Annotated in this window: 43 protein-coding genes (1 of these 43 running past the window's edge); 27 read left to right on the top strand and 16 right to left on the bottom strand. The window is 62.6% G+C overall.

Translation table 11 applies throughout. The features are described from left to right. The 10 genes from glmS to RT131_RS13395 form a co-directional block, all read left to right on the top strand. A protein-coding gene (glmS, locus tag RT131_RS13440; RefSeq protein WP_313173317.1) for a glutamine--fructose-6-phosphate transaminase (isomerizing) crosses the window boundary here: on the top strand, positions 1-1,698 show its 3' portion. The gene continues 135 nt to the left of window position 1, outside the view; 1,698 of the gene's 1,833 nt are visible here — the last part of the coding sequence; its start codon lies beyond the left edge, outside the window; it ends in the stop codon at positions 1,696-1,698. A 405-nt stretch (positions 1,699-2,103) separates the two neighbouring features. Continuing rightward, positions 2,104-2,961: a sulfotransferase gene (locus tag RT131_RS13435; RefSeq protein WP_313173316.1), complete on the top strand. Its 858-nt coding sequence runs from the start codon at positions 2,104-2,106 to the stop codon at positions 2,959-2,961. Continuing rightward, positions 2,958-9,551, top strand: a complete 6,594-nt coding sequence (locus RT131_RS13430) for a DUF4347 domain-containing protein (protein ID WP_313173315.1) — start codon at positions 2,958-2,960, stop codon at positions 9,549-9,551. Before RT131_RS13435 ends, RT131_RS13430 begins: the two co-directional genes overlap by 4 nt. Before the next feature lie 240 nt (positions 9,552-9,791). Beyond that, entirely contained in the window at positions 9,792-10,310 is a 519-nt protein-coding gene (locus RT131_RS13425; RefSeq protein WP_313173314.1) for an RNA polymerase sigma factor, read from the top strand. 40 nt (positions 10,311-10,350) lie between these two features. After that, entirely contained in the window at positions 10,351-11,487 is a 1,137-nt protein-coding gene (locus RT131_RS13420; RefSeq protein WP_313173313.1) for a FecR domain-containing protein, read from the top strand. A gap of 149 nt (positions 11,488-11,636) precedes the next feature. Continuing rightward, positions 11,637-14,801, top strand: coding sequence for a TonB-dependent receptor (locus RT131_RS13415; RefSeq protein WP_313173312.1), 3,165 nt, complete (start codon positions 11,637-11,639; stop codon positions 14,799-14,801). 78 nt (positions 14,802-14,879) lie between these two features. Next, positions 14,880-16,139, top strand: coding sequence for a TlpA disulfide reductase family protein (locus RT131_RS13410; RefSeq protein ID WP_313173311.1), 1,260 nt, complete (start codon positions 14,880-14,882; stop codon positions 16,137-16,139). Then, positions 16,123-18,243, top strand: a complete 2,121-nt coding sequence (locus RT131_RS13405; RefSeq protein WP_313173310.1) for a thioredoxin family protein — start codon at positions 16,123-16,125, stop codon at positions 18,241-18,243. Before RT131_RS13410 ends, RT131_RS13405 begins: the two co-directional genes overlap by 17 nt. Before the next feature lie 55 nt (positions 18,244-18,298). Then, complete coding sequence (locus RT131_RS13400; protein ID WP_313173309.1) at positions 18,299-19,657, top strand: pitrilysin family protein; 1,359 nt, start codon at positions 18,299-18,301, stop codon at positions 19,655-19,657. Beyond that, on the top strand, positions 19,654-20,997 hold the full coding sequence (locus RT131_RS13395) for a pitrilysin family protein (protein WP_313173308.1): 1,344 nt from the start codon (positions 19,654-19,656) through the stop codon (positions 20,995-20,997). The genes RT131_RS13400 and RT131_RS13395 overlap by 4 nt, the downstream gene beginning before the upstream one ends. Positions 20,998-21,147: 150 nt before the next feature. On the opposite strand, the gene gloA is transcribed toward RT131_RS13395, so the two are convergent. Then, the gene (gloA, locus tag RT131_RS13390) at positions 21,148-21,675 is read right to left on the bottom strand and encodes a lactoylglutathione lyase (RefSeq protein WP_313173307.1); all 528 of its coding nucleotides are present in this window, start codon (positions 21,673-21,675) and stop codon (positions 21,148-21,150) included. 392 nt (positions 21,676-22,067) lie between these two features. Between gloA and RT131_RS13385 the strand changes: the two genes are divergently transcribed. From RT131_RS13385 to RT131_RS13370, 4 genes are all read left to right on the top strand, one after another. Beyond that, a complete protein-coding gene (locus tag RT131_RS13385) occupies positions 22,068-22,490 on the top strand; it encodes a CopL family metal-binding regulatory protein (protein ID WP_313173306.1) in 423 nt (140 codons plus the stop codon). Between the two features lie 96 nt (positions 22,491-22,586). Next, entirely contained in the window at positions 22,587-25,301 is a 2,715-nt protein-coding gene (locus tag RT131_RS13380; protein WP_313173305.1) for a TonB-dependent receptor, read from the top strand. A 57-nt stretch (positions 25,302-25,358) separates the two neighbouring features. Next, a complete protein-coding gene (locus RT131_RS13375; protein ID WP_313173304.1) occupies positions 25,359-26,051 on the top strand; it encodes a PepSY domain-containing protein in 693 nt (230 codons plus the stop codon). Next, positions 26,048-27,862: a 2Fe-2S iron-sulfur cluster-binding protein gene (locus tag RT131_RS13370; RefSeq protein WP_313173303.1), complete on the top strand. Its 1,815-nt coding sequence runs from the start codon at positions 26,048-26,050 to the stop codon at positions 27,860-27,862. The genes RT131_RS13375 and RT131_RS13370 overlap by 4 nt, the downstream gene beginning before the upstream one ends. 347 nt (positions 27,863-28,209) lie before the next feature. Here RT131_RS13370 and RT131_RS13365 read toward each other — a convergent pair whose 3' ends face one another. From RT131_RS13365 to RT131_RS13345, 5 genes are all read right to left on the bottom strand, one after another. Continuing rightward, positions 28,210-28,749 (bottom strand): DUF411 domain-containing protein, encoded by a 540-nt coding sequence (locus RT131_RS13365; RefSeq protein ID WP_313173302.1) that lies wholly within the window; start codon positions 28,747-28,749, stop codon positions 28,210-28,212. Between the two features lie 59 nt (positions 28,750-28,808). Continuing rightward, positions 28,809-29,108, bottom strand: a complete 300-nt coding sequence (locus RT131_RS13360) for a hypothetical protein (protein ID WP_313173301.1) — start codon at positions 29,106-29,108, stop codon at positions 28,809-28,811. A gap of 61 nt (positions 29,109-29,169) precedes the next feature. Further along, a complete protein-coding gene (locus RT131_RS13355; RefSeq protein WP_313173300.1) occupies positions 29,170-30,246 on the bottom strand; it encodes a copper resistance protein B in 1,077 nt (358 codons plus the stop codon). Further along, the gene (locus tag RT131_RS13350) at positions 30,243-32,048 is read right to left on the bottom strand and encodes a copper resistance system multicopper oxidase (protein ID WP_313173299.1); all 1,806 of its coding nucleotides are present in this window, start codon (positions 32,046-32,048) and stop codon (positions 30,243-30,245) included. The genes RT131_RS13355 and RT131_RS13350 overlap by 4 nt, the downstream gene beginning before the upstream one ends. Before the next feature lie 121 nt (positions 32,049-32,169). Further along, positions 32,170-32,577, bottom strand: a complete 408-nt coding sequence (locus tag RT131_RS13345; RefSeq protein ID WP_313173298.1) for a CopL family metal-binding regulatory protein — start codon at positions 32,575-32,577, stop codon at positions 32,170-32,172. Positions 32,578-32,711: 134 nt separating this feature from the next. Here RT131_RS13345 and RT131_RS13340 point away from each other — a divergent pair, with 134 nt between their 5' ends. The 4 genes from RT131_RS13340 (at position 32,712) to RT131_RS13325 (ending at position 37,020) form a co-directional block, all read left to right on the top strand. Further along, positions 32,712-33,833, top strand: a complete 1,122-nt coding sequence (locus RT131_RS13340) for a PLP-dependent cysteine synthase family protein (RefSeq protein WP_313173297.1) — start codon at positions 32,712-32,714, stop codon at positions 33,831-33,833. 34 nt (positions 33,834-33,867) lie between these two features. After that, entirely contained in the window at positions 33,868-35,898 is a 2,031-nt protein-coding gene (locus RT131_RS13335; RefSeq protein ID WP_313173296.1) for a M3 family metallopeptidase, read from the top strand. Next, positions 35,898-36,554, top strand: a complete 657-nt coding sequence (locus RT131_RS13330) for a histidine phosphatase family protein (RefSeq protein WP_313173295.1) — start codon at positions 35,898-35,900, stop codon at positions 36,552-36,554. The genes RT131_RS13335 and RT131_RS13330 overlap by 1 nt, the downstream gene beginning before the upstream one ends. Before the next feature lie 88 nt (positions 36,555-36,642). Beyond that, positions 36,643-37,020, top strand: coding sequence for an SH3 domain-containing protein (locus RT131_RS13325; RefSeq protein WP_313173294.1), 378 nt, complete (start codon positions 36,643-36,645; stop codon positions 37,018-37,020). A 299-nt stretch (positions 37,021-37,319) separates the two neighbouring features. On the opposite strand, the gene RT131_RS13320 is transcribed toward RT131_RS13325, so the two are convergent. After that, the gene (locus RT131_RS13320) at positions 37,320-37,916 is read right to left on the bottom strand and encodes a lipocalin family protein (RefSeq protein ID WP_313173293.1); all 597 of its coding nucleotides are present in this window, start codon (positions 37,914-37,916) and stop codon (positions 37,320-37,322) included. A 136-nt stretch (positions 37,917-38,052) separates the two neighbouring features. On the opposite strand from RT131_RS13320, the gene RT131_RS13315 reads away from it, so the two are divergent. Continuing rightward, positions 38,053-38,370 carry a hypothetical protein gene (locus RT131_RS13315; RefSeq protein WP_313173292.1) on the top strand — a complete coding sequence of 106 codons (318 nt, stop codon included), beginning with the start codon at positions 38,053-38,055 and terminating at the stop codon, positions 38,368-38,370. A gap of 68 nt (positions 38,371-38,438) precedes the next feature. Continuing rightward, positions 38,439-40,538, top strand: a complete 2,100-nt coding sequence (locus RT131_RS13310) for a prolyl oligopeptidase family serine peptidase (RefSeq protein WP_313173291.1) — start codon at positions 38,439-38,441, stop codon at positions 40,536-40,538. A gap of 416 nt (positions 40,539-40,954) precedes the next feature. Here the strand turns inward: RT131_RS13310 and RT131_RS13305 are convergent, their stop codons facing one another. Further along, positions 40,955-42,157, bottom strand: coding sequence for a pyridoxal phosphate-dependent aminotransferase (locus RT131_RS13305; RefSeq protein WP_313173290.1), 1,203 nt, complete (start codon positions 42,155-42,157; stop codon positions 40,955-40,957). A gap of 103 nt (positions 42,158-42,260) precedes the next feature. Here RT131_RS13305 and RT131_RS13300 point away from each other — a divergent pair, with 103 nt between their 5' ends. The 6 genes from RT131_RS13300 to xerC are packed head-to-tail and all read left to right on the top strand — an operon-like array spanning position 42,261 to position 47,521. Beyond that, the gene (locus RT131_RS13300; RefSeq protein WP_313173289.1) at positions 42,261-44,369 is read left to right on the top strand and encodes a S9 family peptidase; all 2,109 of its coding nucleotides are present in this window, start codon (positions 42,261-42,263) and stop codon (positions 44,367-44,369) included. Between the two features lie 18 nt (positions 44,370-44,387). Then, positions 44,388-44,810, top strand: a complete 423-nt coding sequence (locus tag RT131_RS13295) for a YbaN family protein (RefSeq protein ID WP_313173288.1) — start codon at positions 44,388-44,390, stop codon at positions 44,808-44,810. A gap of 52 nt (positions 44,811-44,862) precedes the next feature. After that, positions 44,863-45,108 (top strand): lipoprotein, encoded by a 246-nt coding sequence (locus RT131_RS13290; protein WP_313173287.1) that lies wholly within the window; start codon positions 44,863-44,865, stop codon positions 45,106-45,108. Continuing rightward, positions 45,101-45,952: a diaminopimelate epimerase gene (dapF, locus tag RT131_RS13285; protein ID WP_313173286.1), complete on the top strand. Its 852-nt coding sequence runs from the start codon at positions 45,101-45,103 to the stop codon at positions 45,950-45,952. The genes RT131_RS13290 and dapF overlap by 8 nt, the downstream gene beginning before the upstream one ends. After that, a complete protein-coding gene (locus RT131_RS13280) occupies positions 45,949-46,626 on the top strand; it encodes a DUF484 family protein (RefSeq protein WP_313173285.1) in 678 nt (225 codons plus the stop codon). Before dapF ends, RT131_RS13280 begins: the two co-directional genes overlap by 4 nt. A 16-nt stretch (positions 46,627-46,642) precedes the next feature. Then, on the top strand, positions 46,643-47,521 hold the full coding sequence (xerC, locus tag RT131_RS13275) for a tyrosine recombinase XerC (protein WP_313173284.1): 879 nt from the start codon (positions 46,643-46,645) through the stop codon (positions 47,519-47,521). A gap of 176 nt (positions 47,522-47,697) precedes the next feature. Here xerC and RT131_RS13270 read toward each other — a convergent pair whose 3' ends face one another. The 8 genes from RT131_RS13270 to RT131_RS13235 form a co-directional block, all read right to left on the bottom strand. Further along, positions 47,698-48,921, bottom strand: a complete 1,224-nt coding sequence (locus RT131_RS13270; protein WP_313173283.1) for an ABC transporter permease — start codon at positions 48,919-48,921, stop codon at positions 47,698-47,700. After that, positions 48,911-49,846, bottom strand: a complete 936-nt coding sequence (locus tag RT131_RS13265; protein WP_313173282.1) for an ATP-binding cassette domain-containing protein — start codon at positions 49,844-49,846, stop codon at positions 48,911-48,913. Before RT131_RS13265 ends, RT131_RS13270 begins: the two co-directional genes overlap by 11 nt. A 21-nt stretch (positions 49,847-49,867) precedes the next feature. Then, positions 49,868-50,779, bottom strand: a complete 912-nt coding sequence (locus tag RT131_RS13260; protein WP_313173281.1) for a transposase — start codon at positions 50,777-50,779, stop codon at positions 49,868-49,870. Next, positions 50,763-51,761: a HEAT repeat domain-containing protein gene (locus RT131_RS13255; protein ID WP_313173280.1), complete on the bottom strand. Its 999-nt coding sequence runs from the start codon at positions 51,759-51,761 to the stop codon at positions 50,763-50,765. The genes RT131_RS13260 and RT131_RS13255 overlap by 17 nt, the downstream gene beginning before the upstream one ends. Before the next feature lie 55 nt (positions 51,762-51,816). Next, the gene (locus tag RT131_RS13250) at positions 51,817-51,957 is read right to left on the bottom strand and encodes a hypothetical protein (RefSeq protein ID WP_313173279.1); all 141 of its coding nucleotides are present in this window, start codon (positions 51,955-51,957) and stop codon (positions 51,817-51,819) included. A gap of 992 nt (positions 51,958-52,949) precedes the next feature. Continuing rightward, entirely contained in the window at positions 52,950-53,300 is a 351-nt protein-coding gene (locus RT131_RS13245; protein ID WP_313173278.1) for a hypothetical protein, read from the bottom strand. A gap of 615 nt (positions 53,301-53,915) precedes the next feature. After that, complete coding sequence (locus RT131_RS13240; protein ID WP_313173277.1) at positions 53,916-54,248, bottom strand: hypothetical protein; 333 nt, start codon at positions 54,246-54,248, stop codon at positions 53,916-53,918. A gap of 123 nt (positions 54,249-54,371) precedes the next feature. Further along, the gene (locus RT131_RS13235; protein WP_313173276.1) at positions 54,372-54,701 is read right to left on the bottom strand and encodes a hypothetical protein; all 330 of its coding nucleotides are present in this window, start codon (positions 54,699-54,701) and stop codon (positions 54,372-54,374) included. Positions 54,702-55,044: 343 nt separating this feature from the next. Between RT131_RS13235 and RT131_RS13230 the strand changes: the two genes are divergently transcribed. After that, complete coding sequence (locus tag RT131_RS13230; protein WP_313173275.1) at positions 55,045-57,567, top strand: type VI secretion system Vgr family protein; 2,523 nt, start codon at positions 55,045-55,047, stop codon at positions 57,565-57,567. Positions 57,568-57,671: the final 104 nt, after the last annotated feature.

Genomic DNA, 57,671 nt, shown 5'->3' with positions numbered 1-57,671 from the left:
CGCCGCACCGGCCGTGTCGCTGAAATGGAAGGTGCGGCCATCGCCGAACAGTTCCATTCGGTGCTGGGCATCGGCCATACCCGCTGGGCCACCCACGGTGGCGTCACCGAATCCAATGCCCATCCGCATATCAGCCACGGCGTGGCGCTGGTGCACAACGGCATCATCGAGAATCACGAGGAGCAGCGCGAGAAGCTGCTGGCGCTGGGCTATGTATTCGAGTCGCAGACCGATACCGAAGTCATCGCCCACCTGATCCACCATCACCTCAAGGCCGATCACGATGACCTGCTCAGCGCCCTGCAGCGCACGGTCAAGGAATTGACCGGTGCCTACGCATTGGCAGTGATCAGTGAGAACGAACCCGGACGCATGGTGGTGGCACGCATGGGCTGCCCGCTGCTGGTTGGCCTGGGCGATGGCGAGAACTTCGTCGCCTCGGACGTATCGGCCATCCTGCAGGCCACCCGCCGGGTGATGTTCCTGGAAGAGGGCGACACCGCCGAACTGACCCGTCAGGGCGTGCGCGTGTTCGACGCCAACAACGCCCCGGCGCAGCGCGAGCAGCGCATGTCGGACGTATCGCTGGCTTCGCTGGAGCTGGGCCCGTACCGCCACTTCATGCAGAAGGAAATCCACGAGCAGCCGCGCGCGCTGGCCGACACCATCGAGGCGGCGATTGATGCGGGTGGCTTCCCGGCAGCGCTGTTCGGCAAGAATGCCGAAGCGGTGTTCAAGGACATCGAAGGTGTGCAGATCCTGGCCTGCGGCACCAGCTACTACGCTGGCCTGACCGCGCGTTACTGGATCGAGGCCATCGCCGGCCTGCCGTGCAGCGTGGAAATCGCCAGCGAATACCGCTACCGCGCCGCCTATGCCAACCCCAGGCACCTGATCGTCACCATCTCCCAGTCCGGCGAAACCCTGGACACGATGGAAGCGCTCAAGTACGCCAAGTCACTCGGTCACACGCATACGCTGTCGATCTGCAACGTGCCGGAAAGCGCGATTCCGCGCGCCAGCGAGCTGGTCTGCTACACCCGCGCCGGTGCCGAGATCGGCGTGGCCTCGACCAAGGCCTTCACCACCCAGCTGGCAGCGCTGTTCCAGCTGACCGTGGTACTGGGCAAGCTGCACGGCAAGGTTGATGCCGAGCAGGAAGCGGGCTACCTGGAGCAGCTGCGGCACCTGCCGGGCAGCGTGCAGCACGCTTTGAACCTGGAGCCGCAGATCATCGCCTGGGCCGAGCGTTTCGCCGGCAAGTCGAACGCGCTGTTCCTTGGCCGCGGCCTGCATTACCCGATCGCCCTGGAAGGCGCGCTCAAGCTCAAGGAAATCTCCTATATACACGCCGAGGCTTATCCGGCCGGCGAGCTCAAGCATGGCCCGTTGGCACTGGTGGACGCGGAAATGCCGGTGGTGGTGATCGCCCCCAACGACAGCCTGCTGGAAAAGGTGAAGTCCAACATGCAGGAAGTGCGTGCGCGCGGCGGTGAGCTGTTCGTGTTCACCGACCAGGACAGCAACTTCACCGCCTCCGACGGCGTGCACGTGATCCGCACGCCGCGCCATGCCGGCGTGCTCAGCGCCATCGTCCACACCATCCCGGTGCAGATGCTGGCCTACCACACGGCACTGGCCCGCGGCACCGATGTGGACAAGCCGCGCAACCTGGCCAAGAGCGTTACCGTGGAGTGATATCTGTCACGTAGATGTAACCCGGGCTGCGGATAATCGTCCCCAGCAGCCCGGTTCTCTCTCCCCCGATGTTGCTCGAAGCCCGGCCCAGTGCCGGGCTTTTGCTTTTTGAGGTGTCCGGATGGCCCCTACAGACGGCGCTCCGGATTCGGTTCACAGTTCGTGCCGGGTGCGTGGTTGGGCCTGTAAGGTCAAAAGTGTGATTTGAATCACAAATGGCGTGATTGTGGCGCGCTGCTTTTGCCGGTTAACCCAATAGAACGAAAAAAAAGCCGGCGTTGCCGGTGGGGATGTCATGACAGGGGGCTGTATGTGTGTTGCGAAAGGCGTGCCGCCAGGCTGGGTGGTGCGCGTTCAGTGGTGGACGCTGGCCGTTGCTCGCGCAGCGGCGGTCGGGCTACGCGTATGAGCCCGCGTTACCACTTCATTGCCGGCCTGCCACGCTCCGGCTCGACCCTGCTGGCCGGCATCCTGCGCCAGAACCCGCGCTTTCATGCCGCCATGAGCAGCCCGGTCGCCGGGCTGATCAATGGCGCGCTGGAACAGATGGGGGCGGGCGGCGAATCGGCGGCCTTCTTCGACGAGGCCAAGCGCAAGGCCATCTGCAACGCCATCCTGGACGCCTATTACGCCGACACCCCGGCGCAGTTGGTGTTTGACACCAACCGCCAGTGGACCGCGCGCATGCACCAGCTTGCCGGGCTGGTACCGGACTTCAAGGTCATCTGCTGCGTGCGCAACCCGGCCTGGGTGATGGACAGCTTCGAGGCCATCCATCGACGCAATCCGTTCGACTACAGCCGCATGTACAACCCGGCGACGCGGCAGACCGTGTATAGCCGCTGCGAGCAGCTGATAAGCGCTGGCGGCGTGGTTGGCGGCGCCTGGACCGCGCTCAAGGAAGCCTATTACGGCGAGTTTTCCGAGCGGCTGCTGTTGCTGGACTACGAGCTGCTGACCCGCCACCCGGCACGCACCATGCAGTTGGTGTACCAGTTCCTGGGTGAAGCGGAATTCGCGCACGACTTCGACAATGTCGAGTACGCCGAAGAAAGCTTCGACCAGCAGTTGGGTGTCAAAGGGCTGCACGACGTGCGCCGCAAGGTCGAGTTCAAGGCCCGGCGCAGCATCCTGCCGCCGGATCTTTTCAACAAATACCAGGACATGGATTTCTGGCAGGACCAGACGGGCAGCTCGGCCGGCATCATCGCCGCCCGGCGTTCCGAAACCCAGGCTCCGCTCATCACCAAGGCCACCCCATGAAGCACGCACTGCTCGGCGCATTGTCCACACTGTTGCTCCCGTTCTCGGCGCATGCTGCTGGGTCAGCTGCAGGAGGCTACCTGATGCGCGGTGGCTATCAGCCAAGAAGTTATATGCGGATGGGGCAGGGTGATGCTGTAGCAAGCCTGCCGCTTGGCAAGGCCTCCAGCCACAAGCCGCGCGCCGGTGTCGAGCAGTCCAGCGACACGCTGGACATCCAGCAGCATGCAGGCATCACCGAGCTGGTGGTGATCGACAGCTCGGTGCAGGACCGGGCCACCCTTTATGCGGGACTCAATCCCGGTGTCGGCGTGGTTGAGATCGATGCGGGTCGTCCGGGACTGCCGCAATTGGTGCAGGCCCTGCGTGGGTATCGGGACCTTGCCGCGATCCATGTGGTGTCGCATGCCAGCCCGGGGGTGCTGCAGCTGGGCAGCAGCCGCATCACTGCCGAATCCCTGCATGCAGAGTTGGGTACGATGCAGGCGTTGCGTGCCTCGGTGCGCGAAGGCGCGGACCTGTTGTTCTATGGCTGTGATCTGGCTGCTACCGACGACGGTGAGGTAATGCTGGGCATCATCCGTGACCAGAGCGGGATGGACGTGGCGGCTTCCTCCAACTTGACGGGCGCCGTGGGGCAGGGCGGGGATTGGTTGCTGGAAGTTCAGCGCGGTGATATCGGGACATCGCTGGCCTTTTCGGACAAGGCATTGCGGGATTACTCCGGTGTGCTGGCGGCGTCCAACGGGTTAAAGACGTTTTCCACCGGATGGACCGACAACAACATCAATCTGACCTCCCAGGACTTCATCGTTACCGGATGGGATGTGGGTGGCTCGGCCATCGGCAATGTCAGCATTTACGCCTACGCACCGAACGTTGCGTATCTTCAATGGCAATTCAACAACACGACGACCGGCACCTACTTCAACGTCGCCGCCGACGGCACGAATACAGGTACTTTCGAGCTCGCTGGGCTGGAGGCGGGGGAAGCGCCGGGCCTCGGTGGACAATTCACGAATGTGAGAATTGTCGGCATCAAACCGGATGACTCCACAGTTACTTCCGCCACATTGAGTGGGACCGCGATAGAAAATGAGACATTTTCTTTTGGTCCCTCGCAGCTGGCTGCGTTCAATGGTGTCAAGTTGAAAGCCTTCAAGCTTGTCTTCGACACCAGCTCTGCGTGGGATACCAAGCCATACTTCGAATTCCGGAACTTCACGGTTACCGCTGCGCAGGGGCCATTGCCGATTGTGTCGGACTCGCGCATAAGCATCTCCGGTGCCAGCGGAACCGGCGGCACCTACAAGATCGGCGATACCGTTACTGCGACCTGGAACAACACCGCAGGCGGTGACAACAACGTGGGGATCACCGGCGTCACCATGGATTTCAGCCAGTTCGGTGGCAGTGCAACCGTGGCGGCGTCGAGCAGCGGCAACACCTGGACCGCGACGTATTCCATTACGTCGGGCTCCATCGATGCAACCCACCGCAACATCAGCGTCAGCGCGACCAACGTAGCCGGCACAACCACCACAGCAGATACCACCAATGCAACCGTAGATAACATCGCGCCAACGGTGACAGACGCGCGGATCAGCATCAGCGGCGCTACTGGAACCAGCGGTGCCTACAAGATCGGCGATACGGTGACCGCCACCTGGAACAATACCGCCGGCGGTGACAACAACGCCGACACCATGGCCAGCGTCACTGTGAACTTCACCGACTTCGGTGGTGGTGCAGCCGTCGCAGCCACCAATAGCTCGGGCACCTGGACGGCCATCTATACGATAGTTTCCGGCAACATCGATGCCGCCAATCGCAATGTCAGTGTCACTGCCACCGACAATGCGGGCAATGCAACGGCAACGTCTGACACCACAAATGCCAGGGTGGACAACAAGCCGCCCTCTGTCAGTAGCATCGTGGTGTCCGGCTCACCATCGTCGGCGGATTCGTCGATGGCCTTCACCGTGACTTTTGATGAGCCGGTGGCGAATGTCTCCACCGACGACTTCACCCTGGTGGGAGCGGGAGCCACTGGCACCATTGCCAGCGTCTCAGCATCCAACGGTTCGTCGGTCAACGTGAACATTGCCGGCATCTCCGGTAGCGGAACCATCAAGCTGAACCTCAATGGCTCTACCAATATCGTCGATGGTGCGGGTAACGCGATTCCGTCCTACAGCAGTGGCAGTGCCCATACCGTTGCCATACCAACTGCGCCAGGTATACCTGCCATCGGGATGGCGACCGCTGGTGACACGCAGGCGACGGTGACTTTCACCTCACCGAACAATGGTGGTTCGGCGATCACGACCTACACCGCAACCGCCAACCCGGGTGGTGCAACCGGTAGCTGTGCCGGTCCGGCTGCCTGTGTCATTACCGTTGGTAATCTGATCAACGGTACGGCCTATACGTTCAGCGTGACGGCGACGAATGCCATCGGCACCGGCAGCGCTTCGGGCGCATCAAACAGTGCCACCCCGATGGCCAACCAGGTCATCACCTTCGCCCAGCCGACCAACTACAACTTCGGTGCTACGCCTACGTTGACTGCCAGCTCTGCCTATGCAATAGGTGGGGCAGCAACGGGCTTGGCGATTGACTTCACCTCGTCCACGACAGGCGTTTGCACCATCACCAGCAGCGGTATGTTGACCTTCATTTCCGCAGGCACCTGCACCATCGATGCCGACCAGGCGGGTAACTCGTCGACGAATGCTGCTTCCACCGTTACCCGTAGTTTCACGGTCAATGCGATCGTGCCTGCTGCGCCGACCATCGGCACGGCAACTCCGGGCGACCAGCAGGCAACGGTGACCTTCACTGCACCGGCAAGCACCGGTGGCTCGGCCATCATCCCGAACGGGTATATCGTCACCGCAAACCCCGGTGGGATTACCGAAGTGGGCTCATCATCGCCGATCACCGTGACCGGGCTGACCAACGGTGTCTCCTATACGTTCACAGTGACGGCGACCAATTCGGCCGGTACCGGCAGCGCCTCCGGGAGCAGCAACGCCGTCGTCCCAGCTTCGCCGCAGACCATTACCTTCGCCAACCCGGGGGCGCAGAGCTTTGGCACGATGCCGGACCTCCGCGTCGTCAACGGTGGTGCGTCGGCGACCTCGGGATTGGACGTTACCTTCACCTCCTCGACCACCGGCGTGTGCACTGTCACCAGCGAGGGGCTGGTCACTTTTGTGACGGTGGGCAGTTGTACGATCCACGCTGATCAGGCCGGTAACAGCAGTTACCTGGCGGCGGCACAGGTCAGCCGCACTTTCACGGTCAATGCGGTTGTTCCTGGCGCGCCCACCTCGGTGGTTGTCACTTCCGGCGACAACCAGGCCAGCGTGGCCTTCGTGGGGCCCATCAACACGGGGGGCACGAGTATCACCGGTTATACCGTTACCGTCAGTCCGGCCGACGTCGCGCCGGTCAACGGCGCTGGTTCGCCAATCGTGGTGAGCGGCCTCACCAACGGTCAGCCCTATACCTTCACCGTCACCGCCGACAACAGCGCGGGTACCGGGCCGGCCTCCAGTGCGTCGAATTCGGCGACACCTGCGGCAACCCAGACCATCACGTTCAACAACCCGGGGGCCCAAACCTTCGGCACCACGCCAACGCTGACCGCCACCTCCGATTCCGGCCTGACGCCGACGTTCAGTTCCAGCACGACGAACGTATGCACCATCACCAGCGGTGGTGCGCTGACCTTCCTGACCGCCGGCACCTGCACCATCAATGCCGACCAGGCCGGCAACGGCAGCTACCTGGCCGCCACGCAGGTGGTCCGCAACTTCGCGGTGAACGCCGTGCTGCCGGGTGCGCCTGTTATCGGTACCGCCGTCGCGCAGGGCGTTGACACGGCCGAGATCAATTTCACCGCGCCAGCCAGCAATGGCGGTACCGCGATTTTCTCGTATACGGTAACGGCCAGCCCCGGTGGGCTGACCAAGTCTGGCTCGGGTAGTCCGATCACGTTCAATGGCCTCAGCCCGGCAACTACCTATACGTTCACGGTGGCTGCGACCAATGCGGTCGGCACTGGTTCGGCGTCTGCCAACTCCAACCAGGTCAGCACCATTCCGTTGCTGAAGGCCAATGATGTCAACCAGAACATCGGCTACGGTGCATTGCCCACCAGCATCAACCTGTCGATCACCGGCAGTGCGGATGAAGTGTTGATCATGTCGCAGCCGACACACGGCACCGCGACGGTCAGCGGTACCTCGATCAGCTACCAGCCGCAGCCAGGCTATGCGGGCCCGGACCAGTTCACTTATGCGGCCAAGGATGCATACAGCACCTCCACGCCGGCACAGGTGGACATCACCGTGGCGTCACCAACGCTGGGCATGACCACATCCGCGCTGCAGGCGGCGCGGGCCAGTACGCCGTATACGCAGACGCTGGCCGCAAGTGGCGGCACCGGGCCGTACACCTACGCTGTCAGTAGTGGCAGCCTGCCCACCGGCATCACACTGTCTGCAGCGGGCGTGTTGAGCGGTACTCCAACCCAGGTGGGCAGTTTCAACGTCACCATCACGGCGACCGACAGCAGCAGTGGAACCGGGCCGTTCGATGTTGCGCAGTCGTACAACCTGGAAGTGGATGCCGCGCAGGTGGAGCTGGACCTGAGCGCGCTACCACCTGCAAGCGGAGACCAGGACTACACCCAGGCATTGATGGCCCGTGGTGGTACCGCACCGTATCGCTTCATGGTAATGAGCGGCCAGTTGCCGCCGGGCCTGGCATTGGCGGCGGATGGTACGTTCTCCGGCGAGCCTCAGGCCGCCGGCAGCTACACCTTCACCTTGCAGGTTACCGATGCCAACGGGTTCACCGGCACCGCCCCGGTGACCTTGAAGGTCGACCTGAGCGTGCAGGAGATCACCAACATCCATACCGATCCTGAGCTGCCGGAGTTCGTCAAGGGAGGTAGCTTCACTGCTTCGGCTACTGGTGGTGGTTCCGGCAACCCGGTGCTGTTCAGCAGTGGCTCGCCGGCCGTCTGTTCGGTGACCGGTGCGCAGGTGATGATGCTTTCAGCAGGTACCTGTGTGTTGAACGTGGACCAAGCCGGCAACGCCATGTACCAGGCCGCGCCACAGGCACGCCTTGAGGTTGCCATTGCCGCCGCCACGCCGACGCTGCAGTGGATGCAGCCGCTGAGCAAGATCTATGGCGAAGCCGCGTTTGATCTGGTCGATCCGCGTAGTGACAGTCAGGGTGTCTTTACGTTCAGCAGCAGCAATACCTCGGTGGCAACGGTCAGTGGCCGCACCGTTACCCTGGTCGGGCCAGGTACCGCGACGTTGGTGGCCACACAGCAGGCGCATGGCAGCTACACCGCGGCGAAGGTTGACGTGGAGCTGACGGTGAACGCCCGCCCGGATCCGACCCTGGATGCCGAGGTGCGTGGTGGTTTGCAGGCACAGGTGGACGCCAGTGTGCGCTTTGCACGCGTGCAGCTGGGCAACATCCAGTCGCGCTTGCAGCAGGTCCGCTCGGGTGAGAATGCGTCGTCGGCGGCGTTGACCCTGGCCTATGCGGGCGATCTGCTGGGGCAGGGCATGTCGGTGCCGGTGAAGCTGCCGGTCAACCACTTCACGGGCATGCCAAGCGGGTGGGGCGGCTGGATGTCCGGTACCGCCACGTTCGGCAACAGTGGCCATCAGCGCGGTGGCAGCTTCGACTTCAACACCGACGGCATCAGCCTGGGTGTGGACCGCAGCTTCGGTGACAACGGCCTGCTCGGCATGGCCGCCAGCCTGGGCCGCAACCGCACGCGCTTCGACGCCTCGCCGTCGCGGATGGATGCCGACCAGTATTCGCTGGCGATGTATGGTCTGTGGCGTGCAGGTGAGCACCTGTTCGTTGACGGCGTGGTCGCGCAAGGCCAGCTGGACTTCGATGTCGCGCGCTGGAGCAGTGTGGCTGGCACGATGGCGCTGGGCCAGCGTGATGGCAGCCAGTCCTTCGGCGCGCTGACCTTCGGTTACCAGCAGCAGCGTGGTGCCTTCAGTCTGTCCGGCTATGGCCGCTTCGATGGCAGCCGTAGTCGCCTGGATGGGTATCGTGAGCACGGGCTGGGGGTGTATGACCTGGCCTATGCCGATCAGACCGTCAGCAACAGCGGTTTGGCCGTGGGCTTCGATGGCAGCTACAGCTGGCAGGGTGGGCGGGTGTCGTTGCGCCCGTTCTGGAAGCTCGAGTACCGCCAGTCGCTGTCCAATACCGGTGATGCCTGGATGAACTATGTGCAGCAGCCCAGTGCGGGCGGCTATGTGCTGGACATGCAGGCGTATGCTGACAACATGGTGACGGCGGCCGCGGGCTTTGATGTGAAGACCGATCGGGGCTGGCTGATCTCGCTGCTGTTCGGGCGCGACCAGGGCAGCAACAGCGCGTCCAGCAGCAGTGTAGGCCTGCGCATCAGCTATGGCAGCGCTGGGATGGGCGCTTCCATGATGCCTGGGCAGGTGGGGGAGTCAGCATTTGATGACTGCAAGGGACGTCGCTGCAGGCGTCCAGGCGGGAGCCAGCCCGGTGAGGCTTTCCCGTAATCCATCGCGATAGCGGAACGAAGACGCCCGGCGAAGTGCCGGGCGTCTTCGTTCCAGGCCCGCTAAGCTGCCCACTCTTGTGATCGCGAGCTGAACCTGTTGCTTTGTGAAAGTACCCAAATCGCCCCTTGCCACGCACTGCATGGTCGAGGGGGCATCGTGTCTGTCGCCCCTGCCATTGGGAGCAGGTGATGACGAGGTGGAAAGTCCGGGGCCGTAGACGTGGCCGTGGAGGTGGTGATGGTGGCAGCTGAGAGCGACCAGCCGGGGCGCGATTTCGCTGCGCGGGCGGTCCACGACTACAGTGCCGAGCTGCATCGCTACCTGCGTCGGCGGGTAGCCGAGGCGCAGGATCTGGGTGACCTGGTGCAGGAGGTCTACCTGCGCCTGCTGCGGGTGCAGAACATCGAGACAGTGCGCAACCCACTGGCCTACATCTATGGCATCGCCGCGCATGTGGCCAGCGAGTTCAACATGCGCCAGCGCCAGGGCCGTCTGCTGTATGACTCGACGGTGGTGGATGCGGTGTCCGAGAACCCGGGGCAGCCCGCTTTCAGCGAAGGCGGCGGCTTCTTCGAGCGCCAGGTAGGCGATGCGCTGGCACAGCTGCCGGCCAACCGGCTGGCGGTGCTGCTGCTGGAGCGGCGCGAAGGCCTGAGCCATGCGCAGATCGCGCAGAAGCTGGGGCTGAGCGTGCACACGGTGAAGAAATACAGTGTCGAAGCGCTGGCGCACGTACGCGCGAGCTTGGAACGATGAACAGGATGTGGACCCTGCGACAGGCAGGGCGGGTGAAAGCATGAATATCTATCGCACATCGCCGCAACAGAGCCGGGAACGCGCCGCACGCGAGGCCGCCGAGTGGTTGCTCGTCATGGGCGAAACGCCCAGCGATGCGGACCGAGCGGGTTTTGCTGCCTGGGTGGCGCGTTCGCCGCTGCATCTGGAAGAGCTGCTGATGGCGCAGCTGGTGGAGCGTGAATTGGCCTCCAGCGCGGCGCTGAAGTCGCTGGACATGGACGCCGTGCTGGCGCAGGCACGGGCCATGGACAACGTGGTGCCGCTGCACGATGCGCCGAGCGCCGTGCCGCAGGCGGCACCGCAGCCACGCAAGCCCACGGCGCGTGGGCGTCGCCGGCGGCTGGGCTGGGCATTGGTGGCCGGTGTTGCCGGTTGTGCGCTGTTGGCCGGCAGCTGGACCCTGCTGCAGCCAGAGGTACCGGTCTACCAGTACGCCAGCGCGGTTGGCGAGCAGCGCAGCATTGCCTTGGCTGATGGCTCGATGGTGACCCTGGCGCCGGCCTCGTACATCGCCGTGCGTTTCAGTGCCGGCGTGCGTGACATCGAGCTGCGTGACGGCGAAGCCACCTTTGACGTGGCCCATGACAGCAGCCGCCCGTTCCGGGTGCACGCCGGTGACAACATCGTGCAGGCGGTGGGCACGCGCTTCACCGTCAACCGCTTGCCGTCGGGCACGCTGGTGGCGGTCAGCGAGGGCAAGGTGAAGGTGACGGCCAACAGCAACTGGCTGGAAGCGCTGTGGCGCGATGACGCATCCACGCTGGAAGCGGGCAGGGCCAAGGTCGAATCGCTGGGCCGCCCGGCGGCCTTGTCGGCCGGCGAACAGGCGCGCATCCCGCAGGGACAGCAGGCCATGCTGCGCATGCCGCTGGAAGTGCCGAACGAGCCCGTCGATGGCAAGCGTCGCCTGAGCTTCCGCAATGACACCCTGGCCGACATCATCAGCGAGTTCAACCGCTACAATCCGCGGCCCATCGTGGTGACCGATCCGGTGATCCGCGAGCAGCGCTACAGCGGCGTGTTCTATGCCGATGATGCCGATTCCTTCCTGCAGTTCCTGGAATGCTGCTCGCAGCTGCAGGTCAGCCGGCAGGCCGATCGCAACCTGATCGGTGGTCGCAGCAGTCGCCAATAGCCATCGCCGCGCGTCGCCGGAAAAATATTTTTGACCCTGAGTACCCTTTTCCCACACTTGGACACACGGATGTAACAAGAGGCTGGTTCCGCGAAAGGCGGCTCCGGTTGCTCGGTAACCATTCGATGTCTTTCGGGGGCGAATTATCCATGGGGTCCAGCACTATTCTTCGTAAACAGGCGTTGGTGAAGGCGGTGGCGGTTGCGCTGCTGGTCGGCACCGGCAACGTGGCGGTGGCACAGTCGGCACCTGCAGCCGATACGGCTGCCGCTGCGGCGGCTGTCCAGTTTGATATTCCGGCGCAATCACTGGCGTCGGCGCTCGAGGCGTTTGCCGAGCAGAGCGGCCTGCAGGTGGTGTATGCCGGCGGCGCTGGCAGTGGCGTGCAGAGCGGTGTGGTAAACGGCCAGATGGGTGCAGCCACGGCGCTGCAGCAGCTGCTCGCACCTACTGCTTACGCGCACGAGTTCATCAACGCGAAAACGGTCGCCATCCGCCCGCGCAGCAGTGCCGGTGACGTGGTTGAACGCGATGGTGGCGCTGCCGAAACGCTGGAGACGATCAATGTCACCGGTACCTATCTGAAGAACATCGATCCGGCCTCGCCGTTGATCGTGATCGACTCGCAGCTGATCGAGAGCCGGGGCTACGCTTCGATCGAAGATGTGCTGCGCAACCTGCCGCAGAACTTCTCCAACCGCACCAGCGCCTCACGCGCGCTGGGTGAAAAGGAGTTCGGCAGCTCGTATGGCGATGGCGTATCCGGCCTGGGTTCCTCCGGTGCCAACCTGCGAGGCCTGGGCAGCCGTTCAACGCTGATCCTGGTCGACGGCCGCCGCCGCAGCGGCTCGGCACAGGCGCAGGGCGCATATACCGATATTTCCTCGATTCCTGTTTCACAGATCGAGCGCATCGAAGTGCTCAGCGACGGCGCCAGCGCCATCTATGGCTCCGATGCCGTGGCCGGTGTGATCAACATCGTGCTGAAGAAGTCCTATGACGGCACCACCGCGCAGCTGCGCCATGAGAACTCCAATACCGGTGCCGATGTATCGCGGCTGGACCTGGCCCACACCTTTGGTTATGGCAGCGGCCACGTCACCGCGGCGGCAGGGCGCGAGCGCAGCTCGCCGGCCGATGTCACCCGCCTGATCCACGTCGGCCCGGACGGCCGCGGCGATTTCACCGATCGTGGTGGCGTCAACGGTCGTACCCGCAACAAGGGGCAGCCCGGCGTGGTCTATGAATCCCTGGACTTCGGCATCGACTACCACTTCATGGGCGAAGCGCTCGGCGTGATTCCGGGTGGCCAGGACGGCACCGCGCTGGATCCGGACAGCCTGCTGGCCTACGACCCGGCCACTGCGCCATCGACCTATGAGCGCAGCCGCATCGGCCCCAAGATCGAGAACACCTATGCTCGCATCAGCGGCGTGCATGATCTGGGCGAAACCACCCAGCTGAACTACGGCATCAGCCACGTACGCCAGGTCAACAAGGAAAACTGGCGGCCGACCCTGTTCGACTTCAGCATCTTCGAGGACGGTTACAACACCTACGTTCCGGAGAGCAATCCATACAACAACTTCGGTAGCGACGTGCTGGTGGGGTATTCCTTCGAACGCGAGTTCGAAGGCATGAACCTGAGCGAAGACCAGAAGCAGACCAATACCGATGCCCACATCGGTATCAACGGCAAGCTGCCGTTCGCCAAGGGCTGGGATTACGAGGCGACGTACAGCATCGGCCGCGAGAAGGGCACTACCACTGCCTTGATGGACCTGACCGGGTCAATGGGCGCCGATGGCTACGCGCGTACGCTGGAAGTGCTCAATGGTCTGAACGTGTTTGGCGACGGCAGCAATGACGCCATCGTCGCGCGCAACCGTGAGCTGCTGCAGAGTCTGGTCGAACGCCATGTCTATCGGTTCCAGTCGCGTGCCAATACGGTGGACCTGCTGACCCGCGGCGAGCTGTTCCAGCTTCCCGCCGGCAAGATCGAGGCGGCGTTTGGCGCACAGCATCGCGAGCAGCGCTACAACTACGAGAGCAACCTGGGCGAACAGCTGCGCTCGGAGAGCAAGGGCAAGTCCGAAGCACTGTTCACCGAGATCGGCATTCCGCTGTTGAAGGACAAGCCGCTGGCCAAGCTGCTCAGCCTGACCGTGGCAGCGCGCTACGAGCGCTTCGACCAGCGCGGCGACAGTGCGCTGCGCGACTGGTCGGCGGGGTTGGGTGAGCTCGGTGGCTTCGATGTCGAACAGCTGACCGGCGTCAACAATGATGGTACCGGGGGTATCACCGGCAGCGACACGGTGGTGTCACGTGACTTCAGCCGTACCAGTCCGTTGGCACGCCTGGCGTGGAAGCCGGTCGACCAGTTGCGCCTGCGCGCTACCTGGGGCGAGTCCTTCCTGGTGCCGCAGGCCCAGCAGCAGTTCGGCCAGCTGATCATGGACGACTACACCGCACGTGTACTGTTCAACGGTGGCCAGCTGCCGGAAGGTGTCACCCAGATCGTCGCGCTCAGCGGCCCCAACGTGAACCTCAAGCCCCAGGTAGCCAGCGTGGTGACCTATGGCTTCGACTGGACGCCGACTTTCGCGACCGGCCTGCAACTGTCCGCCACCTACAACCGCACCACCTTCGACAACTACATCGGTGACCCGCTGTCGGGCCTGACCTACTCGGAGATCTTCAAGGACATCAGCAAGATGCCCGAGGGGACCTTCACCGTCGGCGAGAACGGGGTGATGTTGTGGGACAACCGTGCGATCAACTTCCTCGGCCGCCGCTCGCGCAGCATCGACACCACTGCCAGCTACTACTTTGGCAATGACTGGGGTGATTGGCGCATCGAGCTCAATGCCGTGCGCACCTTGGAGCTGACCTCGCGTTCGTTGGCGTCGATGCCGACGCTGAGCTATGCAGACAGCGAGCTCGGGCCGAGCAAGTGGGCCGGTGACCTGTTCGTCGGCTGGGAAGGAAACGCCTGGTTCGCGTCGCTGGGCAGCCATTACAGCGCCGCACACCGCGTGCTGTATCCGTTGTCGGCGACGGCCACCGACTACAACGATTTCATCCCCAACGAGAGCCCGCGTACACGTTCGGCGTCCTACACCACCTTCGATGCACAGATCGGTTACCGCAAGCATCAGCGTGATGGCTGGTTGGGTGGCGTTACCGCACGCATGGGTGTGCAGAACATGTTCGATCGCGACTATCCGTTCGTCGACAACCTGGCCGGTTTCGTCTCCAACCGCGTGAACATCCGCGGCCGCGTTCTCTATCTGGACATCAAGAAAGAGTTCTGAGGCCAGCGTGTCTTCCGGTAACAACGCGGTGCGCCGATCCCTCGTCGGCGGCGCACCGCATCCACTGCAAGGAAATCCATGAAGTCCATCGCCACCCCTCTGCGTGCTTGCCTGTTGGCCAGCGCAGTCGCTGCTGCACTCGGCCTCGCTGCCTGCAGTCCATCGCAACCCCCGCCGGCCAGCCCGGCCCAGGGCGCTGCTGCCGCGCCGGCAAGCAGCGGTGCCTACAGCATCCGTGGCGCGCTGCCGGGCCTGGCCGATGGGACCGAGCTCAAGTTGCTGGTGCCGTCCGCGGCGACTGATCCAATGCATGTCGAACCCGTGGCCACGGCAACCGCACAGGGCGGCGCGTTCGTGCTCAGCGGGCAGGTGCAGCAGGCCGTACCGGCGGTACTGATGGTCGGCAACCTGGGTTCGGTGAAGCTGGTACTGGAGCCGGGCGAGCTGCGCATCGAAGCCGGCGCGCTGGGGCCGGTGGCCAAGGGTGGCAGCCTGACCGAACGTGTCTATGGGTATCTGGAAGATCCCGCTTATGTAGCGGCCTACAAGGCCAACCGCGAAGCCAACCGCAAGGCATTCGGCGGCGTGGATGAAAACGACGAAGCGGCGATGAAGGCCGCCCGTGATTCGGTGGCTGCGCCGTTTGCCGCCTTGACCAAGGTCAGGAACGACTACGACGCCGCCATCCTTGACGGTGCCGAACCGGCGCTGCTGAAGCTGCTGGTGCTGAGCGAGAACTACGACTGGAAGCGTTACGACGTGGCCCGTCGCGCGCAGTTGCTGGCCAGCTACAAGCAGGAGCTCGGCGCACATCCCTTGATCACGCAGATGGAGCAGGCGGCCGCCGATTACGCCAAGACCCAGCAGCTGGCCGAGAAGTTCGGGCCGGGCAAGCCCTATGCCGACATCGAGGCCGTCGGCGTGGACGGCAAGGTGGTCAAGCTGTCCGAGGTGCTGGCGCGCAACAAGCTGGTGTTGCTGGATTTCTGGGCCTCCTGGTGCGGCCCGTGCCGCGGCGAGTTCCCGCATCTGCTGAAGGTCTACCGCGAGTTCCATGCGCATGGCTTCGAGATCTACGCCGTGTCGCTGGACGAGGACAAGGACGACTGGACCAAGGCCATGCAGGAAGAAGGCGGCAGCAACGATCTGCCCTGGATCAACCTGCAGGCGCCGGGCTTCGAGGACAAGGCCGCGCAGACCTATGGCGTGGTGCAGCTGCCGCAGAACTACCTGATCGCCGGTGACGGCACCATCGTCGGCGTTGGCATGCGCGAGTGGGACGTCGAGCGCGCGGTGCGTGCGCAGATCAAGAAGGTTGAAGATGCACCTGCACGTTGATGCCCTCCGCCGCGCGGCACTGACCATACTGTTGCTGCTGGGCGTGCTGCTGCCCGGCAGCGTGCTGGCACAGGTGCAGGCCGAGCTGGTTGCCGCACAGCGCTCGGTGCAGCCGGGCCAGCCGTTGCAGTTGGCGCTGCGCATGCAGCACGACCCGCATTGGCACAGCTTCTGGAAGAACGCCGGCACCGGCTTGCCGACCAAGCTGATGTGGGACTTGCCCCCGGGTTGGACGGCCGAGGCCATCCAGTGGCCAACCCCGATCCTGGTACGTGACCGCGAAGGCAATATCACCGGCCACGGCTACGAAGGCCTGTCCTACCTGCCGGTGCGGCTGATCGCGCCGGCCGACCTGAAGCCCGGCAGCGAGATCGAGCTGAAGGCGCAGGCACGCTGGTTGATGTGCGAGACCGTGTGCATCCCGGGCAAGGCCGCGGTGAGTCTGGGCGTGCCGGTCAGTGCCGATCCGCCACAGCCCGATGCGGATGTACAGGCGGCACTGGCAGCCTTGCCGATGCCAAGCTCCAGCGAAGGCTGGCAGCTGGCCGCGACCCGCGAGCAGGGTGGTTTGACCTTGCGCGTGGCCGCACCGGCCGATATTGCCGAACTGCATTTCTTCCCGGCCGATGAGTTCGTCTCCTACAAGGTGCCGCAGACCATCGGCAACCGCGGTGCACGCGCCTTGCTGAAGCTGCCCCTGGACCCGGCCGAGACCATGCCGGCCGATGCAGCGCTGCGCGGCGTATTGGCCTACACCGATGCCAAGGGTGTGTACCGTGGCGTCAGTATCGACCTGCCGTTCGTGGCCGAAGCCGAGGCCACGGCGCTGGTCAGCACGGCCGACCTGGGCGCGGCACCGGCTTCGGCCAATGGCAACGATGGCACCCGGTTGTCGCTGCTGGTATTGCTGTTCGCGGTGCTGGGCGGGCTGATCCTCAACCTGATGCCCTGCGTATTCCCGGTGTTGGGGCTGAAGGTGGTCGGCTTCATCGAACAGGCCGGCAGTGACAGGCGCAAGGTCAGCCTGCATGCGCTGTCGTTCACCGCTGGCGTGCTGCTGTCGTTCTGGGCGCTGGCTGGTCTGCTGGCGGTGCTGCGCGAAGGCGGGCAGCAACTGGGTTGGGGCTTCCAGCTGCAGTCGGCACCGTTCGTGTTCGTGCTGGCGCTGGTGATGCTGGCGTTCGCGATGAACCTCAGCGGCGTGTTCGAGGTGGGCATGCGTGCCACCGGCATCGGTTCCGGCCTGCAGACGCGCAGCGGCGTGGCGGGCAGCTTCTTCAGCGGCATGCTCGCCACCGTGGTGGCAACGCCGTGCAGTGCACCGTTCCTGGCGCCCGCGCTGGGGGCAGCGCTGGCCTTGCCAACGGCACAGTCGTTCGTGGTGTTCACAGCGATCGGTTTGGGGCTGGCGTTGCCGTATCTGCTGCTCTCGGTATTCCCGTCGCTGGTGAAACTGTTGCCGCGTCCGGGCGCGTGGATGGAGACCTTCAAGCAGCTGATGGCCTTCCCGCTGTATGCCACGGTCGGCTATCTGCTGTGGGTGCTGGCCGGGCAGTTGCATGAAGCGGCCTTGCTCAATGCCTTGCTCGCATTGTCACTGCTGGGTTTCGGCCTGTGGTTGTATGGCCGCGGTACCCGTCCTGGTGCCCGCGGTGGCAAGGCCAGGTTCAGTGCAGTTGCCGGTGTACTGGTGCTGGCCGCGGCGGTGTTGTTCGGCTGGCCGCGGGCAGCGGCTCCGGAGGCATTGCAATGGGAGCCCTGGAGCAGCGAGCGCGTGCAGCAGCTGCAGGCCGAAGGCCGTCCGATCTACGTCGACTTCACCGCGCGCTGGTGCGCCACCTGCCAGGTCAACAAGAAGGTGGTGTTCGCCGCGGCACGGGTGAACGACTACTTCCGCGACAACGAGGTGGCCGCGCTGAAAGCCGACTGGACCAATGCCGACCCGCTGATCACCGCCGAGCTCGAGCGCTGGAACCGTAGCGCGGTGCCGTTCAACCTGGCCTATCCGGCAGGTGGCGGTGCGCCGCGTGAGCTGCCCGAGGTACTCACGCCGGAGATCGTGCTCTCCGCGCTGGAAAACGCTACCCCACAAGGACGGGATTGAACCCCTGTCGCTGACTTCCCCGCGCCCCCGGGCGCATATCAAGAGAACGCAACGCATGATTTCGCAACGCCTGTTGTGCGCCGGCCTTGCGCTGGGCCTGATGGCAGCCTCCGCTGCCTCGGCCGAGCCGGTCAAGGTCAATGGCTTCACCCACGTCAAATCCCTCGATGGCATCGATGAGTACCGGCTCGACGCCAATGGCCTGAGCGTATTGCTGCTGCCCAACCACGCCGCACCGGTGGTGACTTTCCAGATGACCTACCGGGTCGGCTCGCGCAACGAGGTGACCGGCACTACCGGCGGCACCCACCTGCTCGAGCACCTGATGTTCATGGGCAGCACCAATTTTGATGGCGAGAACAACGTCGATACCTACCTGGACCGCGTCGGCGCCGGTTTCAACGCCACCACCTCGCTGGACCGCACCAACTACTACGCCACGCTGCCGCCGGCTGCGCTGGACGGTTACATCGCCATCGAAGCCGACCGCATGCGTGGCCTGCTGCTGCGCGAAAAGGATCGCCAGAGCGAAATGACCGTGGTGCGCAACGAGTACGAGCGCAACGAGAACAATCCCAATGGCGCGCTGATGAAGCTGATGTGGGCCACCGCCTACAACGCGCATCCTTACCACCATCCGGTGATCGGCTGGCGCAGCGATATCGAGAAGGTGTCCATCGAGAAGCTGCGTGCGTTCTACGACACCTTCTACTGGCCGAACAACGCCACCGTCACCGTGGTCGGCGATATCGACAGCGCCCAGGTGCTGGCCAGCATCGGCGAGAAGTTCGGCAAGGTGCCGCGCTCGCCGCATGCCATCCCCGAGGTCTACACCACCGAACCGGAGCAGCAGGGCGAGCGTCGGGTCACGCTGCGCCGCGCAGGCGAGACCGGCACGGTGATGATGGCGTACAAGGCCCCGGCCGGCCTGGACAAGGACATCCCGGCACTGAATGTGCTGGAGCTGGTGTTGCAGGGTGGCCGTAGTGCGCGCCTGCAGCGTGCGCTGGTGGATACCAGCAAGGCAGTGGCGGTATCGGGCGGCATGTACCAGCAGCGCGATCCCAGCCTGTTCATGCTCAGCGTGGCGTTGGCCCCGGATAGCAAACATGCGGACATCGAGCAGATCGTCCGCGACGAGATCGCCAAGGTTGCCCGTGACGGTGTCAGCGTCGAGGAGATCAAGCGCGTGCTCGGTCCGTACCGCGCCGAGGAAGCCTACCGCCGAGATGGCACCGACCAGGCTGCCGATGCGCTCAACGAGTTCATCGCGATGGGCGACTGGACCCTGTATTCCACCGCCCTGAAGGACCTGGAGAAGGTCACCCCGGCTGACGTGCAGCACGTTGCCGGCAAGTATTTCACCGCAGAGCAGAGCACGGTTGGCTGGTTCGTGCCGGAGAGCAGCAAGTGAACAACGCAAAACGCATTCGACTGATTCCGCTGGCACTGGCCGCACTGTCCAGCCTTGCCGCATTTGCCGCCCAGGCTGGCGTGGCCGACACCGCCGTGCACGCCAAGGCCGCCGGCATCGACCTGATCGTCTACCCGATGGGGGTCAAGGACGTGGTCACCTTCACCGGCTCGATGCCGCTGGGTGATGCCTTCCTCGCGGCCAAGGCCGACAACCCGGCCGTGCCGACGCTGACCGCGATGCTGCTGGAAGCTGGCACCACCCGTCGCGACAAGTTCGCTATCTCCGATACGCTCGACGGCATCGGCGCGCAGCTGTCCTTCAGCCCCAGCGCTGCGCGCATCGGCATCTACGGCAAGAGCCTGAAGCAGGACCTGCCGACCGTGCTCGACCTGCTCGCAGAGCAGCTGCGTGAGCCGGCCTTCACCGCCGATGAACTGGTCAAGGCCAAGGTGCAGCTGGAAGCGGCATTGCGCCAGGCCAGCGACAATCCGGGCACGATGGCGCGTGAGACGATGATGCTCAGCATCTTCCCGGCCGGCAGCATCAACGCACCAGTGCCGCGCGAAGCCATGCTCAAGGCGGTGCCGCAGGTGACGCTGGAGCAGATCAAGGCCTTCCATGCCAAGTACTACGGCCCGGCGCACATGACCCTGGTGTTTGCCGGTGACGTCGATGCCAAGGCGATCGAGGCCGCGGTTGCGCACGGCTTCAACGGCTGGAGCGGCGGCGTCGATTACCTGCGTGATGCGCCGGCACGGCTGCCGGCCAAGGCCGCCGAGCACAGCATCGCGATGAAGGACAAGGCCAGCGTCAGCGTGTTCCTGGGCCAGTCCACCGGCCTGCGCTACACCGATGCCGACTACCTGCCGATGACGGTGGGCGTGGATGTGCTCGGTTCGGGCTTCACCGGTCGCCTGATGGCGGCGGTGCGCGCGAAGGAAGGCTTGACCTACGGCATCGGCGGCAACCTGCTGGGCAGCGACTACATGGACGGCGGCTTGGGCATCAGCACCACATTTGCACCGGAGCTGATGGACAAGGGCATCGCCAGCACCCGCCGCGAACTGCAGCGCTGGTGGAAGGACGGCATCACCGCCGAAGAGCTGGATGCACGCAAGCAGGCAATGGTCGGCAGCTACCAGGTTGGCCTGGGCAATACCGACGGCATGTCGGCGGCGATCATCGGCACGGTTGAGCGCGGTGTAGGCCTGGCCTGGCTGGACAACTACCCGCAGGCGATCCAGTCGGTGACGCTGCAGCAGGTCAATGGTGTGATCCGCAAGTACGTGGATCCGCAGAAGATGGTGCTGGTCAAGGCCGGCACCTTCAAGAAGTAAGTCGCAGCCTCTGCCAAGTGGTTCGACACCAACAAACGCCGGCGCAAGCCGGCGTTTGTTGTTCAACGCGATGCAACCCGGAGCCCCGTAGCCCGGGTAAGCGAAGCGCACCCGGGAAGATGACAGCCCCGTCAACGCGCCACGTTCGTATCAGGCACGCACGCTATTGGAAATGATCTCCACCCAATAACCGTCCGGGTCCTTGATGAAGGCCAGGCTCTTCATGCGGCCATCGCTCAGGCGCTTCTGGAACGGCACGCCCAGTTCCTCGAAACGCGCACAGGCCGCTTCCAGTTCCGGCACCGATACGCAGATATGGCCGAAACCGCGCGGGTCGCTGTTGCCGTCGTGGTAGACCGGGCCTTCCTGGTTCTCGGTGCCATGGTTGTGGGTGAGCTCCAGCACGCCGGGAATGCCGGCCATCCACAGGCGGCGCGCGGCATCGTCCTGCGGCACCTGCACCCCGGACGGCACATAGGCCAGGAAGTACAGGCTGAACTGGGCTTCGGCGAAATCACGCTGGTCGATCAGCTGGAAGCCGAGCACGCGTGTATAGAAATCCAGCGAGGCGCGGATGTCCTTGACCCGCAGCATGGTGTGGTTGAACACGAAGCCGTTGGTTTCGGTCGGTACCTGGGCGGCGACGCCGGGCTGTTGAGCAAGGGTTTGAAGGCTCATGGAATCTATCCTGTTGCGATGAATGGGGGAGGGCAGGCGTGCAGCCGCGACAGCGCAATGCTCATGCAGAAAGTTGCATTTGAAATCGCCACTCCAGCTTGCATGCGTCGATACAAAAAATCATCAACGGCATACCTTCCACGGCTAGGCGGCTGCGCGCGCGCTGGCTATGCTGCGTCGCAGGATAGTCGTTGTTCCCCAGCTTTTGATGAAGCGCGCATGCATTGCCGGATGTGGGCTGGGAGTGACGCTGGCGCAAGGCTTGCGCGGATTGTTGGCAGGGGATGCCACCACGGACGGAGCCATGACGTGAGCAACGGCGGTTGACAAGGTTTCGCTGCTCGCGTTATTCATTGTATGTATATACAAATAAAGAGGCTGTCCGGAACTTCATGTCCTACCGTGTGTGGCTGCCGTTGCTGCTGATGCTGGTGCTCGCCGTCGAAGGCGTGCTCGGTGCATGGGCGAGCACGCGCATGGTGCTGCATGCGGATGGCGCGCCGGCGGTTGCCGGCTTCACCCGCGCGGCCAGGGCCAGCTGCGATCCGGCCCCAGGCGTGCCAGCGGTAGCGGATCTGGCAATCGCGGACGGCCACGACAGCCATGCCGGCAAGCCGGCTGCCAATCATGGCGATGACTGCAGCTGCGCCGATAGCGTCGGCTGCGAATGCCTGTGCGTGTTCACGATCTATCCCCCCGCGTCGGCGCTGTTGTTCGCCGGTGCACATCCGCCGGTGGCAGCCGAAACCTCGCTGCCGGTGCTGGTACTGCCGGCAGGCAGGGTATCTGGCGTCTTCCGACCTCCCATCGTCTGAGCGGTTGTTCTCGCGTCACCACGACGTAGTAGTGAACCGTGCGCGCGTCTGCGACCACGGCTATCGCCCCGAGACAGTATCCCAGCGAGAGAGAACATGTATTTGAAGCCCCAAGCCTTGGCTGCGGCCATCGGCACGCTGCTGTGTGCCAGCGCCGTCCACACCGCCAACGCGCAGGACGCGCAACCCCCGAATGAAGCCGCCCGCACGCTGGATGCCGTGCAGGTCACCGGCAGCCACATCAAGCGCGCGCAGTTGTCGGGCGTAGGCCCGGTCAGCGTGATCGACGCGCAGGCCATCGAACGCTCCGGCGCTACGTCGGTGGACACGCTGTTGCAGCGCCTGCCAGCCTCGGCCGGTTTTGCCGGCAGCCAGAGCAATGCCTACTGGGCCGAAAATGGCTATGGCACCACCCAGGTCAACCTGCGCGGCCTCGGCATCAACCGCACCCTGGTGCTGCTCAATGGCCGTCGCATCGTCAATGGCGGTACCGGCGCCAACAGCTCGGTCGATCTGAACATGATCCCGGTGTCGTTGATCGAGCGCGTGGAAGTGCTCAAGGACGGCGCTTCGGCCATCTACGGCGCCGATGCGGTCGCGGGCGTGGTCAACATCATCACCAAACAGGGATTCGACGGCGCCGAAGCGGCTGTGCGCTACGGCCAGACCACGCGTGGCGATGGCGATGAAACCGCTGTTGACCTGGCCTGGGGCGTCACCAGTGATCGCGGCTCGTTGATGGCTGGCATCAACTATGCCGAAGGTGGCACGGTCAACATGGCCTCGCGCGCGCCCTGTGGCCTGGCCGAAGTGGATGGCAAGCTGGTGTGCTCGGGCAGTTCCACCACGGTAGGTGGCCGCGCGCTGCTGGCCGACGGCAGCCGCGTCAACTTCAACCAGGTGCTGGGCGGCAACGGCGATTTCTACGAGCCGTACTCGGCCGCCAAGCACAATTACAACGGCAACCCCACGCTCAATGCGGTCAATCCGATCAAGCGGATCAGCATGAGCGTGTTCGGCGACAGCCAGCTCAGCGAGAACACCACTGTGTTCACCGAGCTGATGTACACCAACCGCCAATCCGACCAGTTGGCCGCGCCGGGCGGGCTCGGCGTATACCGGCCGATCAACATCGCCGCCAATCATCCGACCAACCCGACCGGACAGGACCTGCTGCTGCAGCGCCGACGCCTGGAAGAGGCCGGCCCGCGCCATTTTTCGCAGGAGGTGAACACCTTCCGCGGGCTGGTGGGGCTGAAGGGACATTTCGGTACCGGCTGGGATTGGTCGGCGGCCTTGAACTGGGGCCGCAACACCGGCGTTGATGGCTCGGACAATGTCGCCAACCTCGACCGCGTCGAGCAGACCTTGAACCGCAGCATCTGCAGCCCGGTACCGGGTGCGGCAATTCCCTGCGGCGACTACCTGGGTTACGGCGACCTCAGTCGCGAGGTACTCGACTACATTCTCTATACCTCGCGCGATACTGGCGGCAACGAACAGAAAAGTTTCACCGCCAACCTGAGCGGACAGATCTTCGAGCTGCCTGCCGGCTGGGTGGGCTTCGCCACCGGCGTGGAAGTGCGCAAGGAGCGCGGCTGGCGCAATCCCGACCCGCTGACCGTGCTGGGCATTGGCAACACCAACCAGCAGGACCCGATTGCCGGTGAATACACCGCCAAGGAAGTCTTCGCCGAGCTGGCCATCCCGCTGCTGCAGGACAACGTCATCGCCGATTCGCTGTACTTGAATCTGGCCGGACGTGCCTCGGATTACGATCTGTTCGGCCGCGATTACAACTACAAGGTCGGGCTGGACTGGCAGATCAACTCCTCGTTGAAAGCGCGCAGCACTTACGCCACCGCCTTCCGCATCCCGAACATCCCCGAATTGTTTGGCGGCGTGGCCGAAGGCAACCTGACCACCACCGATCCATGCAGCAACTGGTCGGCCTTGCCGGCGGGCTCGACGGTGCGTGACAACTGCCAGGCCTACGGTGTGCCGGCCGGCTATGTGCAGCCGGGCAATACCATCCTCACCACCTCCGGTGGCAATTCGGCATTGGAGCCGGAAGACGCCACCTCGTTCACCGCGGGTGTGGTGTGGACACCGGAGTTCCTGTCCGGGCTGACCTTGACGCTGGACTACTACAACATCCGCATCAAGCACGCGATCCAGCGTATCGACGGCTCCACCAAGCTGGCCATCTGCTACAACACGCCGGGGCTGGCGCATCCGTTCTGTGATGCCAGCAACTTCACCCGCAACCCGCGTACCGGCGAAGTGGACTTCCTGTCCTCGCAGCCGGTCAATGCCGCCAACGAGCATGTCACCGGCTACGACTTCGGCGCGCTGTATGAGTTCAAGGCAGCGGGCTTCGATGCCAGCGTCAGCGCCGATGTTTCCTATCTGCAGCGCTACGACGTGCGGCCGTACGACGGGGCCGAGCTGATCGAATACGCCGGCAAGATCACCGGCGGCCGCGGCAGCTATGCCAAGTGGCGCGGCCTGGTCTCGGTCAATGCCTCGCGCGACCAATGGTCGGGCACCTGGAGCACGCAGTACATCGGTCGTGCCGATGACATCAACGCAGCTCGCGGTGACATCGGTGACCACGCACCGTCGGTGTTCTATCACAACCTGCAGCTCAAGTACGCGGTGAGCAAGGCGCTGGATGTATCGCTGGGCCTGGACAACGTCTTCGACAAGAAGCCGCCGTTCATCCAGAGCTATACCGATGCCAACACCGATACGATGACCTACGACCTGCTGGGTCGCCGCTGGTACGCACGCATCGGCTACCGCTGGTGATTGGATGCGCCCCGTCGCAGCTGCGGCGGGGCGCGTCATTGAACGAGGACGATGTTGATGAAACCCGCATTCTGGGCACGCCGTGCCCACAAATGGATCGGCCTGGTGATCGGCGTGCAGGCGCTGCTATGGATGCTCAGCGGCGTCTACATGACCGTGGTGCCGCTGGACGTGATCCATGGCGACCACCTTGCCCACGTACATGGCACGCCGCTGCCGGCGCAGACCGCGCGCGTTGGCGCCGATGTGCTGGCCAAGCGCTACCCGAAGATGGAGTCGTTCCGGCTCAAGCATGTGCTGGAACGCGAGGTCTATGAGATCCGCCAAGGCAAACAGAAGTACCTGGTGGATGCTGCCAGCGGTGAACGCCTGGCGCCGATGGACCGCGAGCAGGCAATAGCACTGGCGCAGTCACTGTACCAGGGAGAAGGTGAAGTAGAGCGGGTGGAGTGGATCACCCGTGCCCCGTCGGAAGTGAAGACCCGACCGGTGCCAATGTGGGCCGTGCATTTCAGTGGCCGCGGCGACAGTACGCTGTACCTGTCACCGGACAGCGGTGAGCTGTTGGCACGCCGGCACGACCTGTGGCGAGTATTCGATTTCGTGTGGATGTTGCACATCATGGATTACGAGAACCGTACCGACGTCAACAACACCTTGTTGCGGGTCGCTTCGGTCATTGGCCTGGGCTTCGCCCTCAGCGGCATCTGGCTGCTGTTCTACAGCTTCGGCAAGCGGAGGAGCGCATGACGCCCTGGATGCGGACCTTGCACAAGTGGGTGGGCCTGATCGTCGGCCTGCAGTTCGTGGTGTGGCTGGGCAGTGGCCTGATGATGAGCCTGCTCGACCCGGAGAAGATCGAGGGCAGCGCGCAGCGCGCCGTCCCAGTTGCCAATCCTGCCTGGCCGTCGGCAACGGTGTCGCCCAGCGTGGCGCTGGCGGCGGCCAAGGGTGAGGCGGCAACGCTGGACAGTGGCTGGTTGCTGCAACAGCCGGTGTATCGACTGCAATCGCCGGAAGGTACCGAGGTCATCGATGCCCGTGACGGCAAGCGCATCGCCATCGATGCGGCGGTCGCGGCGAAAGTCGCACAAGCGGCCTATGCCGGTGATGGGGTTGCCGCCGCGCCGCAGTATCTTGAGAAGACCCTGGAAACCCGGGCCAACCCGGACCCGGTATGGCGCGTTGACTTCAGTGACGCGCAGGACACGAGCATCTATGTGTCCGCGCATAGTGGCCAGGTGATGGAGCATCGCAATGCGACGTGGCGGCTGTTCGACATCTTCTGGATGCTGCACATCATGGATTACAGCAGTCGGGTCAACTTCAACAATCCGCTGGTAGTGGGCATGGGCATAGGCGGCCTGTGGTTGGCGTTGACCGGTGTGTGGTTGCTGATTGCCAGTTTCCATCTGCAGGAATTCATCCCGCGGCGCTGGCGTTCGCGTCGGCAGCTGATGGTCTATGCACCGGGCGGCGCGCATCTGCGCACGGTCGAGGTGGCCAGCGGCGACAGCGTCTACGTGGCACTGGCCCGCGAGGGCATCCATCTTCCCTCCAACTGCGGCGGTGGCCAGAGCTGCGGCCTATGCGAAGTGCGGGTGCGTTCCGGTGCTGGCAAGGCAACGGCGGCCGATCGCGCGCATGTGCCCGACGCCAAGCGCAAGGTCGGCTGCCGGTTGGCCTGCAATCTGCAGGTGGATGAGGACGTCGAGATTGAAGTGGCTGGCGGCGCCAGCCTGTGGACCGAACACTGGGCCATCGTTGAGAAGGTGGTCGCCGTGACCCCTTTCCTGCGTGAGATCCATCTGCGTCCGGAGCAGGCCGCAGATGCGCAGTTCCAGCCGGGTTGCTATCTGCAGCTGCACGTGCCCGAGTACGAGCTGCCGCGTACTGCGGTGTGGTATCCGGGTGAGCATGAAGAGGATTGGAAGGCGCTGTCCCTGCCTGCGACCCTGCAGAACAGGGCGACGGTTCGGCGCTCGTATTCACTGGCGACCCCGGTCTCCAATGCGGACGGCGGCCTGGTGCTGCTGGTGCGCTTCAGCCCTGGCTGGCAGGAGAACCGCAAGCATCCGCCGGGCAAGGGCTCGACCTATGCCTATACGCTGCGTGAGGGTGACCGTGTTCGCTACAGCGGCCCGTTTGGCGATTTCGCACTCAGCGGCAGCGAGCGCGAGAAGATCTTCATTGGCGCTGGTGCGGGTATGGCGCCGCTACGTGCACTTATCCAGCAGCGTTTGGATGAAGGCGGTGGCGAACGTATGCATTACTGGTACGGCGCCCGTGGCGAACGTGATTGCCCCTATGTCGAACAGATGCAGGAGCTGGCGCATGAGCATGCCAACTTCAGTTGGCATCCGGTGTGGTCGGGGCAGGGAGCCGATGCACGTCGTGTGCATGAAGCTATCCATGAGGACCTATTGAAGCAGCATCCGGATCTGGCGGGTTGCGAGTTCTATCTGTGTGGACCGCCGGCGATGTTGGCGGCGACCAGGCAGCTCTTGCGCAAGCTGGGTGTTGCGGATGAGCGGGTTGCGTTTGACGACTTCAAGATCTGAGTGAACTTGAGCTTGGCTGTTGTGGCTGCAGATGTTGGAGGTCTGCAGGTGTTGCCGTTGTAGTTGTAGTTGTAGTTGTTGTTGCTGTTGCTGTTGCTGTTGCTGTTGCTTCGGCTTCGGCTTCGGCTTCGGCTCTGGCCCTAGCTTTGGCTCTGGCTTTGGCTTTGGCTTTGGCTTTGGCTCTGGCTTCGGCTTTGGACACTCCCTTCTCCCGCGTGCGGGAGAAGGTGCCCGGAGGGCGGATGAGGGGGGGCTTTTGACGTTGCCTGGCTAGAAGCGTCCCCTCACCCCAACCCCTCTCCCGTTCACGGGAGAGGGGCTCTACTCCGATCATTATTGCGGTGGCATCACTCGTGCTTTGAGAACTCGCTCAACGAACCATCATTGCCGAGCAATGCAACCGTGAACGCCTGGCGGTAGCCATCCGGCGATTCCATGCCCGGCGTACCCACCGGCATGCCCGGCAGCACCAGTCCGCGCGCCTGCGGACGCTCGGCCAGCAGCTTCTGGATGTCTGCTACCGGTACATGGCCTTCCACCACATAACCGTCAATCTCGGAGGTGTGGCAGGACATCATGCCGTCACCGATTCCCAGGCGTTGTTTGACCGCCATCATGTCGCTGGTGTCATTGAGCTGCACCGGGAAGCCGGCGGCCTGCATATGCTCGGCCCAGCCACCACAGCAGCCGCAATTCGGGTCCTTGTGCACAACCACCAACGGCAACGCCTTGGTAGCCGGCGCAGCTTCAACCGCCTTCGCAGGTGCCGCAGCAACCGCAGCGGCTGCCGTGGTAGCAGTAGACGGGCTCGCATTGCAGGCACTGATCAACAGGGTGCCTGCCGCCAGCACCAGCAATGAGAACATCGGCTTTGAACGCATTTTCATGATCTAGATTCCTTGGACAGTTTGCCGCGCCGGCCGGAGGCCGGTGCGGCAGTAGGGCATCACAGCATCGACAGGCCGCGCTCGAATTCCTTGGCATCGAGCTTGCCGTCACGGTTGCCATCGCTCATGCCGAAGTGCGGCAGCAGCGGATGACCGCTGGGCAGCTCCTCGCGGCGGATGAAGCCATCGTTGTTGGCATCGAAGCGCTTGAACGTTGCCGCTGCATCGGCCTGTGGCGCCTTCGTAGCAGGCTTGGCCGCCGGTGCGTGATGCTCATGGCCAGCATGCTGGGCCTGCGCGATGGAAATGGAGGCAAGGGTGACCGCGCCGATCAGTGCGGCTTGAATAAAGAACTTCATCGAAAGAATTCCTTGTAAGGAGAGTGGGGATGGCGCCGGCATACGACGCCATCACTACGAATCAGAACCAGAAGCGCACGCCGGCAACCCAGCGCGATTCACTCACGCCTTCGCCGGCATCACGGTGCAGGTCGGCGGTATCGCCGAATGCGCGTTCGTGCACAAAGCCCACATACGGTGCGAACTTGCGGGTGAACTCGTAGCGCAGGCGCAGGCCTGCTTCCACGCTGCTCAAGCCCTTGCCGACACCGCGGCGCGGATCGTCATCGGCAACGATGCTGGCTTCCACCACCGGCTGCAGGATCAGCCGATTGGTCAGCAGCACGTCGTATTCGACCTCGAAGGCCAGCTCGGCCTTGCGCGGTCCACCGATGTAAGCCATCGCCGAGACTTCGAACTTGTACGGCGACATGCCCTGCAGGCCGAAGGCTGCGCGGGTCAGATCCGGGGATTCGCGGCTGTTGTCATGCCGCGCACCGGCCACCACGTCCCACCACGGCGAGATCGAATGCCCATACAGCGCATCCACCGACCAGTCGCCGAGTGCGTTCTCGCTGCGCTCGCCTTCGCTGCGGATCCACAGGCGGTTGATGTCATTGCCGAACCAGGAGTCGATGCCCCAAGCCTGGCCGCTGCCGTGGGCGTTATCCCAGGCTTCCAGGTGATCGAACACCACCAGACTGTTGAACGACGGCGCATGCTCCATCGCGTGCGGCTTCAATACCGGGAAGGCATCGTCGAAATCCTGCTTGGTCGGCGTCGGGATCGGTTCGCGCGGCGTGTTGCTGGCACTGCCGCCCCGCATGTTGTGACCGGCATGCGGATCAGCGGGCATTGCATGTCCTGCGTGCGGGTCAGCTGCCGCGCCGTGGCCGGAGTGGTCTTCCGCCTTGGACATGGCATGGCCGGCATGCGGATCAGCCGCGCCGTGGCTGGAATGATCTTCCGCCTTGGGCATGGCATGACCGGCATGCGGATCAGCAGCCTTGGCCTTGGGCATGTTGTGCCCGGCATGTGGATCCACTGCCGGCTTTGCTTCAGTGGCGTGCCCGGCGTGGCCCGCATGCGGGTCCTGCGCGAAGGCGTTGCCGCTGGCAGCCAGGGCGATGAACAACAGCGAGTGAGAGAAGGTCTTCATGCGTCGATCCTCACTTCGCGCATCATGCCCGCTTCCATGTGGTAGAGCAGATGGCAGTGGAAGGCCCAGCGGCCCAGCGCATCCGCACGCACGCGGTAGCTGCGGCGTGTACCTGGCGGCATGTCGATGGTGTGCTTGCGCAACTGGAACTCGCCGTCGGCGTTCTCCAGGTCACTCCACACGCCGTGCAGATGGATGGGGTGCTGCATCATCGTGTCGTTGACGAGCACGATGCGCATGCGCTCGCCGTAGTTCAACCTGATCGGCTCGGCACCGGCAAACGGAATGCCGTCGAAGTTCCAGGCGAACTTCTCCATGTGGCCGGTGAGGTGCAGCTCGATCTCGCGGCCCGGCTCGCGTCCATCCGGGTCCTCGAACAAGGAACGCATCGCGCCGTAGGTCAGTACCTTGCGGCCGTTGTCGCGCAGGCCGATGCCGGGGTCGTCGAGCTTGGGCTCGGTGGCCGCAGTCTGCATGTCGATCAGCGGATTGCCGGCTTCGCTGGGCTTGTGCTTGGGCGACTTGTCGGAGCCGCCATGGGCGCCGTGGCCCATCGCCGCACCGCAGCCACCTTCCATGCCCTTGGCACCCATGTTGGCGCCGCAACCCCCTTCCATGCCGGCACCGTGGTCGCCATGGCTGCCCATGTCGTGGCCCATGTCGCTCATGGTCAGCAGCGGACGCGGATCGATCTGCGGAATCGGCGCCTGCAGGCCCAGGCGCGTGGCCAACGTGCCGCAGGCATAGCCGGTGCGGCCCATGTCCTGTGCGAACACGGTGAAGGCATCCTGGCCGGTCGGTTCGACGATCACGTCGAAGGTCTCGGCCGGGGCGATACGGAACTCGTCGATGCTGACCGGATGGATGTACTGGCCATCGGCGGCGACCACGGTCATTTTCAAACCGGGGATGCGTACATCGAAGTAGGTCATCGAGGCGCCGTTGATGAAGCGCAGCAACACCTTTTCACCACTGCGGAACAGGCCGGTCCAGTTGCCGGCTGGCGCGGTGCCGTTCATCAGGTAGGTGTAGGTGTGGGCATTGATGTCGGACAGGTCGGAAGGTGTCATCCGCATCCGGCCCCACATGCCACGGTCGGCCAGCGTCTCGCGCAGGCCATCCTTGCGTGCGTCACGCATGAAATCACCGACCGTGCGCTGGTAGGTGTTGTCGTGCATCGGCATCTTCTTCATGCGCCGGAACAGCGCATCGGGGTCGATGTCGGTCCAGTCCGAGAGCATGACCACGTGTTCGCGGTCGAAGTGATATGGCGGCGGTGCCAACGGGTCAACGATCAGTGCGCCATACAGGCCGGCCTGCTCCTGGAACAGCGAATGGCTGTGGTACCAGTAGGTACCGGACTGCTTGAGCTGGAACCGGTACTGGTAGGCCTCGCCTGGTGCGATGCCGTTGAAGCTAAGCCCCGGCACGCCGTCCATGTTGGCCGGCAGCAGGATGCCGTGCCAGTGGATGGAGGTGATCTCGTCGGTGAGCGTGTTGGCCACGCGCAGGTTGACCGTGTCGCCCTCGCGCAGGCGCAGGATCGGTGCCGGCAGGGAGCCATTGACGGTGATGGCGGGGCGGGTGCGGCCGGTGAAGTTGACCGCCGAGCGGCCAATCGCAAGGCTCAGCTCGGTGCCGCGCAGCTCAACCGGCGGCACCGCCATGGCGCGCCCGGAGGCAAACGCCTGCGGGATGCGCGCCATGCCGGCGCCGGCGACCACGCCGCCCAGGGCCAGGCCCTGCACGAAGCGACGTCGCGACAGCACCGAGCGCGAATCGGAAAGGAAATCAGAAGACATGTGGAACTCCCGGACAGGCCGGCGCATCACGATGCGCTGCTGCATGCCCTGAACAGATCAAGGGTGCGCCAGGGCGGATTGCCACGGCACAGGTATCTGCGGACGCCAGAAGGCGCAGGAATCAGGCGATGGGAGGGCGGTTGAGCTGGCCCGGGGCCACGTCTTCGCGAGAGGGGAGTGCTGGCATTGGCGCCAGGGCATGGCGCATAGGAGCAAGCCGCGTCATTGAGACGCTGGGCAGCATGTTGCAATGCTGTTTGCAGTCGCAGCTGTCACCGCTGGCACAGGGCGAGGGTGCCTTGTCGGCGTCGCCGGCATCACACTGCAGGTTTGCTTCCTGCTCGTGGCAGCAGTCGTGCGCGCTGTCACCGGCTTCCATTGCCATCGTCATCGCCTGCATCGGCATGGCCATCGCCGTCGCAGACCACACCGAACCGACCGCACCAGCGATCAGGGTCAGGCACAGCAGCAGGGGCAGCAGGATGCGCGGCACGGGATTCAGGTTGGAAGCAGGGCTGAACCATAGCATTCCTGAGTGGGGGCTGGGCTGAATGGTTGAGAAAAACCGGGGTCAGAGTCGGGTTTCATCGAAACCCGACTCTGACCCCGGTTTTGCCCAACCAAGTAGAATCCACGCCAGCATTCACCAAGAAGTGGCGATCCATGTCCCAGCGTGATTGGGTGGCGGCGGCCATCCACAAGATTGAAGCCGACTACAACCGTTCGGCCGATACCCATCTGATTCCCATCGACCTGCCGGGCTTCCCGGGTATCGATGTCTATCTGAAGGATGAATCCAGCCACCCGACCGGCAGCCTCAAGCACCGTTTGGCGCGCTCGCTGTTCCTGTACGCGCTGGCCAATGGCTGGTTGCGCGAGGGTTGCCCGGTGATCGAGGCCTCCAGCGGCTCCACCGCGGTATCCGAGGCTTACTTCGCACGCCTGCTGGGCCTGCCGTTCATCGCGGTGATCCCGGCCAGCACCTCGCCGGAGAAGATCGCCGCCATCGAATTCCACGGCGGCCGCTGCCATCTGGTACAGCGCGCCTGTGACCTGAACTGCGAATCCGAACGGCTGGCGCGGGAAACCGGCGGCCACTTCATGGACCAGTTCACCTACGCCGAACGCGCCACCGATTGGCGCGCCAACAACAACATCGCCGAGTCCATCTTCAAGCAGATGGCGGAAGAACCGCATCCGGTGCCGGAATGGATCGTCTGCAGCCCCGGCACCGGCGGCACCGCAGCTACCCTGGGCCGTTACGTCAGCTACCGCCGCCACGACACCCGCATCCTGTGCGCGGACCCTGAGGTGTCGATCTTCTACGACGGCTACTGCGCCGCGCTCGAAGGTCGCGACTGGCGTGACATGACCTGCGAAGGCGGCTCGCGCGTGGAAGGCATTGGCCGTCCGCGCGTGGAGCGCAGTTTCATACCTACCTGCGTCGATGCGATGGTGAAGGTGAGTGATGCGCTGAGCCTGGCTGCGATGCGCCATGTCAGTGCCACCCTGGGGCGGCGTGTTGGCGGCTCCACCGGCACCAATTTCATCGGCGTGCTGTATGCCGCACAGCAGATGCGCGCGGCTGGCCGAGACGGTTCCATTGTCAGCATCCTCTGCGATGCCGGCGAACGCTACGCGCACAGCTATTACAACCCGGACTGGTACCGCCAGCAGGGCATCGACGTGGACGGCGCCGATGCGGTGGTGGCCTCGGCCGTGGCTGGACAGGGCATGCCGGTCCTGCCTTGTGCCTGGCTGGAAGCGTCGCCATATCAGGTTTGATGCCGGCATAGCCGGAACTGTTTGAAGGAATGTTGTGAACACCACCAATCCCCTGCTCGATTTCTCCGGCCTGCCGCGTTTCGACGCGATCCGCGCTGAACACGTCACCCCGGCCGTCGATACGCTGCTGGCCGAAGCCGAGGCCGCGGTGAAAACCGCAGAAGCCGTGGCGCCGGTGAGCTGGGAGAACTTCGTGGTGCCGCTGGACGATGCTACCGAGCGGCTGTATCGCGCCTGGGGCCAGGTCTCGCACCTGCAGGCGGTGGTCAATACGCCAGAGCTACGCGAGGTCTACAACGCCAACCTGCCGAAGATCAGCCGCTTCGGCAGCTCGGTTGCGCAGAACCCGGCGCTGTACGCGCAATACAAGCTGCTGGCTGCGGCGCCAGCAGCGGCCAGTTACGACGAAGCACAGCGCAAGGCGCTGGAAAATGCATTGCGCGACTTCCGCCTTGGCGGTGCCGAGCTTGATGACGCAGGCAAGGCGCGTTTCGCCGAGTTGCAGGAAGAACTGTCCGGCCTGCAGGCCAGGTTCTCGCAGAACGTACTCGATGCCGGCGATGCGTTCGCGCTCTACGTGGATGTAGCCGACGACCTGCTGGGCCTGCCCGATGACGTGGTTGCCAGCGCCCGCGCCGCCGCGCAGAAGGATGGTCGCGAAGGGTACAAGCTGACCCTGCAGATGCCGTGCTACCTGCCGGTGCAGACCTATGCCGACAACCGCGCGCTGCGCGAGCAGCTGTATCGCGCGCATGCGATGCGCGCATCGGAGTTCGGTGATGCGGCGCTGGACAACAGCGGCAATATCGATCGCATTCTCGCCGTGCGCAACGAACTGGCCGCATTGCTGGGTTTCGACAACTACGCCGAGTATTCCATTGCCACCAAGATGGCCAGTGATGCGCCGCAGGTGCTGGGCTTCCTGCGTGATCTGGCCGCACGCGCCAAGCCCTATGCGCAGCGCGACCGCGCCGAGCTGGAGGCTTTTGCCCGCGAGCAGTTGGGCATGGATGAACTGCAGGCCTGGGATCTGGCCTATGTGGCCGAGAAGCTCAAGCAGGCGCGTTACAGCTACTCCGAGCAGGAAGTGAAGCAGTACTTCACCGAGCCCAAGGTGCTGGCTGGCCTGTTCGGCGTGATCGAGCGTCTGTATGGCCTCAAGGTGGAACAGGACAGCGCGCCGGTCTGGCACGAGGATGTGCGTTTCTATCGACTGGTGGACGCCGACGGCGCGCTGGTCGGCCAGTTCTACATGGACCTGTACGCGCGCGAAGGCAAGCGCGGTGGCGCCTGGATGGACGATTGCCGCAACCGTCGCGTTACTGCCGCTGGCGTGCAGACGCCGCTGGTCTATCTGGTCTGCAATTTCGGCCGCGGCAATGATGGCAAACCGGCGACCTTCAGCCACGACGAAGTCACCACCGTCTTCCATGAAATGGGCCACGGCCTGCACCAGTTGCTGACCCGCATCGGTGAGCTGGCGGTGGCCGGCATCAATGGCGTGGAGTGGGATGCAGTGGAGCTGCCCAGCCAGTTCATGGAGAACTTCTGCTGGGAGTGGGAGCAGGTAGAAGCGATGACCGCGCATGTCGACACCGGCGCGCCGCTGCCGCGCGAGCTGTTTGACAAGATGCTGGCGGCGAAGAATTTCCAGAGCGGCATGTTCACCGTGCGCCAGCTGGAGTTCGGCCTGTTCGACATGTTGCTGCACAGCCAGTACCAGCCTGAGCAGGAAAGCGTGCTGCAGCTGCTGGAGCGCGTGCGAGATGAGGTTGCAGTGAACATCCCGCCGGCCTGGAACCGTTTCGCCAACCAGTTCAGCCACATCTTTGCTGGCGGCTACGCGGCCGGTTACTACAGCTACAAGTGGGCCGAAGTACTCAGCGCCGACGCCTATGCGGCGTTCGAGGAAGCACCAGACGCCTTGGCCGAGACCGGCGCACGCTTCCGCGAGGAAGTGCTGTCACGCGGCGGCAGTCGCAGCGCGGCTGAGAATTTCCGCGCTTTCCGTGGCCGTGAGCCGCAGATTGATGCCCTTCTGCGGCATAGCGGCATGACGGCCTGATGCAGACGGCGTCCGACCCGGCTCGAGTGCGGACGCTCTACTTCGTTCGGCATGGGCAGAGCATGGCCAACGCGGGTGCGTTCGCCATGGCTGATCGGGAGATCCCCCTCAGCGCCTTGGGCCGGCAGCAAGTGCAGGATCTTTTGGCGCGCTGGCCATTGCGGCCGGCGCGGCTGTACTGCTCGCAGATGCTGCGCGCCCGGCAGACGGCGGCGTACTTCGTCGATGCCCACGGGCTTGAGGCACAGGAGATCGCCGAGCTGGATGAGTTCAGCTATCTGGCGCTTGCCACTGTCGAAGGCAAGGTGTCCGCCGAGGTCGCGGTGTTGGCGCATGACTACTGGCAGCGCGGCGATCCTGCCCATCGTGATGGCGATGTTGCCGACAGCTTCGATGGTTTCGCAGCTCGGGTTGATGCCTTCCTGGCGCGCCTGCATGACTTCGAAGATGGAAGCGTTTTCGTTGGCCATGGTATCTGGATCGGCCTGCTGGCCTGGCGCCTGCAAGGGCGGACGGTGAACAGGCCTGGGGACATGCAGGCATTCCGTGCCTTCCAGACCGAGATGCAGGTGCCCAATGCCGGGGTGTACAGGTTGGAAATTGCCAGGGGCGAAGGCGCTGCACCGCTTACAGCGATGGAAGTCAGCGTTGCCTGAACGCGATGCGTCCGCAACGGCGCGGGTTCAACGTTGGCGTGTCACCATAGATCCTTCATCAGGCCGCACCGGTCCCGCCGCACTCGCCATGCACAGGTTGTTCAAGTCCACCGACGGCAAGCCCCGCCTGTATCTGCGTATCGCTGCGGCTGCGGCGATCATCGGCGTGGTGCTGTGGTTCCAGCCGCAGATCAACGAGCCTGCCGCCCAGGTCAGCAATGGCCTGAACCTGCGCAGCGCGCCGGACCAGCGTGCCGAGCGCCTGGCGGTATTGCCGGTGGGCACCACGGTGGAAGTGCAGCGCTGCCTGGCCGACCTGCAATGGTGCAACGTGCGTGCCGAGGGCAAAAGTGGCTGGGTGGCGGCGGATTATCTGATCGCCCGCAGTGACGGAAAGAAGGTGAGGCTGGCCGAAGCCGGCAAGCAGATGGGCGTAGTCATAGAGACTGCCAAGCCAGGCGGTTGAAGCCGCATCTGTAGGGCCGAGCCATGCTCGGCTTGGGACGTTACCGATAAAGCCTCTGCCGAGCATGGCTCGGCACTACGCTCTTGCCCCCTCCCTTGCGCCGAAGGCGGAGGGGAGGGTTGGGGAGGGGTAAGCTCTTCGCCGTTCGCGGCAATACGCGCTTCGCGGCTTACACCGCTCCTGCAACAGCATGATCAGGCCGGGCCTTGTAACTGCACCTGTAGAGCCGAGCCATGCTCGGCTGGGGGCGTTACCGGCAAAGCCCTGCCGAGCATGGCTCGGCACTACCGTCCTGCCTGTTACTTCTTGTTCGGCACTTCAAAGCCAAGCTTATCCACCTGTTGCGGGTGCTGCGGTACGCGCTTGAGCTTGTCGGTGTTGACGTCGTACTTGTCGCGCAGGCGGAGGGCCAGCTGGCGGTAGGTAGCGTTGTCCATGTCCGGTTCGCGGGCGAAGATCCAGGCCATTTCGCGGCCCGGGTAGCCAATCAGCGCCCAGGAGTAATCCGGCGCCACTTCCAGGATGCGGGTATGGGTGGGCACCACCCGGTAGAACCAGGTGCGCCAGCGGCGGTTGCCACTGTCTTCGTCAACCTTGGCGCGGATCTCGATCTCTTCTGCAGGCTCGGCAAACCCGTCACGGAACTGGTACTGGATCGAAACCTTGTTGTCGTCGCGCAAGGTATAGGTGTTGACGCTGGCCACATGGCCGCGCTCGATGAAATTGGGCACCCGGCCAATCACATACCAGCGGCCCATGAAGCGCTGCAGGTCAATCGGCCCCTCGGCAATTCCCTCCACCGTCGCCGTCGGGGCAGTCTCCTGGGCGTATGCCGGGCTCAGCGGCAGGGCCAGACTCAACAACAAAACGGACAGGAAGACGGGAATCGGTCGCATTACGGGTAGGGCACCTATGAAGGTCAGGGCTGCATGTTCGGCGGGCAGTGATGCGCCCGTCAATGGCAGGTCGCAGTCTGTGAGATGGCGGCCGCCGAGGATGCATTCCAACACAGCCATGTTGCCGGAGAACGTCATGACCAAGCCGCTCGCATCGTCATCCCGTCGTAGCACGCCCGAAGCGCCCGATCCTCGGGTGTTGCGGTGCGTCAGACAGGCGGCCCTGGCGGGGCTGGCGCTGGTCCTGGTCTGGCCGGCGGCGCGTGGTCACAGCGCGTGGATCGGCTGGATGCCGTTGTGGCTGTTGGGTATGCCGCTGAGTGCTTGGTGGGCCTTGTACCGCTTTCGCCTACCCGCAGTTTGGCGGAATCGCCACGCCAAGCCGCGTAAGCGCGGGCCGCAAGCCACCCGTGGCCGTCGCCCGGCCCGGCGCCGTCTGCCGCAGGCGGCCTGACCTTCGACACGTGGGGCAGGGGCGGGGCCTGTGCTAGCGTTCGCGGCCTATGACCGCATGGAGCCAACATGTCCCGACTCACCTCCGCCTGCCTCGTGGCAGGCCTGCTTTCCACCAGCCTGGCCGGTGCCGCCGTGGCCGCTGAAGACACCCAGGACAAGTACGCCTGGCTGGAAGACGTCACCGGCGACAAACAGCTGGGCTGGGTGAAGGAGCAGAACGCCAAGTCCGAAGGCCGCCTGGCCGTGACCCCGCAGTTCAAGGCGATGGAGGCCGGCATCCGTGAGGTGCTGGATTCGGACGCCAAGATCCCGGGCGTGGAGAAGATCGGCGACTACTACTACAACTTCTGGAAGGACAAGCAGCACGAGCGTGGCGTATGGCGCCGCACCACGCTGGTCGAATACCGCAAGGCCGAGCCGCTGTGGGAAACCGTGCTGGACCTGGACGCGCTGAACAAGGCCGAGGGTGAGAACTGGGTATGGCACGGCGCCAACTGCCTGCGCCCGGAATACAACCGCTGCCTGATCGCGCTGTCGCGCGGTGGCGCCGATGCCGATGTCACCCGCGAGTTCGATGTTTCGAAGAAGGACTGGATCAAGGACGGTTTCTTCCGTCCGGAGGCCAAGGGCGGCCTGGGCTGGATCGACCAGGACAACGTCTTCGTCTATACCGATTTCGGTGACGGCTCGATGACCACCTCGGGCTACCCGCGCGTGGTCAAGCGCTGGCAGCGCGGCACCCCGATCAGCGCCGCAACCACCGTGTACGAAGGCAAGCCGGAGGACATGTACATCTCGGCGATGCACGATGACACGCCGGGCTTCGAGCGCAACTTCGTCAGCCGCACGATTGCCTTCTACAACAATGAGCTGTTCCTGATCGGCGCCGACGGCAAGCTGACCAAGGTGGACGCGCCGAATTCGGCCGAGAAGGGCATCCGCCGCGAGTGGCTGACCCTGGAGCTGCGCGAGCCGTGGACCGTGGGTGGCAAGACTTACACCGCGGGCTCGCTGCTGGCGACGAAGTTTGATGATTTCATGGCCGGCAAGCGCGAGTTCGATGTGCTGTTCGCGCCGACCGACACCACCTCGCTGGCCGGCACCACCTGGACCAAGTCGCACGTCGTGTTGAACGTGCTGGACGACGTCAAGAACCGCCTGAAGGTGCTGACCCACGGCAAGGACGGTTGGGTGAGCAGCGATTTCACCGGCGCACCGGCATTCGGCACCATTGGTGTCGGCGCGGTGGATGCGGACGAAAGCGATGCGGTGTGGATGACCGTCACCGATTACCTGACCCCGACCACGCTGTCGCTGGCCGAAATCGGCAAGCAGCCGGAAGTGCTCAAGACCATGCCGGCGTTCTTCGATGCCAGCGACAAGGTGATCGAGCAACACTTCGCCACCAGCAAGGACGGCACCCGCGTGCCGTACTTCGTGGTGCACGACAAGGCGATGAAGCTGGACGGCTCCAACCCGACCCTGTTGTACGGCTACGGTGGCTTTGAAATCTCGCTGACGCCGAGCTATTCCGGCGGCATGGGCCGTGCCTGGCTGGACAAGGGCGGCGTGTATGTCGTGGCCAACATCCGTGGCGGTGGCGAGTATGGCCCGCGCTGGCACCAGGCGGCGCTGAAGCAGAACCGTCACAAGGCGTACGAGGACATGGCGGCGGTGGCGCAGGACCTGGTCACCCGCAAGATCACCTCGGCCAAGCACCTGGGCGTGCAGGGCGGCAGCAACGGTGGCCTGCTGACCGGCAATATGCTGACCCAGTACCCGGAGCTGTTCGGTGCGGTGGTGGTGCAGGTTCCGCTGCTGGACATGAAGCGTTACAGCCACCTGTTGGCCGGCGCCTCGTGGATGGCCGAGTACGGCAACCCGGATACGGCCGATTGGGACTTCATCAAGACCTTCTCCCCGTATCACCTGTTCGACCCGGCCAAGAGCTACCCGCCGGTGCTGTTCACCACCTCCACCCGCGATGACCGCGTGCACCCGGGCCACGCCCGCAAGATGGCGGCCAAGATGATCGACGCAGGCAAGGATGTGACCTACTACGAGAACATCGAAGGCGGCCATGGTGGTGCGGCGAACAATGCGCAGGCCGCGCACATGTCGGCACTGGCTTACAGCTTCCTGTGGGAACAGCTGAGCAAGAAGTGATGCCTGGTTTGAAGTGATGCAAAACAAACGCCACCGGAAGGTGGCGTTTGTTTTTGCTTCGGCTTAAGCCCCTCTCCCGCCTGCGGGAGAGGGGTTGGGGTGAGGGCAGAGCGGCGTACTGATGATGAACTGAGGCAATTGCTTCCGAAGCTCAAAAGCTCAAAAGCTCAAAAGCTCAAAAGCTCAAAAGCGTCCCCCCATCCGCCCTCCGGGCACCTTCCCCCGCAAGCGGGAGAAGGGAATGGCGAAAGCCCAAGCCCAAGCCCAAGCCAAAGCCAAAGCCAAAGCCAAAGCCAAAGCCAAAGCACTCCTGCTTGCTGTTTGATGCCTTGCTTCTGCTCCCTCCCTTTCGCCGCAGGCGAAGGGGAGGGTTGGGGAGGGGTGCCTTTATTCTTCTAGCTTTTAGCCCTCAGCCCTCAGCCAACTTTCCGAGCCAACCAGCTCTCCAACCCCCGCCCAATCCGCTCAACAGCCTCCTGCAAGCGCCCGACATCCTGCGTATAGGCAATCCGCACATGCTGGTTCGCCCGATAGTTCCCAAAATCCAGGCCAGGCGTAAACGCCACATGCTCGGTCTCCAGGAAGTGTGCACAGAACGCCTGCGCATCATCGGTAAACGCGCTCACGTCGCAGTACAGGTAGAACGCACCCTGCGGCTCCACATCAATCCGGAACCCAAGCCCCCGCAACGCCGGCAACAGATAATCCCGCCGCTGCCGGAACTGCTCGCGGCGCTGCTCGAAAACTGCAATCGTCTCCGGCTCGAAACAGGCCAGCGCCGCATGCTGCGCCATCGACGGCGCGCTGATGTACAGGTTCTGCGCAAGCTTCTCCAGCTCGGGCACCGCGCGCGGCGGCGCCACCAGCCAGCCCAGGCGCCAGCCGGTCATGCCGAAATACTTGGAGAAGCTGTTCAGCACGAACGCCTCGTCATCCACTTCCAGCACGCTGGGCGCATCAAAGCCGTAGGTCAGCCCGTGGTAGATCTCATCCACCACCAGATGCCCGCCACGCTCCTTCAGTGCGGAAGACAAGCCGGCCAACTGCCCAGCATCCAGGGTGGTGCCAGTCGGGTTGGCCGGCGAAGCTACCAGCGCTCCAACACTGCCAGCATTCCAATTGGCCGCAATCGATTCAGGGGTCAGCTGATAGCCACTTTCAGGCCCCACCGGCACCAGCTGCGCCGCACCTTCCACCAGCCGCAGGAAATGCCGGTTGCAGGGATAGCCGGGATCGGCCAGCAACCAGTGTTTGTCCGGGTCCACCAGCAGGCTGGAGGCCAGCAGCAGCGCGCCCGAGCCGCCCGGGGTGACCAGGATCCGCTCCGGGTCGATGTCCAGGCCGTAGCGCTGGCCGTAGAAGCCCGAGATGGCCTGGCGCAGGGCGGGCAGGCCGCGCGCCGCGGTGTAGCGCGTATGGCCGGCCGCAAGTGCGGCCTGGCCGGCGCGGACGATGGGCTCGGCGGTGGTGAAATCCGGCTCGCCGATCTCCAGGTGGATTACGTCATGCCCTTGCTGCTCCAGCGCGTTGGCGCGGGCCAGCAGCGACATGACGTGGAAGGGCGCGATCTCCTGACTGCGGCGGCTGTATGGGGCGTGCGGGGTGTGGGGCGTGTTCATCGCTGCATGATAGGCGCCGTTGATGGCAGCGGGGCAAGCGCCGGGCATGGCACACTGTGGCCTGCTGCACTGGATGCACCACCGCTGTTCCGGAGCGAACCCGATGAAACCTCTTCTTTGCCTGTTGGTTGCAAGCCTGATGATCAATACCGCCGCCGCGTCCCAGCCCACCCCGCCCGATGTCGAGAAGCGCCCGCATACGGTGACTGCCCCGTTTGGTGCGCAACGCGAGGATGTGTACTACTGGCTGCGCGACGATGAGCGCAAGGAGCCGGCGATGCTGGCTTACCTCAACGCCGAGAACGCCTATACCGACGCCCTGATGGCGCCGCTCAAGCCGCTGGAGGACAAGCTGTACGCCGAGATCGTCGGCCGCATCAAGCAGGACGATGCCAGCGTGCCGTACCGCGAGCGCGGCTACTGGTACTACACCCGCTACGAGACCGGCAAGGATTACCCCATCCACGCCCGCCGCAAGGGTGACATGCAGGCCCCGGAAGAGGTGCTGCTGGATCTCAATACGCTGGCCGAAGGCAAGGGCTATTACGCCGTCAGCGACATGGACATCAGCCGCGACAACACCTTGCTGGCCTATGCCGAAGATGGCGTCGGCCGCCGCCAGTACACCATCCGCTTCAAGGACCTGAGCACCGGCAAGCTGCTGGATGACGTGATCGAAGGCGTGTCGGCCAATGTGATCTGGGCCGATGACAACCGCACCCTGTTCTACGTCGAGAATGACCCCGAAACCCTGCTCACCGTGCGCGTCAAGAAGCACGTGCTCGGCACCCCGACCAGTGCCGACGTGCTGGTCTACGAGGAGAAGGACGACAGCTTCTACATGGGCATCGGCCGCACCCGCGACGACCGCTTCATCACCATCGGCGTGGACAGCACCGTGTCCTCCGAACTGCGTTACACCTCGGCCGCCAACCCGGGCGAGTTCACCGTGCTGGCCAAGCGCGAGCGCGACGTCGAATACGACGCCGATCACTACAACGGCCAGTGGGTGATCCGTACCAATGCCGATGGCGCCACCAATTTCAAGCTGGTCACTGCGCCGGAAGGTGCCACTGACCGCAAGCAGTGGAAGGATTGGGTCAAGCACGATCCGCAGGTGCTGATCGAAGGCTTCGAGCTGTTCGATGGCTACACCGCCATCGCCGAGCGTGCCGAAGCGCTGGAGCGCGTGCGCCTGCTGTTCGCCGATGGCCGCAGCGAGTTCGTCAAGGCCGATGAGCCTGCCTACTCGATGGGCCTGTCGGTCAACGCCGAACCGGAAACCGAGTGGCTGCGCTACACCTATACCTCGCTGACCACCCCGGCCACCACCTACGAACTCAACGTCAAGACCGGCGAGCGCCGTCTGCTCAAGCAGCAGCCGGTGATCGGCTATGACCCGAGCAAGTATGAAACCGAGCGCGTCTGGGTGACCGCCCGCGATGGCGCGCGCATTCCGGTGTCGCTGGTCTACAAGAAGGGCTTCAAGAAGGACGGCACCGCCGCCCTGTACCAGTACGCCTATGGCAGCTACGGCATGTCGATGGACCCGGGCTTCAACCAGAGCGTGGTCAGCCTGCTCGATCGTGGCGTGGTCTATGCCATCGCGCATATCCGCGGCGGCGAGGAAATGGGCCGCAGCTGGTACGAGAACGGCAAGCTGCTGCACAAGCAGAACACCTTCAACGATTTCGTCGACGTGACCCGCGCGCTGGTCGCACAGGGCTATGCCGCCAAGGACCGCGTCGCGGCTTCGGGCGGCAGCGCCGGTGGCCTGCTGATGGGCGCGGTGGCCAACCAGGCCCCCGGCGACTACCGGGTAATGGTGGCGCAGGTGCCGTTCGTCGACGTGGTCACCACCATGCTCGACGCCAGCATCCCGCTGACCACCAACGAGTACGACGAGTGGGGCAACCCGGAGCAGAAGCAGTACTACGACTACATGCTCAAGTACTCGCCGTACGACAACGTCACCGCGCAGGCCTATCCGTCGCTGTTCGTCGGCACCGGCCTGTGGGATTCGCAGGTGCAGTACTGGGAGCCGGCCAAGTGGGTGGCCAAGCTGCGTGACGTCAACACCGGCAGCCAGCCCATCGTGTTCCGCACCAACATGGAAGCCGGCCACGGCGGCAAGTCCGGTCGCTTCCAGCGTTACAAGGAACAGGCCGAGTCCTTCGCCTTCGTGCTGTGGCAGCTGGGCCTGGCCGATTGATGCAGCCGGGTCGTAGCGATGCCTGATACACAACCGCCACGCGATCCTCCCGATCCACGCACGCGCCCACCGCGCCTGCGCTGGGCGTGGTGGCTGCTGGCCTATGTAAGCCTGGGCGTGGGCATCGTCGGCATCTTCGTGCCGGGGCTGCCCACCACCGTGTTCGTGCTGATTTCGGCATGGGCGGCCTCGCATGGCTCCGAGCGGCTGCACCGCTGGCTGCTGGATCACCCGCGCTTCGGCCCGGCCATCCGCGACTGGCAGGCGCACGGCGCGGTCAGCCGCAAGGGCAAGTGGATGGCCAGCCTGACCATGCTGGCCTGCGCCCTGATCACCCTGTGGTGCGTGCCGCTGGCCTGGGTGAAATGGACCTCCATCAGCATCATGGCCTGTGTCTGCCTGTGGCTGTGGCTGCGCCCCTTGCCCCCCGGCGAACGCTGAACGGAACGCGCCTGCCATTCGGACTTCATGGTCCAGTGGCTATACTCCGGGGATGAACACGACGTCCCGTTTCCTGATTCTCATCCCGGCGGCCCTCCTGCTGCTGGGTCTCAGTGCCTGCGGTAACAAAGGCCCCTTGGTGATGCCGCAGAAGCCGGTGCCGATCGAGGAACAGGAAGTCATCCCGGCCGAGCAGCCCGCTGCCGATCCGGCCACCGACAAGGTTGACCCGGCTGCCGACAAAAAGGCAGACGAGGCGCTGGACGATGCAACCGGTGGTGATGGCGTCAATGAGTAAGTCGGCAACAGGGCGCCTGCAGTTCAGCAAGATGCATGGCGCCGGCAATGATTTCGTGGTGTTGGACCTGCGTGATGGCAGCGCGCCGCCGGATGCGGCGCAGGCAGCGCTGCTGGCCGACCGTCATCGTGGCGTCGGCTGCGACCAGATCCTGACCATCGAGGCCCCGCGCAGTGAAGGCGCGGTAGCGTCCTACCGCATCTGGAACTCCGACGGCTCCACCTCGCAGCAATGCGGCAACGGCGCGCGTTGTGTGGCCGCCTGGCTGGTACGCGACGGCGCGGCGCAGGGCGACGATTTCATCATCGACAGTCCCACCCGCACCCATGCCGTGCAGCGCCTGGCCAATGGCGAATACGCCGTGGCCATGGGCAAGCCCGAGTTCGAGCCGGCACAGATTCCGCTGCTCGGCTTCCCGCGCGCGCGCGAGGAATACATGACCTCGCTGCAGGGCGAGAACGTGCGCTTTGGCGCCGTATCGATGGGCAACCCGCATGCCGTGCTGGAAGTCGGCTCGGTCGACGCCGCACCGGTCGAGCGGGTAGGGCCCTTGCTGCAGCAGAACCCCTCGTTCCCGGAATCGGTGAATGTCGGCTTCGCCCAGGTAATGGATGCCGGCCACGCCCGCCTGCGCGTCTACGAGCGCGGCGTCGGCGAGACCCTGGCCTGCGGCAGCGGTGCCTGCGCGGCGGCGGTAGTGCTGATGCAGCGCGGCCGCCTGCAGCGTGACGCCTTGATCTCCTTGCCTGGTGGCGACCTGCGTATCCAATGGCCGGCAGACGATGCCGAGATCGTGATGTCGGGCCCGGCAGCATTCGTATTCGACGGAGAGTGGATGGGATGAACGACACAGTCGAGAAAATCGGTGCCCATGAAGTCGCAGCCTGGCTGCGGCGTCATCCGACCTTCCTCAAGCAGTTCCCCGATCTGGCACTGACCATGGTGGTGCCGCGCGACGACGGTCCCACCGCTTCGCTGGCCAGCTACCAGCTGGAAGTGCTACGCGACAAGAACCGCGAGCTGTCGCGGCGCTTGGCCGACCTCGGCGCCAACGCACAGATCAACGAGCGCCTGGCCGTGCGTACCCACCAGCTGACCCTGGCGCTGATGCGCCAGACCAGCGCCGCCGACACCCTGCGCGCGATGGCCGCCTCGCTGGAAGAAGATTTCGCCGGCGACCTGGTGCGCATCGTCTCCTTCGACGACGTGCCGGAACTGGCCGAAGCACCGTGGCTGCAGGTCATCGCCAAGGACGACACCAGGCTGGCCCCGTTCCACGACTGCCTGCAGGACGGCGAGCCCATCTGCGGCCGCCTGCAGCAGGAAAAGAACGTCGTGCTGTATGGCGAACGGGTCAACGAAGTGTCGTCCACTGCACTGTTGCCGCTGCCGGGCGTCGGCCTGATCGCGGTAGGCAGCTACGACCCCAACCGCTTCTATCCCGGCATGGGCACGCTGTTCCTGCGCATGATGGGCGAATCGCTGGTGACGGGCCTGCAGCGCTTCCGCAGCGCCTGAGTGGAGTGATGCGGCGATGAGCGCCGTCCAGGCATTCCTGTCCTATCTGCAGGTCGAGCGCCGCATGTCGGCGCACACGCTGGACGCCTACCAGCGCGACCTCGCCGCGCTCACGCAATGGTGCGAAGCGCATGACGTCGCAGATCCGCAAACCCTGCAAGGCGAGCAGCTGCGCGAATTCGTCGCCAGCGAGCACCGCCGCGGCCTGTCGGCAAAAAGCCTGCAGCGCCGCCTATCGGCCTGCCGCAGCTTCTACGCCTGGCTGCTGAAGAACAATGTCATCGACAACAGCCCAGCCGCCGGCCTGCGTGCGCCCAAGGCGCCGCGCAAACTGCCGCAGGTACTGGATGCCGATGAAGCCGTGCAACTGGTCGAACTGCCCACCGACGCACCGCTGGGCCTGCGCGACCGCGCGCTGCTCGAACTGTTCTATTCCTCAGGCCTGCGCCTGAGCGAACTCTGCGCCATGCGCTGGCGCGACCTCGATACCGCCACCGGCATCGTGCTGGTGCACGGCAAAGGCAACCGCGAACGCACCGTGCCAGTCGGCTCGCATGCAATGAATGCTTTGCAGGAGTGGCGCAAGGAAAGCGGCGGCACCGGCGATAAGCCTGTGTTCCCGGGGCGCAGCGGCGGCCCCATCAGTCAGCGCGCCGTGCAGATCCGCATCAAGCAACTGGCGCAACGCCAAGGTCTGTTCAAGAACGTGCACCCACATATGCTGCGGCACAGTTTCGCCAGCCATATTCTGGAATCCTCAGGCGATCTGCGTGGTGTGCAGGAACTGCTGGGGCATGCGGATATTGCAACCACGCAGATCTATACGCATCTGGATTTCCAGCATCTGGCCAAGGTTTATGATGCTGCGCATCCTAGGGCTAAGCGGAAGAGTTGAGACCGGCGAAAGCCCCCTCGGATCATGAATAGGTGGATGATACAAACCACTTGGCTTTTTCAGGTTTATATGCCCTGAAGAATGAGCTGTTGATAAGGTGGGGCAACTTACAATGAACGGCTCGCCCCCTCTGGGGCTTGGAGGGCATGCTATTTATTTGCTTTATTTACTTTCGGCTAGTACCTCCAGGGGCGTTCAGCTTTTTTTTGCCATTCCGTTGGATGTTCTTCATTGGACCTGTTGTGAGGGTGTTTTCCGCTTCCCTCTCCCTTTAGGACAGCTTCGGAGAATACTTTGATGACGAAGTGGCGAAGGCAGATGGATGAGGCGATAACCAGGATTGCTGAGACAGTTACTTCCCAGTTGGATGCGGTATCTGAAATGACGCGGAGAGGCATTGCGAAAGGCATCGTCGGCGGAAGGAATGAGAGGGCAACGATAAAATCGTTGTCGGGCTCCTTCGCGCCACCAAGGCAAAGTAGAAGGCAGGTCATTGGCAATAGGATCAGTGTGTTCCTTATCGGGGATGTGGAGTTGGGGAGCAGTGCTGAGACAAGGGAGAAAATGAGGCTCCAGAGCAGTAGTCCCAGTGCTCCACTTGCTATGGCTATCGATAGATGGGCCCAGCTTCCAGTCGCTGCGTAAATGTCGGATGCTTCGATGACTCCAAGTAGCACTGATGTGATTATGCCGTAGGCTGCGTACGCGGCAACTGTCTTGAGTCCATGTAGGCCAGCTGCGATAATCTTTCCGTCTAACCAGACCGCTGGCGTGATAGCGGCGAGTACGATCTCGCTGATTTTTCCAAACTTCTCTCCCGCTATTCCCTGCATTATTAAGGAGAATGCCGAAATGATGCCCATAATCGTTAGTATCATTACGCTTATAGATATTATGTAGCTGTCGGGTCTGGTTTTTTCCAGTGCTCCATTTGTAGTATGCGGGATTAATTGAAGGGGGCGGATTATCTCGTTGAACTGTTGCTCTGATACCCCTTCTCGCTTCGAGTTGATCTTTAGGTGGAAGGGGGTGAAGCTCTCTGTAAGCGCATCCTGCCAATACACCCTCTTGCTTGTATACAAGCGGTAAACAGTAGGCTCCTGCTCTACCAAAAGACCCGCCAACTCCCCTCTCTCAATTTTCCTGAGAGAATCTTCGTGAGAACTGGAAGGCGTGGGGATGAAGTTGAATCGTTTGGATGTAGAGGCGGGGAATAGGTCGATGTTTGCTACCTCTATGCCGATATTTATTCCCTTAGGTGCTGATAGCACTATCATCGCGTCGCCGCCGAAGCGAATAAGTGCTATCAGTGCGAGGATCAAAAGGCTGACTATTTCTCCCCTGATATCAAAGAATCTGAGAAACTCGAAACGGGCGACATCTAGTACTCTACGGTCCATCCTTGACTCCGGATCGGTTGGATTCGATGGCGGATACGTAAGCTTGGTGGAGGTTGGGTCGCGTGAAATCGATGTCCAGGACGGCGTCGTGGCGGCTAATTTCGACGAGTGCGGTGGTAAAGGCGCTAAGGGCTATTTCAGGGAACTCAATTGTCAGTCGGTTTTTCACGTGTCCAGTCACGCGGTGGGGCGGAAGGTTGCTGAAGCTTGGGGCAGCGCCCTGTTTTACTCGTAATGTGACGGTGCGCATGGATGGCTCCACATTTTCAGTGCACCTCATTTCATAACCGCTGATAGTTGAAGTGCGCCCTGATTGAATGAGCGTGATGTTTGAGGTGATACGCTCAACCAGCGCGAGCTGGTGCGCGGAGATGAGAACTGCTGCCCCCTCGCTAGCGCAATCAATAAGCATGTCAGATATGAAATCTTGATTGATGGGGTCCAGTCCTGAGAATGGTTCGTCCAGTACTAGAAGGCTTGGGCAATGCATCAGGCATGCGGCTAGCTGCAATTTTTGTTGATTTCCTTTTGATAATGATCTGACCTTTTGATTTCTCTTCGGATGGAGGTCTAGACGGTGAAGCCACTGCTCCAGTAGGTCCGGTATTCGACGGGTCCTAATTGCCCGCAAGCGCGCCCAGTATTTCAATAGCTGCTCTACTGCAACATCTTGATATAGGCCACGCTCTTCGGGCAGAAATCCTAGTTGTTCTTTTACAAGCGCTATTTGTATGTTTTGACCACTCCAGAGTACCTGTCCTGCGTCCTTGCGAGTAAGCCCAGCGATGATGCGAAATGTCGTGGATTTTCCAGCTCCATTGGGGCCAATGAGCGCCGCGATCGATCCCTGTTCAACGGCGAACGAGGCATCATCAACAGCCATGGTTTCGCCGAAATGCTTTCTTACTGATTCAACCTGGAGCAACTGAGTGCCTCCGTTCGTCATTCAAACAAAATTTTCGATCTCGGCCGTACGAACTTGACGCCAGCCCCTGAGGAAGGCTGAATCGCTGTCGCGCACCGCCGACCAGACATCCAGAGCTTCTTCCCGTCCACACGCAGCGTTGGCCAGCGCTTCGAATGCGGCGAGACGGATGCGTTCGATTTCATGCTTTGCAGCGATGAATCTGAGGATGTCTTTGTGTTCGTCGTTCCCTAATGCAGCTGCCGCGCCGAATACGGAGCCTGCAGATGTGCGGTTGATGAGTGCTGAAATTCTTCCGCTGTTTAGGTCAAATGCATACTGATCCATCACCGAAGCTCTTATAGAGTTCTCCATGATGTTCAGTGAAACCGAGAACGAGGTTGGGGGCAGTTGATTATGAATGTCTGTAAAAGCACGATAGAGGAGTATTTTCCCTCTGGAAAGACTGCTTCTCTCGATGTATCGAAGAGCAACCTTTTCGCCGTTGACTCCATCACAATCTTCGTAGTCGTATTCGTAGTAGTCACTTTCATAGCCAGGGCCTTGGTAGCCGACGGTCAGGAAATTGAAGTTGTGGTCGTGCGGCTGGTGGTAAAAAAATGGTTCCGTACCACTGCTCTTTACCATTTGGTCGTCAATCGCTGGCCATAGACAGGCTCTTAAAAAAAATGGCTGCCCATTCCGCTGCGGTGGATACATCATGAAAACTTGTGCGGAATAGCTATTTGCTGCCTGAAGATTGCGATAGTCCTTTAGTTCGGAGCAAATCATTTCTGCGAGGAATTTTCGATTGTTCGACAATTTCTTCAGCGCAGGTGACGCGGATGCCAGCGAGTCCTGGTCCATGGGCTGAATATTGTTCTCAAACAAGAACTCAACCAGGTCGCCAAGTTCGATCGAAGTATTGTCGTCACAATCAATTTTTATCGGCATTCTCATATACCTTCATCAATGCAACGGTCTTGGCGGCGGCTTCACGAACTTGCGGGTTGCGGTCCTGATCTTTCATATGGGTAAGGAGCGGAGCAGACGCGCTTGGATCCAAGACAATAGCTTCTCGCATGGCGTGCCAGCGGACGAAATGGTCAGGGTGATCCTTCGCTATATCGATAAGCGGGTCTACGCCAGGATGCCAATCCAATTCTCGTAGTAGCGTTGCGAGGAGTTGAATGCGAGAGGATTTCATATCTGCTGCAGTGAAGGAATGAAGCTGTCCTTCAATTCCATAATGAACATTCACTGCTGTTCTGGGGCTGTTGCGAGTTGCAATGGCAAAAAGAACAGGGGAGTCGCAATAGGCAATGGACATCCCTGTCGAACCGCCCTCCAAGAATAATATATCTCCGTCTGCTACCTTTTTATTTGGTTGCCGTTGCATTTCACGGAAGCAAAGCGGGTCTTCGCGGTGGAACGGTGTTGCCGACCATAAGTTAAGCGTAGCGTTGCCACCTTTGATGAACTTGATGGCTGAGTCCGTGCCTTGCATGGTTACGCCGAATACTCGGGTCTTGCTCTTATTTCCCTTCTTGATACGGTGAGCAACTGGACCCATGGAGACCAATGAGACGCGCAGTTCGTCGCTATCGAAAAGCACGATTCCGGTAAGCGCATCGCTGTCGATTGTTTTTGCCGCCGTGGCATAGAGGGGATGGTTGGCGAACCGGAGCAACTCCTCGGAGATCAATGTTTCTATGCGTTCTGCGGATACTAGAGACACCGCTTCGCGCAGCTGTTCTCGCACAGCGTCTACTTTTTCTTCGTGGGATAGTGATTCTGCGATTGACCTCATTCTGCTTGTTGCGCCGATTGAATCCAATCGCCCCTCCAAGCCAAGTGTCTCGCTTGATAATCTGAAGAAGTTTGTTTGGTTGTCGATATCATTGCAGATGGCTAGAACTTTGGATGGATCCTTCATCGTATCGCTCGCCTCTTTGTGCCGACGCAGGAAAGAAACCTGCGTCGGCGGTCACTTAGTTGATCTGTCGATTGATGAATACACCCGCCACGACGCCCAGCGCGAAGCACGCGGGACCGGCTGTTTCATCAAAGCCAGCCTTGCCATGGATGGCGACATCGCACGGGAGTGTTGGCAACTCGCGAATGCTCGGCATTTGTATCTCCATTTATTTAAAGGACGGCCACGATTACCATGACAACAACGGATACCGGTTCGATGGTTGACTCTATTTGCGAGCTGCCATTGATGCCCACTTCAAACGCCAAGCTGGGTAAGCCTGAGTGTATTGCCTGCTCCATTTTTGGCTCCTTTGAGAAATGAATACTCCTAGATGTCACAGACCGGGCAGTGCTGCGCGGCGAGCTGTGACGATCTTGTTTTATCTGCGCCGGGGAGATTTCGCAAACTCTCAAAAATTTTCGAGGGGCGCCATTTCTCATGTTGCGGTTCCTCGGGAGCCGAGTATTTCAGGCGGTTCTGGAGCGCGAATGGGCGATGCCTACACTAAAGTGTTGGTTACTCTTGCTCGAAGTTGAATCGTGGTTCTGACCCATCGCTGCGAACTAACGGAAGACGCTGCGCTGTTTCTCAACGTGTACCGCATGCCTGACTACGCCAGGTCGGAAAACCGGTTTGCGCATAAACATGACTCTTGGAAAGGCCGAAATAGGATAGGTCGGCGTCCACGCAGTCATAGGAGTACCAGAAATTTTTAGGGGAGCTGGGGAGGGCTCGCGTGTTATGGTAAGCGGGGAGGCATAGGTCAGATTGATTAGAGAGACGTCGAGGTCAGAGAATGGTTGATTGCAATAGGCGCTAATCATTGGTACGCGGAGGAAGTATGAAGATTTTATTCTTTAGGCTTCAGGTTTCACTGACGTCCGCTGCACTTCTGCCCTTTTTGTTCTTGGTGGCCTTCACGACGGGGTGTTCCCGGTGCGCCGTCGATAAAGCCCCAGATTGCAATGCCGAGTACTCCGCCATAGTGGAGTCCATCGGCCGTGATCCTGAGTTTGTCAAATACACGAACGTGAGGATCACTGATGAAGTTGTCATCTTTGGGAGGATGTTGCCTCTCATCAAAAGGCGTGCCCCGGTAATCACGGAAGCCTCCGTATCATTGCTTCATCACATCCTGATTTCAATTCACGCAAGCCCTTTGTATTTGTCGAGCGGCTCTACTACGACGAAGATGCTGCATTTATCGGCCTTCACCTTGTACCCTCCGGGAAGAACGTTGACGCCCTGATGAGAAAGAAAAAACGGGAAGTGGAGAGTTGTGGAGAGTACTTTCTGGGAGGAATAACCATTTTTCGGTTGCACGCATATGCGTTGCTCCACTACTGCGCGCTGATTTCCTGCCGCTCCAGTCGCAGTGCCATGTATGCCTGACAGAGCCGTTGTTGAAGTAGGCTTCGTCAAGGTTTGAGTTCGATGAAGGCTTGGAGCAAGGCTGCGTCTTGGCTGCTCACCTGCGAAATTCTTCTGCAACGTCATACGGGTGTCCAGCAATAGCTCCAGGTTCACTCCATTGCGGGGTTTGAACTAGGATGAACTTCCCGTTCCGACAAGGATGTCGGCCATGCAGCGCATAGCTCTCTTTTTTCTTCTTGTAATTTTCAGTGAATGGGCCGCTGCAGATACGGTTTGGCGAGGCACCAGCCCTCACTCATCCGTCAACGGCTCGGGGGATATTACGGGGCCGATGGGTGCGGCCGTCAGTTTGTCCGGTGAGTCGACCGGTACAGAGGGCTCTATTGGAGCCATCACTTCGATTGACGCGCATGGCTATCGAGGGCACGAGGTGGTTCTTGCCGGCACATTACAGGTGAAACAAGGCGTGGGCAGTGCCAGCCTCTGGGGCCGGGCTGATGGACCCAGCGGACGGATTGCGTTTGAGAGTTCCGCCGGTGAGCCGGTACGCGTCGGTGATGGGGCCCAAACGAGGGAAATTAGACTGTATGTTCCGTTGGACAGCACCCGTCTGAAGCTTGGTGCGACACTTGCAAGTGCCGGGCATGTGGGGGAAATAGGGGTCAGAGTCGGGTTTTGCGATAGATCGAGAGACATTGGTCAGGTGCGCCTTTTGATTGCCGATTCGAAGCAGAGCCTTTAATCAATAGCCGGAATCGAAGCCGTAGTACGCTCCGCATAGATCCCGTCATAACCCGGCACCAACTCCTCCGCCAACACATAACTCTTTCTTCCGCCCACAAACCGATTGCCCGGAATCGATATAACGCCACATTCTGGCGCACACACCCAAGCGGTACCGGCAGGTCCGCCGACGTACACGCTGTGCGGAGCAAGGTCCTTCAACAGGTAGCCTGCAGGCTCATAGTCTGGCATTGAGCGCCGGCCTTTCTCACGGCTCGCATGAGCATTCCCCAGCAGCGCGATCACGTGGTTTCCTTCGCTATGCGCTGCCCTGATGCGGGTCGCCATGTAGAGGTCCCTTGCGCCTGCCATGCCATCGTCAATGGCTAGCACGCGGACGGATGCTCCCTCAGCACGAAGCGCTCGCAGCCGGTGCAGGAGTTTCAACATAGCCGTGCTGGATCGTCCATCTTATGCCTGGCGCGTCCCGAACCTGCCAGTTAGGAGTGCAGTCTGATCTGCGTCCGTGCCGCCGCTCATCAGGAACTGATCGAGACTTGCCTGCTCGTGCACTGGAATCTCCAGCGCCACAACCAAATTGTTCCCTGTCTTTGCGCTGGAGCATGCCAGGTTGCCAACCAGCGCTGGCGCCTCGTTGGTGCCGTGGATCTCGCCTATCAGAAGCAGATTGGTCGCAGGCATGTTGAGGGGCCAGCTGCGCACGGCGTCGTCGCTAGCCAAGGCAAGGTCATAAGCGGCCGCAGCAAAGAAAAAGAGCAGCAGCGAGAGGAGTGACTTCATGTCGTGACCTTTTCCGTTGGAGTACCTGCGATGAGCTCGTCACTGTACACGCCAGCCGCCAACGAGCGCCCTTGGTCGAAAGCAGGATGCGCGGTGTTATCGGCAACGCAATCACGCTTGCTCAGTTTCCGCATTAGCGGCAGGCGTAAGCGCCCAATGTCTGCAATGGCGCCCCGCGGTGAGCGAGACAAGTGGCTGACAGCGGTACTGACAGGTTTCACGAGAAAGTTCTCAAAAATTCGGTGCTAAGGTCATATCAGCTATGCGCTATGGCTTAATCGGTCCGCGCTCGCGATGACTGGAGGCATCGCGTGCATCTCGCCCTAGCTATGAGTCAGTCGATATGGATATCCGACACTCGGCACTGCTCGCCTCATTGGCGTCCTTGTCGCACCGCAATCGTTTGATCCAACTGCAGGGGCCGCATGACGGCCTGGTAGTGGAGCGCTTTGAAGGCCAGGAGAGCGTCTGTGGCGACCATCGCCTGCGGATCGACTGCCTCTCTACCGATGCCTTTCTGGACATCGATCCTTGGCTCGAGCAGCCGCTGACTTTGCAACTGCGGGCAGCTGACGGCTCGCTGCGGCAATGGCATGGCTTGTGTACGGAAGTCGCACAGCTCGGCAGCGATGGTGGTTTGGCCCGTTACCAGCTGGTGCTTGAACCTTGGACCGCCTTGCTTCGCCTGCGCCGCAATGCTGTGATCTTCCAGGACATGGATATCCGTGGCATCTGCGAGCGGATACTTGCCGATTACCCGCAAGCCACGTATCGCTTCGATGTGGAAGCGCTGCCGCGCCGGCCGATCACCACACAGTACCGGGAGACCGACTGGGAATTCGTGACGCGCCTGCTTGCCGAGGCGGGCTTGGCTTGGCGCATCGAGCAGACGCAAGGCGGCGAGGGTGGACACACGTTGGTAGTGTTTGGGCCGCAGGCGGAACTCCCGGAAATAGGTTCGGTGCGCTTTCACCGCGTTGTCGCAACTGAATCCGCCGATGGCATCAGCGCATTTTCCGAACGTCAACAGCTGGTGGCCAACAGCAGCACGGTTGCTAGCTGGCACAGCGAGCAGATCAAAGCTGTCTCAGCGCGGGCCACCGCCACAACCGGTGATCTGCCTGGGCTTGAGGTCTATGTGCAGCCACGCGTTGGCCGCTTCGCCGAATCTAGCTGGGCGCAAAGTGAAGCGCAGGCACGGCTGGATGCGGTGCGGGTGTCGCAGGTGCTGTACAGCGGTAGCGGCAGTGAGCGCCGATTGGCAGCTGGCAGTCGCTTCAGCCTTGTCCAGCATCCACAGTATGAAGCGCAGGCTTTCCAGCTGCTGGTGGTGCACCACGCGGCGGTCAACAATCTGGAAAGCGGTATTGCCGAGCTGCTGGGTCACAGCGAGCTGGAGCGCGGTAGCTACCGCAACCAGTTCCTTGCCACCGATGCTTCGGTTGCAATTCGAGCGCTGCCGCAAGATAAGCCCAGCCTGCACGGCCCACAGGCGGCACGGGTGGTTGGCGTTGCCAACGCCGCGCTCAGCCCCAATCGCGAACATCAGGTGCGCATCCAGTTCAACTGGCAGCGCGGCAGTGCGCCAAATCCGGGCGGCCTGGGTGACACCGGCAGCAACCAGCCCGGGCACGCGCCCGGCGATCAGACCAGCGGCACTTGGGTGCCGGTTGTCGAATGGGTAGCCGGACCAAACTGGGGTACTGCATTTCTGCCGCGCATCGGCAGCGAAGTGCTGGTGGAATTCCTGCACGGCGATATCGACCAGCCACGCATCACCGGCCAGCTGTACAACGGTGAAGTCGAACCGCCGTTTGGTGGCGGTATCGATGCGCAGGCCCAGCACCCCGGCGTGCTCAGTGGCCTGCACACCGAAGCACACGACGGCAGCGGCACCCAGCAATGGGTGATCGATGACACGCCCGGCCAGCTGCGCACGCGCCTGCACAGCTCGCTGGCCGATAGCCGACTGGAGCTTGGCTACCTGATCCAACACCAGAACAAGGCGCGCGGCGCACTGCGCGGCGAAGGCTTCGAGCTGGCAACGCAGGGCTGGAGCAATGTGCATGCCGGCGAAGGTCTGCTGCTGTCAGCCAGCACCCAACAGCACGCCGCATCCACCGTGATGGACAACACCGAAGTCGTCGCCCAACTCAAAGGCGCCGAGCACAGCCTGGAGCAGATGCAGCAGACGTTGCAGCAACAGCAAGTGCCCGGACTAGCGGCATGGCAGAGCACCGGCATGCTGCGCGAGCTGGCCGATCCCAACGCCGATGGCCGCTTCGAAGGTGAGGTCAACGGGCAATCGCCGTTCAAACCCTCCGATGGCCGCAACCCTGGCGATGAGCCGGTTGAGCGTTTCGCCAAGCCAATGCTGCTGGTCGAAGCCCCCAATCACATCGCATGGACCACGACAGCGAGCGCAATCGCCTATGCCGGTCAGAATCTGCAACTCACCGTACAACAAGACCTGCACACCAGTAGTGGCGAAACCATCGCCACCGTCTCCGGCGGACAAGTTTCGCTGTTCGCACAAAGCGGCCCGGTGCGCGTGATTGCCGCCGACGGCCCGGTAAGCCTGCAGGCGCACGATGGGGAGCTGGAAGTGCTGGCGGAACAAGCGATCACCATCACTGCCACTGACAGCCGTATCGACGTACTTGCGAAGAACAAGATCGTGCTGCAGGCGGGTAGTAGCTCCGTCACGCTGGAGGACGGTGATATCGCGTTCAGTTGTTTGGGGGAGTTCAAGGTCAAGGCTGGGGATCATAGGTTTCTGATAGGGAACGCGACCACCACCAAATTGCCGCATCTCCCTATCGATGCTTTGACAAATGTTCTGACGGCGACGTCCCCCCAAGATTGAGTAGCACAACGGTTTGGAGTCCAATTCTCAATGACAAGGAGATTGGACATGAAGAAGCGCTTTACCGAAGAACAGATCATTGGCTTCCTGCGTGAGGCTGAAGC

Source organism: Stenotrophomonas sp. (genome assembly GCF_032066555.1).
GTDB lineage: Bacteria > Pseudomonadota > Gammaproteobacteria > Xanthomonadales > Xanthomonadaceae > Stenotrophomonas.
The sequence above is the reverse complement of the archived record's forward strand: the minus strand, read 5'-3'. Positions and strand labels throughout refer to the sequence as shown.

What these genes read in the sequence shown, in the direction of transcription:
- xerC (WP_313173284.1), top strand. Translation starts at nt 46,643, where the DNA reads ATGAGCGCCGTCCAGGCATTCCTGTCCTATCTGCAGGTCGAGCGCCGC.
- RT131_RS13250 (WP_313173279.1), bottom strand. Translation starts at nt 51,957, where the DNA reads ATGCCGAGCATTCGCGAGTTGCCAACACTCCCGTGCGATGTCGCCATC.
- RT131_RS13320 (WP_313173293.1), bottom strand. Translation starts at nt 37,916, where the DNA reads ATGCGACCGATTCCCGTCTTCCTGTCCGTTTTGTTGTTGAGTCTGGCC.
- RT131_RS13315 (WP_313173292.1), top strand. Translation starts at nt 38,053, where the DNA reads ATGACCAAGCCGCTCGCATCGTCATCCCGTCGTAGCACGCCCGAAGCG.
- RT131_RS13425 (WP_313173314.1), top strand. Translation starts at nt 9,792, where the DNA reads ATGGTGGCAGCTGAGAGCGACCAGCCGGGGCGCGATTTCGCTGCGCGG.
- RT131_RS13290 (WP_313173287.1), top strand. Translation starts at nt 44,863, where the DNA reads ATGAACACGACGTCCCGTTTCCTGATTCTCATCCCGGCGGCCCTCCTG.
- RT131_RS13235 (WP_313173276.1), bottom strand. Translation starts at nt 54,701, where the DNA reads ATGAAGTCACTCCTCTCGCTGCTGCTCTTTTTCTTTGCTGCGGCCGCT.
- RT131_RS13245 (WP_313173278.1), bottom strand. Translation starts at nt 53,300, where the DNA reads ATGACGTTGCAGAAGAATTTCGCAGGTGAGCAGCCAAGACGCAGCCTT.
- RT131_RS13380 (WP_313173305.1), top strand. Translation starts at nt 22,587, where the DNA reads ATGTATTTGAAGCCCCAAGCCTTGGCTGCGGCCATCGGCACGCTGCTG.
- RT131_RS13435 (WP_313173316.1), top strand. Translation starts at nt 2,104, where the DNA reads ATGAGCCCGCGTTACCACTTCATTGCCGGCCTGCCACGCTCCGGCTCG.
- RT131_RS13270 (WP_313173283.1), bottom strand. Translation starts at nt 48,921, where the DNA reads ATGGACCGTAGAGTACTAGATGTCGCCCGTTTCGAGTTTCTCAGATTC.
- RT131_RS13430 (WP_313173315.1), top strand. Translation starts at nt 2,958, where the DNA reads ATGAAGCACGCACTGCTCGGCGCATTGTCCACACTGTTGCTCCCGTTC.
- RT131_RS13300 (WP_313173289.1), top strand. Translation starts at nt 42,261, where the DNA reads ATGAAACCTCTTCTTTGCCTGTTGGTTGCAAGCCTGATGATCAATACC.
- RT131_RS13360 (WP_313173301.1), bottom strand. Translation starts at nt 29,108, where the DNA reads ATGAAGTTCTTTATTCAAGCCGCACTGATCGGCGCGGTCACCCTTGCC.
- RT131_RS13410 (WP_313173311.1), top strand. Translation starts at nt 14,880, where the DNA reads ATGAAGTCCATCGCCACCCCTCTGCGTGCTTGCCTGTTGGCCAGCGCA.
- RT131_RS13385 (WP_313173306.1), top strand. Translation starts at nt 22,068, where the DNA reads ATGTCCTACCGTGTGTGGCTGCCGTTGCTGCTGATGCTGGTGCTCGCC.
- dapF (WP_313173286.1), top strand. Translation starts at nt 45,101, where the DNA reads ATGAGTAAGTCGGCAACAGGGCGCCTGCAGTTCAGCAAGATGCATGGC.
- RT131_RS13365 (WP_313173302.1), bottom strand. Translation starts at nt 28,749, where the DNA reads ATGAAAATGCGTTCAAAGCCGATGTTCTCATTGCTGGTGCTGGCGGCA.
- RT131_RS13240 (WP_313173277.1), bottom strand. Translation starts at nt 54,248, where the DNA reads ATGGCGACCCGCATCAGGGCAGCGCATAGCGAAGGAAACCACGTGATC.
- RT131_RS13420 (WP_313173313.1), top strand. Translation starts at nt 10,351, where the DNA reads ATGAATATCTATCGCACATCGCCGCAACAGAGCCGGGAACGCGCCGCA.
- RT131_RS13280 (WP_313173285.1), top strand. Translation starts at nt 45,949, where the DNA reads ATGAACGACACAGTCGAGAAAATCGGTGCCCATGAAGTCGCAGCCTGG.
- RT131_RS13415 (WP_313173312.1), top strand. Translation starts at nt 11,637, where the DNA reads ATGGGGTCCAGCACTATTCTTCGTAAACAGGCGTTGGTGAAGGCGGTG.
- RT131_RS13375 (WP_313173304.1), top strand. Translation starts at nt 25,359, where the DNA reads ATGAAACCCGCATTCTGGGCACGCCGTGCCCACAAATGGATCGGCCTG.
- RT131_RS13305 (WP_313173290.1), bottom strand. Translation starts at nt 42,157, where the DNA reads ATGAACACGCCCCACACCCCGCACGCCCCATACAGCCGCCGCAGTCAG.
- RT131_RS13325 (WP_313173294.1), top strand. Translation starts at nt 36,643, where the DNA reads ATGCACAGGTTGTTCAAGTCCACCGACGGCAAGCCCCGCCTGTATCTG.
- RT131_RS13230 (WP_313173275.1), top strand. Translation starts at nt 55,045, where the DNA reads ATGGATATCCGACACTCGGCACTGCTCGCCTCATTGGCGTCCTTGTCG.
- RT131_RS13330 (WP_313173295.1), top strand. Translation starts at nt 35,898, where the DNA reads ATGCAGACGGCGTCCGACCCGGCTCGAGTGCGGACGCTCTACTTCGTT.
- RT131_RS13370 (WP_313173303.1), top strand. Translation starts at nt 26,048, where the DNA reads ATGACGCCCTGGATGCGGACCTTGCACAAGTGGGTGGGCCTGATCGTC.
- RT131_RS13405 (WP_313173310.1), top strand. Translation starts at nt 16,123, where the DNA reads ATGCACCTGCACGTTGATGCCCTCCGCCGCGCGGCACTGACCATACTG.
- RT131_RS13345 (WP_313173298.1), bottom strand. Translation starts at nt 32,577, where the DNA reads ATGCTATGGTTCAGCCCTGCTTCCAACCTGAATCCCGTGCCGCGCATC.
- gloA (WP_313173307.1), bottom strand. Translation starts at nt 21,675, where the DNA reads ATGAGCCTTCAAACCCTTGCTCAACAGCCCGGCGTCGCCGCCCAGGTA.
- RT131_RS13255 (WP_313173280.1), bottom strand. Translation starts at nt 51,761, where the DNA reads ATGAAGGATCCATCCAAAGTTCTAGCCATCTGCAATGATATCGACAAC.
- RT131_RS13295 (WP_313173288.1), top strand. Translation starts at nt 44,388, where the DNA reads ATGCCTGATACACAACCGCCACGCGATCCTCCCGATCCACGCACGCGC.
- RT131_RS13340 (WP_313173297.1), top strand. Translation starts at nt 32,712, where the DNA reads ATGTCCCAGCGTGATTGGGTGGCGGCGGCCATCCACAAGATTGAAGCC.
- RT131_RS13260 (WP_313173281.1), bottom strand. Translation starts at nt 50,779, where the DNA reads ATGCCGATAAAAATTGATTGTGACGACAATACTTCGATCGAACTTGGC.
- RT131_RS13400 (WP_313173309.1), top strand. Translation starts at nt 18,299, where the DNA reads ATGATTTCGCAACGCCTGTTGTGCGCCGGCCTTGCGCTGGGCCTGATG.
- RT131_RS13350 (WP_313173299.1), bottom strand. Translation starts at nt 32,048, where the DNA reads ATGTCTTCTGATTTCCTTTCCGATTCGCGCTCGGTGCTGTCGCGACGT.
- RT131_RS13310 (WP_313173291.1), top strand. Translation starts at nt 38,439, where the DNA reads ATGTCCCGACTCACCTCCGCCTGCCTCGTGGCAGGCCTGCTTTCCACC.
- RT131_RS13355 (WP_313173300.1), bottom strand. Translation starts at nt 30,246, where the DNA reads ATGAAGACCTTCTCTCACTCGCTGTTGTTCATCGCCCTGGCTGCCAGC.